Source organism: Salipaludibacillus neizhouensis (genome assembly GCF_002886185.1).
In the GTDB taxonomy this organism is placed as follows: Bacteria; Bacillota; Bacilli; order Bacillales; family Salisediminibacteriaceae; genus Salipaludibacillus; species Salipaludibacillus neizhouensis.
The window spans coordinates 259,806-316,101 of sequence record NZ_KZ614148.1 but is presented as its reverse complement, the minus strand read 5'-3'; the positions used below and the strand labels follow the sequence as shown (position 1 = coordinate 316,101).

66 protein-coding genes and 1 riboswitch (1 of these 67 running past the window's edge) are annotated in these 56,296 nt (G+C 37.5%); of the genes, 18 read left to right on the top strand and 48 right to left on the bottom strand.

Annotated elements, in window-relative coordinates; all coding sequences use genetic code 11:
* Together CEF18_RS24470 and CEF18_RS26235 are read right to left on the bottom strand one after the other, a co-directional pair.
* A protein-coding gene (locus CEF18_RS24470; RefSeq protein ID WP_110939107.1) for a hypothetical protein crosses the window boundary here: on the bottom strand, positions 1 to 374 show its 5' end (the start). The gene continues 856 nt to the left of window position 1, outside the view; 374 of the gene's 1,230 nt are visible here — the first part of the coding sequence; its start codon is at positions 372 to 374; its stop codon lies off the left edge, out of view.
* A 202-nt stretch (positions 375 to 576) separates the two neighbouring features.
* The gene (locus CEF18_RS26235) at positions 577 to 753 is read right to left on the bottom strand and encodes a hypothetical protein (protein ID WP_183041130.1); all 177 of its coding nucleotides are present in this window, start codon (positions 751 to 753) and stop codon (positions 577 to 579) included.
* A 391-nt stretch (positions 754 to 1,144) separates the two neighbouring features.
* Here CEF18_RS26235 and CEF18_RS24465 point away from each other — a divergent pair, with 391 nt between their 5' ends.
* The gene (locus CEF18_RS24465; RefSeq protein ID WP_110939106.1) at positions 1,145 to 2,005 is read left to right on the top strand and encodes an MBL fold metallo-hydrolase; all 861 of its coding nucleotides are present in this window, start codon (positions 1,145 to 1,147) and stop codon (positions 2,003 to 2,005) included.
* Between the two features lie 228 nt (positions 2,006 to 2,233).
* On the opposite strand, the gene CEF18_RS24460 is transcribed toward CEF18_RS24465, so the two are convergent.
* A complete protein-coding gene (locus CEF18_RS24460; RefSeq protein WP_110939105.1) occupies positions 2,234 to 3,109 on the bottom strand; it encodes an SMP-30/gluconolactonase/LRE family protein in 876 nt (291 codons plus the stop codon).
* A gap of 404 nt (positions 3,110 to 3,513) precedes the next feature.
* On the opposite strand from CEF18_RS24460, the gene CEF18_RS24455 reads away from it, so the two are divergent.
* Positions 3,514 to 3,885: a potassium channel family protein gene (locus CEF18_RS24455; protein WP_223292472.1), complete on the top strand. Its 372-nt coding sequence runs from the start codon at positions 3,514 to 3,516 to the stop codon at positions 3,883 to 3,885.
* A 146-nt stretch (positions 3,886 to 4,031) separates the two neighbouring features.
* Here CEF18_RS24455 and CEF18_RS24450 read toward each other — a convergent pair whose 3' ends face one another.
* Positions 4,032 to 5,159: an NADH-dependent flavin oxidoreductase gene (locus CEF18_RS24450; RefSeq protein ID WP_110939104.1), complete on the bottom strand. Its 1,128-nt coding sequence runs from the start codon at positions 5,157 to 5,159 to the stop codon at positions 4,032 to 4,034.
* Positions 5,160 to 5,562: 403 nt separating this feature from the next.
* Between CEF18_RS24450 and CEF18_RS24445 the strand changes: the two genes are divergently transcribed.
* Positions 5,563 to 5,718 carry a DUF1540 domain-containing protein gene (locus CEF18_RS24445; protein WP_110939103.1) on the top strand — a complete coding sequence of 52 codons (156 nt, stop codon included), beginning with the start codon at positions 5,563 to 5,565 and terminating at the stop codon, positions 5,716 to 5,718.
* Positions 5,719 to 5,817: 99 nt separating this feature from the next.
* On the opposite strand, the gene CEF18_RS24440 is transcribed toward CEF18_RS24445, so the two are convergent.
* From CEF18_RS24440 to thpD, 3 genes are all read right to left on the bottom strand, one after another.
* Positions 5,818 to 6,063 carry a hypothetical protein gene (locus CEF18_RS24440; protein ID WP_110939102.1) on the bottom strand — a complete coding sequence of 82 codons (246 nt, stop codon included), beginning with the start codon at positions 6,061 to 6,063 and terminating at the stop codon, positions 5,818 to 5,820.
* A 30-nt stretch (positions 6,064 to 6,093) separates the two neighbouring features.
* A complete protein-coding gene (locus CEF18_RS24435; protein ID WP_110939101.1) occupies positions 6,094 to 6,795 on the bottom strand; it encodes a Na-translocating system protein MpsC family protein in 702 nt (233 codons plus the stop codon).
* A 264-nt stretch (positions 6,796 to 7,059) separates the two neighbouring features.
* Complete coding sequence (gene thpD / locus CEF18_RS24430; protein WP_110939100.1) at positions 7,060 to 7,989, bottom strand: ectoine hydroxylase; 930 nt, start codon at positions 7,987 to 7,989, stop codon at positions 7,060 to 7,062.
* Positions 7,990 to 8,953: 964 nt separating this feature from the next.
* Here thpD and CEF18_RS24425 point away from each other — a divergent pair.
* From CEF18_RS24425 to CEF18_RS24410, 4 genes are all read left to right on the top strand, one after another.
* Positions 8,954 to 10,471 (top strand): BCCT family transporter, encoded by a 1,518-nt coding sequence (locus CEF18_RS24425; RefSeq protein WP_110939099.1) that lies wholly within the window; start codon positions 8,954 to 8,956, stop codon positions 10,469 to 10,471.
* Between the two features lie 271 nt (positions 10,472 to 10,742).
* Positions 10,743 to 10,831, top strand: a riboswitch (cyclic di-GMP riboswitch).
* A 149-nt stretch (positions 10,832 to 10,980) separates the two neighbouring features.
* Positions 10,981 to 11,442 (top strand): chemotaxis protein CheX, encoded by a 462-nt coding sequence (locus tag CEF18_RS24420; protein WP_110939098.1) that lies wholly within the window; start codon positions 10,981 to 10,983, stop codon positions 11,440 to 11,442.
* A gap of 78 nt (positions 11,443 to 11,520) precedes the next feature.
* Positions 11,521 to 11,877, top strand: a complete 357-nt coding sequence (locus CEF18_RS24415; protein WP_110939097.1) for a response regulator — start codon at positions 11,521 to 11,523, stop codon at positions 11,875 to 11,877.
* A gap of 311 nt (positions 11,878 to 12,188) precedes the next feature.
* On the top strand, positions 12,189 to 13,496 hold the full coding sequence (locus CEF18_RS24410; RefSeq protein WP_110939096.1) for a cytochrome P450: 1,308 nt from the start codon (positions 12,189 to 12,191) through the stop codon (positions 13,494 to 13,496).
* Between the two features lie 232 nt (positions 13,497 to 13,728).
* Here CEF18_RS24410 and CEF18_RS24405 read toward each other — a convergent pair whose 3' ends face one another.
* The 7 genes from CEF18_RS24405 to CEF18_RS24375 form a co-directional block, all read right to left on the bottom strand.
* Positions 13,729 to 14,355, bottom strand: a complete 627-nt coding sequence (locus CEF18_RS24405) for a hypothetical protein (RefSeq protein ID WP_183041128.1) — start codon at positions 14,353 to 14,355, stop codon at positions 13,729 to 13,731.
* Between the two features lie 932 nt (positions 14,356 to 15,287).
* On the bottom strand, positions 15,288 to 16,010 hold the full coding sequence (locus tag CEF18_RS24400; RefSeq protein WP_110939095.1) for an amino acid ABC transporter ATP-binding protein: 723 nt from the start codon (positions 16,008 to 16,010) through the stop codon (positions 15,288 to 15,290).
* Positions 16,010 to 16,681: an amino acid ABC transporter permease gene (locus CEF18_RS24395; protein ID WP_110939094.1), complete on the bottom strand. Its 672-nt coding sequence runs from the start codon at positions 16,679 to 16,681 to the stop codon at positions 16,010 to 16,012. Before CEF18_RS24395 ends, CEF18_RS24400 begins: the two co-directional genes overlap by 1 nt.
* 100 nt (positions 16,682 to 16,781) lie before the next feature.
* Positions 16,782 to 17,672, bottom strand: coding sequence for a transporter substrate-binding domain-containing protein (locus CEF18_RS24390; RefSeq protein WP_223292471.1), 891 nt, complete (start codon positions 17,670 to 17,672; stop codon positions 16,782 to 16,784).
* 437 nt (positions 17,673 to 18,109) lie between these two features.
* Positions 18,110 to 18,862 (bottom strand): SIMPL domain-containing protein, encoded by a 753-nt coding sequence (locus CEF18_RS24385; protein WP_110939093.1) that lies wholly within the window; start codon positions 18,860 to 18,862, stop codon positions 18,110 to 18,112.
* Positions 18,863 to 18,993: 131 nt separating this feature from the next.
* Positions 18,994 to 20,247 carry an ABC transporter permease gene (locus CEF18_RS24380; protein WP_110939092.1) on the bottom strand — a complete coding sequence of 418 codons (1,254 nt, stop codon included), beginning with the start codon at positions 20,245 to 20,247 and terminating at the stop codon, positions 18,994 to 18,996.
* A complete protein-coding gene (locus tag CEF18_RS24375) occupies positions 20,240 to 21,142 on the bottom strand; it encodes an ABC transporter ATP-binding protein (protein WP_110939091.1) in 903 nt (300 codons plus the stop codon). The genes CEF18_RS24380 and CEF18_RS24375 overlap by 8 nt, the downstream gene beginning before the upstream one ends.
* A 730-nt stretch (positions 21,143 to 21,872) precedes the next feature.
* Between CEF18_RS24375 and CEF18_RS24370 the strand changes: the two genes are divergently transcribed.
* Positions 21,873 to 22,664 carry an SDR family NAD(P)-dependent oxidoreductase gene (locus CEF18_RS24370; RefSeq protein ID WP_110939090.1) on the top strand — a complete coding sequence of 264 codons (792 nt, stop codon included), beginning with the start codon at positions 21,873 to 21,875 and terminating at the stop codon, positions 22,662 to 22,664.
* A gap of 8 nt (positions 22,665 to 22,672) precedes the next feature.
* On the opposite strand, the gene CEF18_RS24365 is transcribed toward CEF18_RS24370, so the two are convergent.
* Entirely contained in the window at positions 22,673 to 23,401 is a 729-nt protein-coding gene (locus CEF18_RS24365) for a YqcI/YcgG family protein (protein WP_110939089.1), read from the bottom strand.
* Positions 23,402 to 23,736: 335 nt separating this feature from the next.
* Between CEF18_RS24365 and CEF18_RS24360 the strand changes: the two genes are divergently transcribed.
* Positions 23,737 to 24,084 (top strand): hypothetical protein, encoded by a 348-nt coding sequence (locus CEF18_RS24360; RefSeq protein ID WP_110939088.1) that lies wholly within the window; start codon positions 23,737 to 23,739, stop codon positions 24,082 to 24,084.
* A 338-nt stretch (positions 24,085 to 24,422) separates the two neighbouring features.
* Here CEF18_RS24360 and CEF18_RS24355 read toward each other — a convergent pair whose 3' ends face one another.
* The 4 genes from CEF18_RS24355 to CEF18_RS24340 all read right to left on the bottom strand — a co-directional run bounded on the left by CEF18_RS24355 (position 24,423) and on the right by CEF18_RS24340 (position 29,032).
* A complete protein-coding gene (locus CEF18_RS24355; RefSeq protein ID WP_110939087.1) occupies positions 24,423 to 27,017 on the bottom strand; it encodes a YfhO family protein in 2,595 nt (864 codons plus the stop codon).
* A gap of 12 nt (positions 27,018 to 27,029) precedes the next feature.
* On the bottom strand, positions 27,030 to 27,416 hold the full coding sequence (locus tag CEF18_RS24350; protein ID WP_110939086.1) for a GtrA family protein: 387 nt from the start codon (positions 27,414 to 27,416) through the stop codon (positions 27,030 to 27,032).
* Positions 27,352 to 28,344, bottom strand: a complete 993-nt coding sequence (locus CEF18_RS24345) for a glycosyltransferase family 2 protein (RefSeq protein WP_110939085.1) — start codon at positions 28,342 to 28,344, stop codon at positions 27,352 to 27,354. Before CEF18_RS24345 ends, CEF18_RS24350 begins: the two co-directional genes overlap by 65 nt.
* Positions 28,345 to 28,633: 289 nt before the next feature.
* Entirely contained in the window at positions 28,634 to 29,032 is a 399-nt protein-coding gene (locus CEF18_RS24340; RefSeq protein ID WP_110939084.1) for a VOC family protein, read from the bottom strand.
* Positions 29,033 to 29,130: 98 nt separating this feature from the next.
* On the opposite strand from CEF18_RS24340, the gene CEF18_RS24335 reads away from it, so the two are divergent.
* Entirely contained in the window at positions 29,131 to 30,306 is a 1,176-nt protein-coding gene (locus CEF18_RS24335) for a winged helix-turn-helix domain-containing protein (RefSeq protein ID WP_183041127.1), read from the top strand.
* A gap of 80 nt (positions 30,307 to 30,386) precedes the next feature.
* Here CEF18_RS24335 and CEF18_RS24330 read toward each other — a convergent pair whose 3' ends face one another.
* On the bottom strand, positions 30,387 to 30,716 hold the full coding sequence (locus CEF18_RS24330; protein ID WP_110939082.1) for a four-helix bundle copper-binding protein: 330 nt from the start codon (positions 30,714 to 30,716) through the stop codon (positions 30,387 to 30,389).
* A gap of 293 nt (positions 30,717 to 31,009) precedes the next feature.
* Here CEF18_RS24330 and CEF18_RS24325 point away from each other — a divergent pair, with 293 nt between their 5' ends.
* Positions 31,010 to 32,035, top strand: a complete 1,026-nt coding sequence (locus tag CEF18_RS24325; RefSeq protein ID WP_110939081.1) for a processed acidic surface protein — start codon at positions 31,010 to 31,012, stop codon at positions 32,033 to 32,035.
* A 1-nt stretch (position 32,036) separates the two neighbouring features.
* Positions 32,037 to 32,819 carry a class D sortase gene (locus CEF18_RS24320; protein ID WP_110939080.1) on the top strand — a complete coding sequence of 261 codons (783 nt, stop codon included), beginning with the start codon at positions 32,037 to 32,039 and terminating at the stop codon, positions 32,817 to 32,819.
* 173 nt (positions 32,820 to 32,992) lie between these two features.
* Here the strand turns inward: CEF18_RS24320 and CEF18_RS24315 are convergent, their stop codons facing one another.
* The 17 genes from CEF18_RS24315 to CEF18_RS24235 form a co-directional block, all read right to left on the bottom strand.
* The gene (locus tag CEF18_RS24315) at positions 32,993 to 33,166 is read right to left on the bottom strand and encodes a hypothetical protein (protein WP_183041126.1); all 174 of its coding nucleotides are present in this window, start codon (positions 33,164 to 33,166) and stop codon (positions 32,993 to 32,995) included.
* A 70-nt stretch (positions 33,167 to 33,236) separates the two neighbouring features.
* Positions 33,237 to 33,566 carry a gas vesicle protein gene (locus CEF18_RS24310; RefSeq protein ID WP_110939078.1) on the bottom strand — a complete coding sequence of 110 codons (330 nt, stop codon included), beginning with the start codon at positions 33,564 to 33,566 and terminating at the stop codon, positions 33,237 to 33,239.
* A gap of 46 nt (positions 33,567 to 33,612) precedes the next feature.
* A complete protein-coding gene (locus tag CEF18_RS24305) occupies positions 33,613 to 33,930 on the bottom strand; it encodes a gas vesicle protein K (RefSeq protein WP_110939077.1) in 318 nt (105 codons plus the stop codon).
* Complete coding sequence (locus tag CEF18_RS24300; protein ID WP_110939076.1) at positions 33,899 to 34,171, bottom strand: gas vesicle protein; 273 nt, start codon at positions 34,169 to 34,171, stop codon at positions 33,899 to 33,901. Before CEF18_RS24300 ends, CEF18_RS24305 begins: the two co-directional genes overlap by 32 nt.
* 32 nt (positions 34,172 to 34,203) lie before the next feature.
* On the bottom strand, positions 34,204 to 35,055 hold the full coding sequence (locus CEF18_RS24295; protein ID WP_183041125.1) for a GvpL/GvpF family gas vesicle protein: 852 nt from the start codon (positions 35,053 to 35,055) through the stop codon (positions 34,204 to 34,206).
* Positions 35,056 to 35,099: 44 nt separating this feature from the next.
* Complete coding sequence (locus CEF18_RS24290; protein ID WP_110939074.1) at positions 35,100 to 35,357, bottom strand: gas vesicle protein GvpG; 258 nt, start codon at positions 35,355 to 35,357, stop codon at positions 35,100 to 35,102.
* Positions 35,354 to 36,115: a GvpL/GvpF family gas vesicle protein gene (locus CEF18_RS24285; RefSeq protein ID WP_110939073.1), complete on the bottom strand. Its 762-nt coding sequence runs from the start codon at positions 36,113 to 36,115 to the stop codon at positions 35,354 to 35,356. The genes CEF18_RS24290 and CEF18_RS24285 overlap by 4 nt, the downstream gene beginning before the upstream one ends.
* A 34-nt stretch (positions 36,116 to 36,149) precedes the next feature.
* Positions 36,150 to 37,268: a gas vesicle protein GvpN gene (gvpN, locus tag CEF18_RS24280; RefSeq protein ID WP_223292470.1), complete on the bottom strand. Its 1,119-nt coding sequence runs from the start codon at positions 37,266 to 37,268 to the stop codon at positions 36,150 to 36,152.
* Between the two features lie 5 nt (positions 37,269 to 37,273).
* Positions 37,274 to 37,549, bottom strand: coding sequence for a gas vesicle protein GvpR (locus CEF18_RS24275; protein ID WP_110939072.1), 276 nt, complete (start codon positions 37,547 to 37,549; stop codon positions 37,274 to 37,276).
* A 79-nt stretch (positions 37,550 to 37,628) separates the two neighbouring features.
* Complete coding sequence (gene gvpA / locus CEF18_RS24270) at positions 37,629 to 37,892, bottom strand: gas vesicle structural protein GvpA (RefSeq protein WP_110939071.1); 264 nt, start codon at positions 37,890 to 37,892, stop codon at positions 37,629 to 37,631.
* 15 nt (positions 37,893 to 37,907) lie between these two features.
* The gene (locus CEF18_RS24265; protein WP_110939070.1) at positions 37,908 to 38,489 is read right to left on the bottom strand and encodes a YtxH domain-containing protein; all 582 of its coding nucleotides are present in this window, start codon (positions 38,487 to 38,489) and stop codon (positions 37,908 to 37,910) included.
* A gap of 136 nt (positions 38,490 to 38,625) precedes the next feature.
* Entirely contained in the window at positions 38,626 to 39,021 is a 396-nt protein-coding gene (gene gvpU, locus CEF18_RS24260; protein WP_110939069.1) for a gas vesicle accessory protein GvpU, read from the bottom strand.
* A 58-nt stretch (positions 39,022 to 39,079) separates the two neighbouring features.
* Positions 39,080 to 39,904 carry a YtxH domain-containing protein gene (gene gvpT / locus CEF18_RS24255; protein WP_110939068.1) on the bottom strand — a complete coding sequence of 275 codons (825 nt, stop codon included), beginning with the start codon at positions 39,902 to 39,904 and terminating at the stop codon, positions 39,080 to 39,082.
* A 38-nt stretch (positions 39,905 to 39,942) separates the two neighbouring features.
* Complete coding sequence (locus CEF18_RS24250; RefSeq protein WP_110939067.1) at positions 39,943 to 40,434, bottom strand: hypothetical protein; 492 nt, start codon at positions 40,432 to 40,434, stop codon at positions 39,943 to 39,945.
* A 416-nt stretch (positions 40,435 to 40,850) separates the two neighbouring features.
* Positions 40,851 to 41,546 carry a DUF1961 family protein gene (locus CEF18_RS24245; RefSeq protein WP_110939066.1) on the bottom strand — a complete coding sequence of 232 codons (696 nt, stop codon included), beginning with the start codon at positions 41,544 to 41,546 and terminating at the stop codon, positions 40,851 to 40,853.
* Between the two features lie 148 nt (positions 41,547 to 41,694).
* Complete coding sequence (locus CEF18_RS24240; protein WP_110939065.1) at positions 41,695 to 44,247, bottom strand: exo-rhamnogalacturonan lyase family protein; 2,553 nt, start codon at positions 44,245 to 44,247, stop codon at positions 41,695 to 41,697.
* Positions 44,248 to 44,443: 196 nt separating this feature from the next.
* Positions 44,444 to 45,136, bottom strand: coding sequence for an amino acid ABC transporter permease (locus CEF18_RS24235; RefSeq protein WP_110939064.1), 693 nt, complete (start codon positions 45,134 to 45,136; stop codon positions 44,444 to 44,446).
* Between the two features lie 382 nt (positions 45,137 to 45,518).
* Between CEF18_RS24235 and CEF18_RS24230 the strand changes: the two genes are divergently transcribed.
* Positions 45,519 to 45,938, top strand: a complete 420-nt coding sequence (locus CEF18_RS24230; protein WP_110939063.1) for a universal stress protein — start codon at positions 45,519 to 45,521, stop codon at positions 45,936 to 45,938.
* Positions 45,939 to 46,008: 70 nt separating this feature from the next.
* Positions 46,009 to 46,218 carry a hypothetical protein gene (locus CEF18_RS24225; protein ID WP_110939062.1) on the top strand — a complete coding sequence of 70 codons (210 nt, stop codon included), beginning with the start codon at positions 46,009 to 46,011 and terminating at the stop codon, positions 46,216 to 46,218.
* A gap of 118 nt (positions 46,219 to 46,336) precedes the next feature.
* On the opposite strand, the gene CEF18_RS24220 is transcribed toward CEF18_RS24225, so the two are convergent.
* Both CEF18_RS24220 and CEF18_RS24215 read right to left on the bottom strand, forming a co-directional pair.
* A complete protein-coding gene (locus CEF18_RS24220; protein ID WP_317624111.1) occupies positions 46,337 to 46,801 on the bottom strand; it encodes a GNAT family N-acetyltransferase in 465 nt (154 codons plus the stop codon).
* Positions 46,802 to 46,837: 36 nt separating this feature from the next.
* Positions 46,838 to 47,302, bottom strand: coding sequence for a ferritin family protein (locus CEF18_RS24215; protein WP_110939060.1), 465 nt, complete (start codon positions 47,300 to 47,302; stop codon positions 46,838 to 46,840).
* Between the two features lie 243 nt (positions 47,303 to 47,545).
* Between CEF18_RS24215 and CEF18_RS24210 the strand changes: the two genes are divergently transcribed.
* A complete protein-coding gene (locus tag CEF18_RS24210) occupies positions 47,546 to 47,908 on the top strand; it encodes a hypothetical protein (protein WP_110939059.1) in 363 nt (120 codons plus the stop codon).
* 59 nt (positions 47,909 to 47,967) lie between these two features.
* Here the strand turns inward: CEF18_RS24210 and CEF18_RS24205 are convergent, their stop codons facing one another.
* The 4 genes from CEF18_RS24205 to ectA all read right to left on the bottom strand — a co-directional run bounded on the left by CEF18_RS24205 (position 47,968) and on the right by ectA (position 51,054).
* Complete coding sequence (locus CEF18_RS24205; RefSeq protein ID WP_110939058.1) at positions 47,968 to 48,420, bottom strand: SRPBCC family protein; 453 nt, start codon at positions 48,418 to 48,420, stop codon at positions 47,968 to 47,970.
* 40 nt (positions 48,421 to 48,460) lie between these two features.
* The gene (locus CEF18_RS24200; RefSeq protein WP_110939057.1) at positions 48,461 to 48,958 is read right to left on the bottom strand and encodes a GNAT family N-acetyltransferase; all 498 of its coding nucleotides are present in this window, start codon (positions 48,956 to 48,958) and stop codon (positions 48,461 to 48,463) included.
* 290 nt (positions 48,959 to 49,248) lie between these two features.
* Entirely contained in the window at positions 49,249 to 50,532 is a 1,284-nt protein-coding gene (ectB, locus tag CEF18_RS24195) for a diaminobutyrate--2-oxoglutarate transaminase (protein ID WP_110939056.1), read from the bottom strand.
* A 27-nt stretch (positions 50,533 to 50,559) separates the two neighbouring features.
* Positions 50,560 to 51,054: a diaminobutyrate acetyltransferase gene (ectA, locus tag CEF18_RS24190; protein ID WP_110939055.1), complete on the bottom strand. Its 495-nt coding sequence runs from the start codon at positions 51,052 to 51,054 to the stop codon at positions 50,560 to 50,562.
* A 204-nt stretch (positions 51,055 to 51,258) separates the two neighbouring features.
* Here ectA and CEF18_RS24185 point away from each other — a divergent pair, with 204 nt between their 5' ends.
* Positions 51,259 to 52,503, top strand: a complete 1,245-nt coding sequence (locus tag CEF18_RS24185; RefSeq protein WP_110939054.1) for an aspartate kinase — start codon at positions 51,259 to 51,261, stop codon at positions 52,501 to 52,503.
* A gap of 54 nt (positions 52,504 to 52,557) precedes the next feature.
* Here the strand turns inward: CEF18_RS24185 and CEF18_RS24180 are convergent, their stop codons facing one another.
* Positions 52,558 to 53,085, bottom strand: coding sequence for a GNAT family N-acetyltransferase (locus tag CEF18_RS24180; RefSeq protein ID WP_110939053.1), 528 nt, complete (start codon positions 53,083 to 53,085; stop codon positions 52,558 to 52,560).
* 62 nt (positions 53,086 to 53,147) lie between these two features.
* The gene (locus CEF18_RS24175) at positions 53,148 to 53,381 is read right to left on the bottom strand and encodes a hypothetical protein (protein ID WP_110939052.1); all 234 of its coding nucleotides are present in this window, start codon (positions 53,379 to 53,381) and stop codon (positions 53,148 to 53,150) included.
* Positions 53,382 to 53,517: 136 nt separating this feature from the next.
* On the opposite strand from CEF18_RS24175, the gene CEF18_RS24170 reads away from it, so the two are divergent.
* Positions 53,518 to 53,949, top strand: coding sequence for a VOC family protein (locus tag CEF18_RS24170; RefSeq protein WP_110939051.1), 432 nt, complete (start codon positions 53,518 to 53,520; stop codon positions 53,947 to 53,949).
* Here CEF18_RS24170 and CEF18_RS24165 read toward each other — a convergent pair.
* From CEF18_RS24165 to CEF18_RS24155, 3 genes are all read right to left on the bottom strand, one after another.
* Entirely contained in the window at positions 53,946 to 54,434 is a 489-nt protein-coding gene (locus CEF18_RS24165) for a GyrI-like domain-containing protein (protein WP_110939050.1), read from the bottom strand. The genes CEF18_RS24170 and CEF18_RS24165 overlap by 4 nt on opposite strands.
* Positions 54,435 to 54,586: 152 nt before the next feature.
* Entirely contained in the window at positions 54,587 to 55,165 is a 579-nt protein-coding gene (locus CEF18_RS24160) for a cysteine hydrolase family protein (RefSeq protein ID WP_110939049.1), read from the bottom strand.
* 15 nt (positions 55,166 to 55,180) lie between these two features.
* Positions 55,181 to 55,600, bottom strand: coding sequence for a carboxymuconolactone decarboxylase family protein (locus CEF18_RS24155; RefSeq protein ID WP_110939048.1), 420 nt, complete (start codon positions 55,598 to 55,600; stop codon positions 55,181 to 55,183).
* 123 nt (positions 55,601 to 55,723) lie between these two features.
* Here CEF18_RS24155 and CEF18_RS24150 point away from each other — a divergent pair, with 123 nt between their 5' ends.
* Positions 55,724 to 56,164: an Lrp/AsnC family transcriptional regulator gene (locus CEF18_RS24150; RefSeq protein WP_110939047.1), complete on the top strand. Its 441-nt coding sequence runs from the start codon at positions 55,724 to 55,726 to the stop codon at positions 56,162 to 56,164.
* The last annotated feature ends 132 nt before the right edge of the window (positions 56,165 to 56,296 follow it).

Below are 56,296 nucleotides of genomic sequence, written 5' to 3'. Positions count from 1 at the left end.
GAATATTCATTTTGTGCTTCCTCAGTAACTTCTATTTCATGTAAAGAGATATTTGCAACATTATAAACAATCCCATCAAAATCAAATGTGCCAAGCTTTTCTTCCTCCGATAAATTAACGTCACTTACGATGACATCCAGTTGGTCAAACTTTTCAGTATACTCTGAGTCATCCACTTCCAGCTCGGGATTCAAAGAGGTGACTACCAACCTTTTAATTTCTTCTTCTGGAGCTATGTTTCCATTGTTTTCTGCTTCAGGTTCTTCCACATTTACATTTTTGTTTTCCATAGGAGTTTCTGCCTCATTATCTGTGCATGCAGAGGATATAATCATGACTATAAATAAAAATGATAAGAGCATTTGTTTAAACAATCCGTTCACCCCCACCTCTATAGTAAACAATTTTATTTGAAAAGCGCAAGCACCTTTAACACTGGTTATCACTCATGCTTAGTGTCTAGGTTATATAACTTAATATGGCCTGTGCTTTCTTACTTTTCAAGAAAATCGCATAGCGTAAAGGTAGCTGTCAAGTCAACATATAAATAGGTCAAAGCTGATTGCCAGCTTTGACCTATTTATCCGTGGATGATTTATTTTTTGAGCTTCTCTTATTACGCTCTTCCTCTTCTTCCCGTTTAATTTCTTCTAATGGAAGTTCATCAACAGGCATGGTTGATTGATCACGTTTCTTTTGTTCTTCTCTATCTTTTTTGAAGGTGTTTTCTTTATTATCAGATCTTTTAGTCATTAAAATCCCTCCTGAAAAGTTATTTTCCTTTTAAAACAACTATTTAAACATTATCCGTTTAGTACTACAAAACCCCAGGACTTTTCATCCTAGGGCATATTATAAAAATTGATCTTATCATTGCATTTTAGAGTAGTGTTAACAAAAAGCTAATTACTACAATTGCTCCAATAACCATTAGAATCGTACGTAACATGTGTGTATCATCCTTTCACTTAATGTATTATTCTTTATCTTCCCGCTCTTTTAGATTTGTAAACCAAAGCCTATTGATCACTTTAAATTATTTATTAAGTGGGTACGAATAGTATTCAAAACCACCCTTATGTATCTTTTCCAAGACTTCGGACATCCTATTCATAGAGATTCATAACAGAAAGGAAAGATATAATTGGAAAACGAAATGTCCTATGGGAAAGATTATAAATATGTTCCCTCAACCTCCGTTGCAAGCGGTAATGGAATAGAATTATTACCAGACATATATACACACACTATTCAAATAGTGAATATTTGTTTGGTCGGGGATCCTAAAACGGAAGATTTCGTGCTCATTGATGCAGGTATGCCTCTTTCTGCTGATAAAATCATCTCTGTTGTAGAAAAGCGTTTTGGCCCTAATAGTCGGCCAAAAGCAATCATTTTAACACACGGACACTTTGATCACGTTGGTGCAATTATTGAATTAATTGAGCATTGGAAAATACCTGTTTACGCTCACGAATTAGAAATTCCTTATCTTACAGGTGAAATGAAATACCCAGAACCGGACCCCAGTGTAGAAGGAGGATTAATAGCAAAAATGTCTGCCCTTTTCCCAAATGAACCAATCAACTTAGGTGGTCATGTAGAAAAACTACCCGAAAATGGTGAGGTTCCCTTTATGGCAGACTTTAAATGGCTGCATACTCCTGGACATACTCCTGGGCACGTCTCTTTATTCAGGGAATCTGATCGAAGCTTGATCGTTGGTGATGCCTTTGTCACAGTGAAACAAGAATCCCTATACAGCGTCTTGACGCAAGAGCAGGAGATAAGTGGCCCACCGAGATACCTCACTCCTGACTGGGAAACCTCATGGGAATCGGTGAAACTTCTGGAAGAACTCCACCCCTCTATTGCGGTAACCGGCCACGGACTACCGATGAATGGAGAAGAATTGTCAAAGAATTTAAAGAATCTCGTTGCCAATTTTGATCAAATTGCCATTCCAGATCACGGTAAATATATATCGGAAAAACCAAAACATTAGATAAGAAAAACACGTGGCGTAAAGATAGCTTGTCAACTTATACGCTTATCTTTTAGTTAAATTAAAAGGAACCCTAGAATGACTTATCGAGAGTTCCTTTTTCAATAGTAGCGCAATTCTTCTATCAAGAGGCTCATAATTTCATAATTCCACTATTCACGCGCATCTCCGAACAAGGCTAGCTCATTCCCGCCGTCCGGCTGCGCATAACAAAGCAAAAGTACTACCCTAGCCTCTAAACTTGTAAGAAGGGGCTCCTTTAACATCCAGTTTAATGCGGAATAAACCACCTGCATGAGGTTGCTCTTTCAATTCCTCAGCAGTTAAACCGTTTCTAGCTGTAGTTATATATAATTCATCCATGTTTTCTCCTCCAAATGCACAAGAGGTTACTTGACTAGCTGGCACAGGAATTTCAGCAAGCTGCTCTCCTGTCTCTGGATTAAACCTTGCAACTCTCGAACCTCTGAAAAAAGCTACCCATAACATTCCTTCTTCATCAATAGTCATTCCATCAGGACTACCAACGTCTTTCGCAAAGGTGACGGCTGTTTGTTCATTTGTTAATTCTCCAGTTTCCGAATAGAAATCAAACGATTGGATTTTCTTAGTCGGTGTATCAATATAATACATTTTTCCTTTTTCTGTATCCCACGCCAGACCGTTAGAGATCGTTACCCCTGATATAATTTTTTCTACTGAAAAATCCGTATCCATTTTGAACAAATTTGCTTGTCCAGAATCCCCTTCTAAAACCATCGTTCCTGCCCAAAACCTTCCTTGCGGATCGCATTTCCCATCATTAAATCGATTACCTGTTTTATCAGGTTCAGGATCATGAACAGCAATTAACTTTTTGCTTTTAATATCATACGTATAAAAACCTTGTCTCATTGCCAGCAACAGGTCGCCACTTTCCCTTACCACCGCTGCTCCCACATGCTGACCAACGTCATGACCAACATTCTCTCTCGTAAAAGGATCATAGAAGTTTACACTGTACCCATTAATATTGACCCAGATGAGTTGATTAGTGCGCTCATCCCAAAAAGGACCTTCTCCTAGTTCCGCCTTTGCATCGACTACCAATTCCAATGAATCCATCGTATCCCATCCTTCTCAAAAGTATCGTTAACACAGCAACACACTTTCTAATCGTTTCTACCCACTATCTTACACTGATTAAGGAAAACGGCATAGCCGTCTTTTATTAAATACAGCGTTATCTTTAGCCACCCCGGGTAGCACCTACGTAGTTCGTGTAGGTGCTACCCGAAAGGAGGGTGGGTTTCCCTTGATACTTGTGGCGTAAAGATAGCTGTCAATTTTATAAATTATCTACTAATAAAAAAATGGAGCTTCCATTCATAATAATTTCAAATACGGTCTTGAAAAACCAAAGAATCCTTACATGTTTTAGCCTCTCAGTAACGGGAACGGATTATTATTACTTTGAAAGGGGTTTTACTATTTTATCCGGTATATTAATAGGAATAACAATCATATTTATGATTGTTAATTTATATTATTTTTTCAATAACAAATCCTTTAAAAATAGCTATTTCAGTTCAATTCTTTTCTATAAGCTATTCTTTGTACTTTTAGGATTCACAATAGGTTTTGCTTGCCTTTATTACTTACTGTCTTTAAATGAAGTTGTATTATTAGTTAGCTCTCCCACAGGCGATGTTGCGGATGTCACATTTTTAGACTCCCTTTATTTTAGTGGGGTTACTATTTTATCAGTCGGTTACGGGGATTTAGTTCCTGTCGGAAGTGCCAGGTTTTTTTCATTAATTGAAGCAAGTATCGGGCTTTTACTTCCAACCGCTTATTTTATGAAAGCATTAACCAGCTCAAGAGAAAAAGAGGACGAATAACCTAATAAGAAAACGCGTAGCGTCTTTTATTAAATACAGCGTAAGCTTCCGTCTCCTTGATGCTTGTGGCGTAAAATAGCTTTATCTTTATTATAAGAAAAGTGTCTCAATAGGTCTTTTTGACCTATTGAGACACCTAACATTGCTTATTTTTCCTCTACTGGAAACCAACCTGGACTATTCATAATAGCATTCCATAAATAATCAGGAACAACTAGCTTTTTTTGATCATTTTTCGTTAATGTTTGACGAATTGAATCTTCCTTCTCTTCCTGAACTTTTTTCACCCAATTAGGTTCCATGATTAACTCACGACCTAGTGCTACAAAAGGGATTCCTGTGTCAAAAGCTTTCATCACTTCGTCTGGCGTATGAAGCGATCCCACTCCAATGACCGGAACTCGAGCACCTACTTTATCTTGAATCAGTACGATCCGTGACTCTTTATCTTCCTTATCTCTCATTGACCCACTCCAGAAATCTTGAACAGATATATGAAGATAGTCTAGATCTGCCTCTGCTAACTGATCCACGAATGCTAATGTATCTTCCATTTTAATTCCCGGGTTCTCCATTTCTTCGGGAGAAATACGATAGCCGATAACAAATGGATTTTTAGCATGCTGATCAACTGCTTTTTTTACGCTATCAATCACAGCGAAAGGAAATCGCATGCGTTTTTCTAAAGAACCACCCCACTCATCCTCACGTCGGTTTGAATGAGGAGAGAAAAACTGTTGGATTAAGTACGTATTAGCACCGTGTATTTCTACACCGTCAAAACCAGCCTCAATTGCACGTCTAGTGGCATCGCCGAAATCTGAAATAATTCCTTCTATTTCAGTATGATCAAGTTCTCGAGGAGTAACGGCACCCTCTCTTAATGGAGCAACTGCACTTGCGCTAACCGGTTGTCCGTCTAATAACTCCTCTGGAGGACACATTCTTCCTCCGTGAAAAATTTGTAAAATTGCTTTTGCCCCCTGATCTTTAATCGTTGACGCAAGCCGTGCCAACCCAGGAATTAGTTGATCCTTATCCGCACCTATTTCATGAGAGAAGCCTTTTCCACCTCTAGTAACATAGGCAACTGCAGTAATCACCGTTCCGGGTCCATTGGAACGAACTCGATAATACTCTAGTTCCTCTTCCGATACTTCCCCATTTTCCTTGGAAGCAAAGTTCGTCATTGGCGCCATCATAATACGGTTCGGCACCGAAACTCCTCGTTTGAATGTAAATGTATCAAACATTGGTTCATATTGTTTCTTCATCCCTAACTCCTCCTGCTGTCTTTATGCTTTAGTGTCACTTTTATACGGTTATTATCCATTTTCGACCGTAACAATAAACTATCTCATAGAACTTAACAAGTCCATTTATTTGCTTAGAGCATATGTACAACTTTCAATTAGAAAAACGGCAGAGCCGTCTTTTATTAAATACAGCGTGATCTTTAAAGCCACCATCATTTAAGCATCAAGGGCGAACTTCTCTTCCTTGTGGCGTAAAGATAGCTGCCAATTACTTTATTTGGATTAAATTATAATTCCTTCATTAATAAATAATGGATACAAATAGCTTGGGCTCCTAATATTCTCATCAATCACAATATCTCTATAGTATTACGGACTCTGATTTAGCTTATTCTAAGCGTACAAGAGGAGGTGTTTTTTGATGGCTGTAGATGTACTTTGCGAAGTAAGTAACTGCGTTCATTGGGCAAACGGAAATCAATGTGCCGCTGACAGAATATATGTAGTCAGCCACACCGGTAAAGAAGCTGAACATCAAGAAGAAACAGATTGTAAAACCTTTGAGAATCAACACTAATAAACAAAAATAACGTTTTTTTACAAAATTGGAGAGAATTTAAAATTCTTTCTCTCCTTTTTATCTAAAGAAGAACTTAAAATGAGACCAAAACCGGCATTATATACTTTCTTCAGTACTTACTCTTTTAATAATATAAGATACTGCATTTTCCACATCTTTCATACATTCAGTCATCCCTTGTTCAATATCTTGGATATGAAAAGCTTTTGTTTCTCTGTCTAAAAATACAGAAACAACTGGTTTCTGATCTTCGTCCTTAGCAAAAGTGTATGTCATTTTACATGAACTGTAAGGCTCAACCGTTAATTCTTTTAACATCTTTTTTAATTGATTTTGATTCATATTCCCTCCAGGTACTTTATATGTTTGTCACTAAAAAGGATCAGTTATAAAAACAATGATACTTTTATCAGACTCGAAATCCCAATGCACAAAAATATCCTGTACCGAAACCCCAAGTATTTTGTTAAACTCTCCTTCATTTAGTAACCTTTTTTCTAATCTTCTTTTCGCAATTTGCAGTGTCTCACCAGAACCTAAACTAATAAGCTCTTTTTCAATACGAATCAAAATTCCTTCTCTGCCTGAAATAATCGTTCTGGGATTTACTTGATAAGTAAACACATGCTCCGGTTGTTTTTCAGCAGTTTCACTTATTTTTCGAATCTCTTGATTCATGGCACCATAAAAGGATTTCTCAATCTCTTGCCTATCTATTTTATCCCAGTGAATTCCAATAATCATTCCTGACTTTTGATCGATATTCCAATCATAAAAGAATTCAAAATCCTTGATATCAAAAGAAGCTGATATTTTGGTTTTTATTTCAGGAAGAACACTTTTCATTAGAATCTCACGTAAAGATTCCACTCCTTTAAGACCCTCTTGTTTCATAACAACACTTTCTATTGGGGATAAAAAATTTCTGATATGGATCACAACTACACAGGGTGTTAAACTTACAAAAACAGACTCAGGCCCCCTTCCAAAATGATCACGTAATTCCTTACTTACAGAACTGGAAACTTCTTTTTGTTTGTTTTTAACCTCTAGTTCTTCATTTTTTTCAACCATTGGAAACCTCCAAATAAGATATCATTCAATCCCACAACCTAATAATAACTTACAGTAATAAATAGGCTGCACAATTGCAGCCCATCACTACTGTCTCCCAGCTACTTTCCTCATTCTTTACGAGTTTGACAACAATTTATTCATTCCCATTACCCAAGGAAATTTAAACCTATCGTTATGGAGATATTTAGTTTACTTATTAGGGAGAAGTCTTTTCGTTACCTACGTAAATTAGCAAAAAAAGATTTTATATTCTAATACCTATTAGGCATACTGCGATTTTCTGAAGGTACTCGTTTCCGGCTTAATTGGTTTTATATTTTCTCGATTTGCCAGGAACTCAGGACGAGGTTGGCCCGTTCCGAATGGTTCCACTAATTTATTTTCAATCGAGTTAAATACAAAAAATACGTTACTTCGTGGAAACGGCGAGATGTTTCCTGCCGATCCGTGCATCGTGTTGCAATCAAAAAATAAAACGGATCCAGCCGGTCCAACTGCTCTGTCGATTTGGCCGTTCGCTTCCTCAACTAGTTTCTCCATTTTCTTGTTCTCCGGCACTCCCGATTCTTGCTTTTTCAACGACGTTTTATAATTGTCCTCTTCCGTTTTACCAGGACAAGATACGTACCATTTATGGGATCCAGGAATTAGCATTATTGGTCCATTAAACTCATGGTTATCTGTCAATACAATCGAGCAACTCACTGCCCTCATATTTGGCATACCATCCTCTACATGCCATGTCTCAAAGTCTGAATGCCAATAAAACTCTTTGCCTTTAAACCCGGGTTTAAAATTAATTCGTGACTGCATAATATAGACTTGGCTTCCAAGTAGTTGTTCCGCAATCTGGACAATTCGTTTATTTTTAGAAAGAGATTTGAAAAATGGATCATCTTTATGAATTTCAAAAACAGAACGAATTTCATTACTTCCAGGTTCTCTAATAATGTGATCCGCTTCTTTTTTCTCGTTTTTGTTTAGAATATCTTGCAGACCTTCTTGCATTACTTTTAACTCTTCCTCGTTAAATAGATCATCATATAACAAATAACCATTCTCATTATAGTAATCTAAGTCATTCTTATCGAGCGGGCCTTCTGCCGCATTTCCATATACAACAGGATCCTTCCGGTTAGTAATTTTCCCAGCATTTTCTCCCGTTCTTGATGGATAAAAATCTTTATGCATTTTCAAGTCTCCTTCGCTTAAAATATTTAGGCTTCTTTTTGAGTAAACCTATCAATTTACTACGTTGGTTACCATTCGTACATATTTTTTCTCCCAAAGAATGGCTAGTGGTAATTCCAACATTGCATACTTTGCAAGAAAGATTTTGACAAGGATGTCACCTCCCTATTAAAGTAAAATAACGTAAAAAAGAGCTGGAAAGGGTAAGGACCCTTCCCAGCTCATCTGTTAGCTCTATTGTCTACATCATTACTGCCGGAACTATTTTTTCTATTTTAACCATTAAATTTATCAACTTACTTTCTCAAATTCAACTTTTCTGAAAATACAAATCTCTATTCAAGGTCAAGCTTTAAATACTCGTCCTCATTTAGGAATTTACCCTATATTTATGTATGTTAAACACGAATTATGGTTTTTCATAAAAATTTCACTAGCCTCCATTATATAATCTTTTATTTGAATGAGTTTCATAAGTCATCGTTGTATGTTGATTTCCGAATGTTCTTAATGATCTCCATTTCAGACGGACGCTTTCCGTGGGGCTCTTCTTCAACTAATTCTTCCTCCGAAAATCTCCGTAATAATGGATTTTCAGACTTCGCTGAACCCACAGGAGTCGCCGTCTTACACTTCAATCATTCATTTTTTTACGAACGTTGATATCAGTATTTATTCAAACGTTCGTTAAAATAGCTAAAAAATTGTATTATGAAATTGGTTCATTTACTAAAAACCACACTTTATATCTTATTCGTTTTACTTTTGCATAAATCTCTTGCTTCACCAAATAATACAAAGGAACCTTTGTTACCAATATATTTAATAAGAATATTAAATTCACAAAATACTCCCAATAAACAGAAGGTTATTCATTCTATTGTCTCTCCATATCGGGATGTGGTAGAGTAAATAAGCTTTAAATCACTTATAAAAAGGATACATACCTTTAGGAGGCTTTATATTGAAACAACGACAAATTGAATGGCCGGTTTTTCTTATCAGCGGGGGTTCACTCGTTTTATTTGTGATCGCTTCTTTTATTTCAGTCGAGTGGATAGCTAATTTCGTTGAGTCAACATTCACCTGGTCCGCAACTTATTTTGGTGCTTTTTGGCAAGTATTTATGCTACTTAATCTAATCGTTGCTGCCGTTATGATGGTATCCAAATATGGAAATGTGCGCCTTGGAGAGCCTGGAAAACCTGAAACGAGTACATTTAAGTGGATAGCCATGATCATGACCACTCTTCTTGGAGGGGGTGGTGTCTTTTGGGCAGCAGCAGAACCGATGTACCACTTTCTAGAGACTCCGCCAATGTATGGGGATATTGCTCCAGGTCAAGAAGCTACTATTTCACCCGCCTTGGCACAATCCTTCTTAGATTGGGGATTCTCCGGTTGGGCAATATTAGGTACATTAGGTGTTGTCGTTTTGATGTATGGCTACTCAAAAGGGTTACCAATGAAACCTCGTACGCTTCTTTATCCCCTTTTCGGTGACAGCATTATGAAAAAAAACAGCATTCTAGGTATAATAGTAGACGCTTTTTCTATCTTAGCAGTTGCTGCAGGAACGATAGGACCTATTGGTTTTTTAGGACTTCAAGCAGCCTATGGCCTTGAGTCATTGTTTGGTATCTCAAATACATTCTTAACGCAAGTAGTGATTATATTTTCTCTTGTCACCATTGCGGCCATATCTGCACTAACCGGCATTCATAAAGGAATCGAATGGCTAAGTCGTTTTAATATCATATTAACAATAACTTTGATGATCCTTATTTTAATCATAGGGCCAGCAGGTTTTATCTTCGACTCTTTCATTGGTACTTTTGGACTCTATCTTGGAGATTATTTTGAACTAAGTTTATACAGAGGGGATCGAGATTGGCTTGGCTACTGGACCATTTTCTTTTGGGCCTGGTTTATTGGTTTTGGTCCTGCCATGGCGCTCTTCATTAGCCGTATCTCTCACGGACGGACTGTTCGAGAGTTATTCCTTGCGGTAATTATTATTGCACCTCTCGTGACCAATTTTTGGTTTACCGTTGTTGGTGGATCAGGGATATTTTTCGAACTTCAAAACCCTGGCTCTGTCGGAGATGCACTCTATGAAGGCGGAATGCCCGCTACAATGATTGCGATCGCAACTCAACTACCATTCGGCACATGGGTCGCAAGTGCTTTCTTATTTGTTAGTATTGTATTTGTTGCTACGACAACTGATTCCATGGCGTACAGTATCTCTATGACAGTAACCGGAAATGATACTCCTGCTAGAAGTATTCGGGTGTTTTGGGCAATAACTATGGGAGCCGTAGCAGCAGTATTGCTATTCATAGGCGAAGGCAGTATTAATGCCCTACAGTCATTTATTGTTTTTACCGCTGTTCCTGTTTCGCTTATTCTCCTTCCTACGCTTTGGTTAGCACCTAAGGTAGTAAAAAAGATGGCTAAATCTCAAGGTATAATAAAATAGACAAAATCAAAGATTCTCAAAAGGGCATCATGGCCTTATGAGAATCTTTTTTTACGAATTTTTCTCTTGCGAGACTTTAGTTTAGTACTTCAAGCCTAGGGTAAAACCCTTCTATTATTGGTGCTCTTCTTCAATTGCATAAGAATTACTAGTCCATACGAAATATGTACAATGAAATAAAGTTTTGTCGAAATAGGTTGATATATGACATAAATCATTGTAACATTATAAAAGACAGGTGATAAAGGTCCTACTAACATTATAATATTAGTATTGATATAGGCAAACTATTTGAAAGAATAGGACGCAAAGCATAGGGTCTAAAGTATTAGAATTATTTCTTTTACCTTAGCCGCCACGGTTTTTATTTAAAATCCAGATGGCTGCCGCAGTTATACTAGGTAGCTATTTTTCATTTTATAAACGAAATACTTAACTTTAAATGCGTCATTATACTTAATTGTGAAAAGACCGTACAACCATAGCTTTAAAAGGGGAGTAGTGATTATATGACAAACTTAACAACGGAAAAAAATCAAAATATTACTAATTTATTGAATGGAACAGTTAATGCGATCAAGAGCGTAGTCCCGTTAAATTTGGAACTACAAAAGGCAAAGTTATCTGAACAAGTTCTAACTTTGAATTATGGTGTCTTCATAGGAATTACAGGTGACCTTAAAGGGAAAATGATATTAACAGGAGATCCTGAAGTCTTTGGTGGAATCGGGCAAACGATGTTCGGCATGCCTCTTGAGGGAGAAATGCTACTTTCTTTTAGTGGGGAGTTAGGAAATATGATAGCCGGGAGATTGTCTACTAATATCACCGAACAAGGAGTTAATACAGATATCACTTCACCAACTATATTTCAAGGGAATACTACACTTACAGGATACAAAAAAGCACTTCACGTACCTGTTTCCTTTGAAAGCGTTGGACCAATGAGTATTTACTTTTTACTAGATTAATCTATTGAAATGACTATGATGCAATTCCAACAAAGAAACCGTAAATAAAGATAGGGATAAACTAAGGAGGCGAAAAAGATGGCAAGTGTTTTAGTTACAGATGATGCAGCTTTTATGAGAATGCAATTGAAAGATATTTTGACTAAACTTGGTCACGAAGTAATAGGTGAAGCAGAGAATGGTCAGGTTTCCATAGAAAAGTATCAAGAATTAAAACCCGATGTTGTCACAATGGATATAACTATGCCTGAGTTAAATGGTGTAGATGCACTAAAAGAAATTAAAAAACTGGATGGTAATGCACTAGTTATAATGTGTTCAGCGATGGGTCAGCAAGGCATGGTTGTTGAAGCCATTCAAGCGGGTGCGAAAGACTTTATCGTTAAGCCATTTTCTTCAGAAAGAATTCAGGAAGCTTTAGAAAAGGTTTTATAAAGATACAAAGCAGTCAGATAAAAAATTACAGGATAGACAGTTATGATCCATTCAACTGTCTATCCTTTTTTGCTGATTTTTTTAACGTACATCTCCTTAGACGTTTATCAAGATTGACTCTATGCAGTTTCATTAGAGATCTTAATCGAACTAGAATTATGAAAACTTAATTACATACTTAGTAAAATTTTCAAAGGAATATAGTAGATATAATTTTGGCAAAGTTAGGGATAATACTTAGAAGATTATTTGTTTTCGAAAGAGAGCATCAGAGTCTCAAAATTATTTACGATAAAGGGAGTTTTCCACTAATGAATGTAAAGACCCCGATTCCTAAAGCACAAGGCATTGATAATACACTAGCTCTCATCAAAGAAGGATTTCACTTTCTTCCTGGGCTCCGCAAAGAGTTAGAATCCGATATCTTTGAAACACGTCTTATGGGACAAAAAGTAATTTGTATGGGCGGTAAAGAAGCAGCGGAAATGTTTTATAACAACAACCTATTTAAGCGAAAAGATGCTGTCCCCACGTCTATTAAAAAATCCTTGCTAGGTGAAGGTGGAGTTCATGGACTAGATGATGAAGCTCATAAACAACGAAAAAGAATGTTTCTATCTATGATGACTCCGGAAAGACTAGAGGATGTCAGAAAGATAGCGGTAAATGAACTCAATTCAAAGGTTGCGGAGTGGGAAACCAAGGAGAACGTAGTGTTTTTTGAAGAAATAAAAGAAGTTTTAACCCGAACAGGCTGCAAGTGGGCCGGAATTCCACTGCGTGATCAAGATGTAAAACAACGCGCATGGGAGCTTGGCGAAATGGTTGATTCCTTCGGCGGCTCGGTTGCACGATTCAGAAGTGGGAAAAAAGCTAGGGAAAGTCAAGAAAAGTGGTTAAAAGGAATCGTCAAAAACGTCCGTTCTGGTAAAATTCCAGCTCCGGCAAATACAGCTGCATATATTATATCCCATCACCGTGAACCTAATGGGAAACAATTGGATGCACAAATCGCTGCTGTAGAATTGAATAATATCATTCGTCCGATTGTTGCAACAGCCTATTACCTAACATTTGGTGCAATGGCGCTGCATGAACATCCGGAAACCATTTCTAGTCTTAAGGAAAACAAAAGTAATTACAGCCTCATGTTTACTCAGGAAGTCCGTCGCTTCTATCCATTTGCTCCAGCTATGGGAGCAAAAGTAAAAAAGAGTTTCTATTGGTACAACTATCATTTTAAAAAGAACATGCTAGTTATTTTAGATATTTTTGGCACGAATCATCATCCTGACATTTGGGACCATCCAGATGAATTTAACCCAGAGCGATTTAAGGACTGGAAAGGCAGTCCCTTTTCCTTCATTCCTCAAGGTGGTGGTGATCATCATATTGGCCATCGGTGTGCCGGTGAATGGGTTACTGTCATGATCATGCGTTCATTTTTTCAATATCTCACCGAAAATGTAACATACACAGTTCCCGATCAAAATTTAAACTATAGTATGACTCGAATGCCCACTGTACCGAAAAGTCGTTTTGTCATAACCCGTGTTAAAAAACTTAAAAAGTCATTGCATGATTTAGAGGATAATGAACAAACACACACAGTCATATAAGAAAAACGGCAGAGCCGTCTTTTATTAAATACAGCGTGATCTTTAGCCACCATCACTTAAGTATCAAGGGTGGGTTTCCCTTGATACTTGTGGCGTAAAGATAGCTGCCAATTTTATAAATTCTCTTAAACAATTTCTTTCCGGTACTCAATTTATGGTAATAACAAAAGTAGCTGATGTCGGAGCATCAGCTACTTCTCTCAATGCATATTTTATTTACATAAGTCACAGGTTATTGACTAGGAGGTTGTTGATTTTTTTGAGCTTGTTGCTGACCTTGTTGCTGTAACTGGTTTTCGGTTTGGTGCAATTGACCGTTAACTTGATTCAATACACTAAAAGACTGTAGTGATTGTTCAGCATCACCTAACGTTTGCGTTACTTGCTGTAATGATTGTTGAAGCTGTTGTAACGTTTGTTGCTGCTGTTGCTCTGTTTGAGAAGTGAATTGCTGTACTTGTTGCCTGAGTGCTTGAGCTTGTTGGTTTTGTCCCGACGAATTTTGTCCCGACGAGCCTCCACCCTGTTGCTGCTGCTGTTGGCCGTTGGATTGAAGCTGTGTTAACGCTTGTTGAACAGAATCTAACTGGCTTTTTAGTGGAGTAAGTTCATTTCCTACTTCTGCACTTACTACCTTTTCAATTTGTGCTAATTCGGCAGCTTTTGCTTTTGCTCTTGCCTTTACTTGTTCTGTTTCTTTTTCCATGGCAAATTCCTCCTTGTAGTTATAATTACTACTCTTATTTGATGATACTTTTGCCGTCTGATATGCTGGTGTTGGCTTATTAATAAGCTTCAATCCAACAAATATCACACCGACCAATACAATAAGAGCTAGGAAGAGTATCATTTCATTCATCCCATACCTCCCCTGGAACAACTAAAAAAAGCTGTTGCACAACTCATATAATTAGCAAATATAAGTGAGGTTATGCACTTCTTACGTCCCCAATTATTACAAGTAAAGAATAGCCCCTTGGGGAATTATAATGATATAAACCCGGGGATAATTAATCATATAAAACAAACTGACTCGTATAATTTAAACGACATTTCCCGGGAAATTCTGACCTTTTTTACCAATTCCCTTAAAAATGAGTGTCTTTTTTCTATTTTATTGTTTTTGTTATAATGGAAGGTTGTTTGGAAGAATAACCGCTCGCTTTCCGTGGGATGATCCGCGAGCAAACGAACGCTCTGCGGGATCCCGTTTACATAACCATTATTTTTTCTAATAAGTTGAATGAAATAGCAAATAGACACCGATAGTAGAAACGCAGTCTACATTGACTTTCTTTTTTTGAACAAACAACTAGAAGAAGCGAAGGCTGCGACTCCCGCGGAAAGCGTCAGCCTATACCTAAAGCATTCAAGCCTCTAGGTTAAATAAACGTTTGTTTAAGTAACTATTCATTATCCTTTTCTACGTATGTCTAAATAATTGATGTTACAATAACATTAATCTTTTATCTGGGAAAGGAATGATTGTAAATGAAGGACTACCACTGCTGTGCAACTTGTATTCATTTGACTATAACAAAAACAACCAACGGTACTCAGTACTTTTGCTCTCGCTTAGGATTTGAAACGAAAACTTCTTACCAATTTAATTGTTGGGAACCAAAAGATCATATTAAAAAATTGATGGAAAAAGAACGAACGGTTTAATCATCTATCGAATGTGATTTATATTTCAGCGATATATTATATATCCATAATAAAACCAAACCTATCTAAAAAAGGAACACAAGGAAAAATCCTCGTGCTCCCAACTCTATGATACTATATCAACTAAATTATCTTACTTAAAAACTCTTTCGTCCTTGGATGTTGTGGATCATCAAATATTTGACTAGGGGGCCCTTCTTCCATGATTATGCCCTCATCCATGAAGATAACACGATCGCCCATTTCACGAGCAAATCCCATTTCGTGAGTAACCACGACCATCGTCATCCCCTCAATAGCCAAATCCTTCATGGCCTGTAAAACATCACCGACTAATTCTGGATCAAGTGCAGACGTCGGTTCATCAAATAACATAACCTTTGGATTCATCGCCAATGCACGGGCAATTGCTACTCTTTGTTTTTGACCACCCGATAAACTTTTCGGATAAACGTCTGCCTTATCCGATAGCCCAACTTTAGCAAGTAATTCGAGTGCAGACTTCTCTGCCTCTTCCTTAGAAATCCCTTTAACTTTAATAGGACCTAATGTGACATTTTCTAATACAGACTTGTGCGGAAATAAATTGAAATGCTGAAAAACCATGCCTACTTGAGACCTGAGTTTGTTAATATTAACCTTTGGGTCTCGTAAACTTTCTCCATCTATAACTACATCTCCTGAAGTAATTTCCTCGAGATGGTTCATACAACGTAAAAATGTACTTTTTCCTGATCCTGATGGTCCAATGACACAGACAACTTCTTTCTCTTTAACCTCAGCATCTATACCTTTAAGTACTTCTAAGTCCCCGAATGATTTGTGAAGATCGTTAACTTTAATCATTATACATCTAACCTCCGTTCAACACGCCGAAGAATAAGCATTGCTGGGATCGTGATTACTAAATAAGCCAGACAAAGCATAATATAAGGAACGAAAGTCTCTCCCGTTGTACTTACATACTGTCTCAGTAAGAATGTTACTTCCCCTACTGATATAACTGCAAAAATCGATGTATCTTTTAAACTAATAATAAACTGATTCCCTAACGGCGGAATCATCCGTCTAAATGCTTGCGGCCAAATAATGTACCGCATCGTTTGGGTTGAACTCAATCCAATAGAACGCCCGGCTTCCATCTGTCCTTTGTCTACAGATTCCACGCCTCCACGAACGATCTCTGCTATGTATGCACCTGCATTAATCGCAATTGCAATAATACCAGCTGTGACAGCATCAAAGTTAATACCAAAAAAGTCTGATACAGCAAAATACAAAAACAATGCTTGAACTAATATAGGTGTTCCACGAACTAATTCGATATAAACGGTAGCTAAACCATAAATTATTTTGCTTTTCGATAAACGAGCAAGCCCAAAAATAGTACCTAAAATAAATCCAATGATAACACCAACGAAGGTAATAAAAAGCGTTACCTGTAACCCACGGTAAATATAGGGGAGTGTTGTTCTAAAATGTGTACTTGTGAAAATTTCGGTTAATTGTTCTATCATCTTATGAAGGGCCTCCTTCTTCTTATGAAACATCTAAAGCGCAACAAGACATTCTCGTCGCGCCTTAGATATACAATTGGTGTGTTATTAAAGGTGACTATCACTCTGGAGGGAGTTCGCCAAACCATTCTTCATAAATATCATCATATGTTCCATCTTCCATTATTTCTGCGAGTGCTTCATTCACAGGTTCTCTTAACTCAGAATCCTGTGGGAAAGCAATTCCGTATTGTTCACCTGTTAATGTATCACCAACAGTTTTCATTTCACCTAATGCTTCTGTCTCAATGTAATATGCAACGTTAGGAACATCATAAACAACTGCATCTACACGACCAGCAACTAAATCTTGATACGCATTAACGATATCAGGGAACGTTTTGACCTCGGCATCTGTATTTTCAAGTAAATAATCTTCACTTGTAGTAGATGCACGGGTTGCAACAGTTGCACCACCTAGGTCATCTTCCGACTGAATCTCTTCTTCATCAGCACTTACCGCTATGATTAAACCTGCATCATAATAAGGATCAGAGAAGTCAAAGTTTTCTGCTCTTTCTTCTGTAATTGTCATTCCGGCAATGCCGATATCATAACGACCTGTTTCCATCCCTGCTAGGATTCCGTCAAACTCAACGACTTCCACTTCAAGTTCAAAACCAGCTTTGTCCGCAACTGCATGAATGAGATCGATATCAAATCCAACCATTTCATTCGTTTCAATATCTAAAAATCCAAAAGGTACGTAGTTTGTATCAACTGCTACAGTATACGTTTCTCCCTCTGCACCTGCATTTGCATCTGTATTCTCTTCTGCATTTGCATTCTCTTCTGTATTCGTGTTTTCTGCTGCATTTGCATTCCCTTCTGTATTCGTGTTTTCTGCTGCATTCGTATTTTCGTTAGCACCAGCATCTTCATTTGAATTTCCGCATGCTACCATGCTTGTTGTCGCTAATGCCGTTACTAAAAACAATAAAGCTTTTTTCACAATATTTCCCCCTTTTTTATTTTGTACAGAAACTAATAATGCTAATATTCGCATTATTCTAAATAAATGAATTACTTTTGTTAACTCTCTTTGTTGAAAATATCTTAGCATAGTTATTCAATAAATACTAGACTTAACTTTTGATTGAAACTAGACATAATCTAGCTCGAAGCCTGATAATAAACGCTTTTACGTCTATTTCAAAATAATATTATTTTTCAAAAAAAATAATCTATTCACGAAAATGAATACGGGTTTTTACTAGTTTAATAAGTGACTACTTCTATTTATAATGCAAGGAACAAAAATAGGCAATCCATCTGGAAGTTTTTCTCACATAATTGTGTAGTGATTTAGCATATTTTTTCCAGCGGGTACTCTAAAGTCATTTGAAGAACTTTAGAGATACCCTCTTCTTAACAAAAATAAGTTTAAAACTATTTTAATTGATACACTACATCCACCCGTTGAGTAATCTTCACTTCTCCTGACTCGACGTTAGTGCGACTATCTTCTTCCGCCATCTCGGCGCTACTTTGCATCGGGAAATCTACTTGCGCTTGCTGGTCAGTTATTTGTAAAACTTCGCCACGTTCTCTATTGGCGCTCTCAGCCATAGCGTCTGCCTTCCCAACCGTTTTCTCAATAGCTTGCTGTAATGCTTTGTTTTCTGCCGCCTCAGAATCCTGTAATACAAACCTTGTCTGTTGAATTCTGTTTGCCCCAGCTTCTGATGCGTCATCAATAAATTCACCTAAACGATCAATATCTCTGTATTCAATTTCAAGGATATGTTGGGCAAGATACTGTGCATCTTCATTTCCATTCGCTTGAGAATCAAACTGTTGATGCGGGTAGACATCTAACTGTGCCGTTTTAATATGCGCATCTTCCACTCCATGTTCCTCTAGAACTAGTCGTATAGCCTCCATTTTTTGATTCACCTCGGTTTGTGCATCATCCGCTGAAGTATCCACTGCCTCAGCACCAAGATGAATATATGCCATATCCGGTTCCGCACTGACTTCACCAACCGCGCTTACCACCAAAGTTCCTTCTTGAATTCCATCGCTTGCATTTGCTGTTGCAGGTTGATCATAAAACGGACTAAATAAGATTTGCAGTAATAAAATCACACTAATTGTACCTACAATAGACCCTGAAGCAATTAACCAGTTTTTTTTAGACATTCTTAAACCTCCATCCACTTATTTCTATCTTAATTAAATAGACGAAAGATTTTCTATTTGGTTACACCCTGAAGCCACTTCAAGCAAAAAAATACCCCGGGAAGTGATTTCCCGAGGAAAAGTTATCATTATCAGCTTTCTTTTTTCGAAATCGTTAAGGCTTGTTTAAGTCCATTCTTCAATGAGAATTTCCCGTACATTAAAACGCCCCCTCTGTACACACGAGCTGCCAATACATTAATTAAAACCGCACTAATGGCGAGTATACTTACGATTACTGCTATTTCCCAAACTGGTACAGTTCCCATTCCAATTCTTAGGAACAAAAGCTGAGGCGTAAAAAATGGTACATACGATAACACTTGAATAAATGTTGAATCAGGTGTGTTGAGACCAACTAACGAGATGAAGAAAGCCATCATCGCTACTATAATAAGCGGCTGAATGGCCTGATTAGCTTCTTCCGCCCTGCTCACGAGAGCACCTAACATAGCAGCAACGCCACCGTACACAAAATATCCTAAAAAGATGAATAATAAAGCGTATAGTAACAAAGAAACTTCAATACCATCATTGAAAATCATTTGTATGAAATTTTCTTCTCCACTAATCATGAACCCGATATACGCAGCTATTGCCAACCCACCCAGATTGACCACACCAACAAGCGCAATACCAGTAATTTTCCCCAGCATTTGCGTAACTGGGTTAACGCTGGAAACGATAAGTTCCATAACACGGGATGATTTCTCCGTAGCTACTTCCGTTGCGATCATTGTACCTAAAGTTAACACAATGATATAGATAGCAAACACAAGTGCATACACCATCCAGTATGCCTGCATATGCTCCGCTTCCGTTCGCACATCTCCACCTTCCGTCAACGATTGTTCGTTAAAGGTTATTGGCGAGTAAATTAATGCCAGCTCTTCTTCATTCAAATCTAGCTCATTTGTTGCAACTGCCTCTTTCACACGTTGCACATCTTGATTGACTTGTTGAGCCGTCGTAAAATCATTTCCTTCACTTAAAAATTCAGCCTCAAGGGTTGTGGTGGAACCTTGTAATGATAATACAAAATCATAATCCTTATTCTCAGCAGCTTCTACAGCGTCTTCCAATGATCCGTCTGTATAATGTATATACTCGAAAGCCCCCTCTTCATAGGAATCAAGCAATTCTCCAAAGGATGCCTCTCCCTCTGTCTCATCAATGACAGCTACAGTCTCTAAACTATCATCTGAATCAGCGAATCCATTTAAAATTGTATTTAAATTTATAAGGCCAATGATTAATATCATGACGATCACTGTGGACCATATAAATGTCTTTGATTTCAATCTTCTTCCTGCCGTATGGCTGACCGTAGTCCAAAAATTATTCATTGTCGTTTTCACCTGCCTTATCAATAAAAATGTCATGCAAAGATGGTTCTTCTATTTCAAACTTTCGAACAAAACCTTTATCGGCAACTCTTTTAAAGATAGTTTCTGCTACTTGTTCATTTTCCACCTTGATAATTCCACCGTCTTTCGTAACTTCTAAATCAAGGATACCATCAAGATTTTTTAAAAAGTCCAACTCGTAATCCGCTCTTATATGAATTCTTTTCATATTATAAGATCTTTTAATATTACGTAAATTACCCTGAAGCACGGCTTTTCCTTTTTTCAACATGATTAAATCTTCACATAATTTTTCTACATTAGCCATTTGATGACTGGAAAAAACAATGGTTGTTCCTTCCTCCTGTAATCGTAATACTGCATTTTTAAGCATGTCGGAGTTTACCGGATCTAATCCACTAAAAGGTTCATCTAATATGAGTAATTCAGGCTTATGTAAAACTGCTGCAATAAATTGAATCTTTTGTTGATTCCCCTTGGAAAGCTCCTCGATTTTTTTATTCTCATACTCCGGTACTTGAAACCGTTCCAACCAATCTCGTAAATCCTTAATAATGTCCGCCTTTTTCATTCCCTTTAATCTCATTAAATAAATAATTTGTTCTTTCACACTAAGCTTCGGATAGAGCCCTCGTTCCTCTGGTAAATACCCTATTAAATTTGTTCGTTTGTAAGATAATGGTTTCCCTTCCCATGTGACCAAGCCTTCTGTAGGATCAATGAGTCCAAGGATCATTCGAAATGTTGTTGTTTTCCCTGCACCATTCGAACCAAGCATGCCAAACATATCTCCTTTTTCAACTTGAACAGAAATACCGTCAACTGCCATCTGGTCGCCAAATCTTTTTTTCACATTTTCTATCACCAACGTCATACTGTCTCCACTCCCTCTTTATCTTCTAATAGCAACTGTAAAATTTCTGTAAATCGGAGGTTCTGCTCTATGTCTACACACTACTTCGTGTTCCTTTAGAGCTGCTATTGTCTTGATTCTTTCGTTTTTTAGTATCTCAAATTGATTAACCTTCTCTTTTACGTGCAAGATTACACTCAGGTTTCGTGTTTTTGACTATTCTTTCTTCTCAAGGGGATAATCCAATCACTTTATTGTACTTTTAATTTCCATTTATCGGACTAAAACAATCATACAGCATTATACTCGATTTACTTAATCATCTTTTCCTTTGGATATTCCAGTACATTATAATGGAAGATAAGCTTTACTATACCTGGAAGACCCCGCAGGGACGAACTTTCCCGAGAAGACTGAAGCATTGCCCGCGGAAGGCGTCCGCCTAGAGCGGATTCGAGCCTCTCTGTTCGAAAGCATACAACTAATCTCTAAGATCAAGAATTATATAAACGCTTACCTGTTTTAAAAAACAGTAGAACTGCTTCTAAGTCTTATTAACTTAGTTTTATTCATGGAAGGAGTCTGGGCAACTGTTACATTATGAGGTAAGGTTAAATGGGCAAAATAATTTATTTATAGCGTCTATTAAAACAGATGTTTTTATAGAACGGGGCATTACTCTAATCCGCTATGGCGAAAGAATTCTCAATTTACCACTAAAAAATACAACGATCAAAAGGAGCTTATACTAATGACTCTCAATGAATTTACAGACAAAGTTGTACTCATAACAGGAGGTGCCTCAGGAATGGGATTGGCTTCAGCCAAAAGATTCTCGGAGTTAGGTGCAAAGGTATGCATTATGGATAAAAATAAAACGAGGTTGAACGAAGTAAATATACACTTATCTGCCAGTGAAGATCAGATAATGACCTTAGAGTGTGACATTTCAGAGCCATCTCAAATTGAGAAAGGAATGAAAGAAATAAACAATAGCTGGGGAAGACTTGATATCGTTTTTGCCAATGCGGGTATTGGAGGCGTCATGGCTCCTATCGAAACGATGGACATCAAGGATTGGAAGAAAACAATTGATATTGACCTTACAGGCACTTTTGCCACCGTTAAATATGCCATCCCTTTATTGAAAAAACAAGGAGGCAGTATTGTTATTACTAGTTCTATCAGTGGAAACAGAGTTTATTCCCAAGCTGGCTTTAGTTGCTACAGCACAGCAAAGGCAGCGCAAGCTACTTTTATGAAAATGGCAGCTTTAGAGTTAGGTCAATATGGCATTCGTGTAAACGCTGTCTGTCCTGGAGGGGTAGCAACGAACATGAGCGAGAACATGAGCAAATCTCCGGAAGTCCAAAATATTAGTATGCAGCCTCACTTTCCAAGAGGCAATCAGCCCTTAATGAAAGGTTCTGCTGACCCTTCACAAATTGCTGATGCAGTTGAATTTCTAACCTCTCAAAAAGCAAGCCACATTACTGGAACAGAGCTCTATATTGATGGTGGTGAATCTTTACTTCAAGGGTAACGTTCAAACTACTTCTCCACATGAAAGGGGCATTTACCTTTTATCGGTTCTGCATCATCACCGATAAAAAATTGCTTCCACTCGTTATGCGATGGGTCCCCGTAATGGCTAATGTCCGGATGTTTGGGTAGGTTGTCCCAAACTTCTACACGTTCTCTTACCTTTTCTCTGGACATTACCCCACCTTTCTCCGTTCCTTCCAACCCTTTGAATATTCGCCTAGGCTGAAAACCGAGTACAAGACTGTTACCGAGATCCCTCGTTTTTCTTTGTTTATAAGCCGGTGCATTTCCAAAAACAAAAATGGGCTCCTGCTTAAAATGAAAATCCCAAAGGTAATGCTCTGGGTCCTTCGGTTGATCACTTGGCCATTCAGAGCCATCTTTTCTATGAAGGTATTGGAGGATTTCCCAAAAATATTCCCGATAATAGTCAATGCTCTTTTCTTCCTTCTCAGGTTCCACAAAAACAAATAATCCATGACGAGTCAGCTTAGGTTTATTAAATAAATTTAAAAAGTCACTTAACGTTTCTGGAAGTGTTGACCAGTCGTCCTGGCTAATGTAGGAATAGCGAAGCTCCCCTTTCCTCTCCCCAGTTTGCCCAAAGTAACAGGGGAAGTCTTTTCTCATAACAGTTTGCCTAAATGTTTCATATTCATTATGAAACCAATTAGGATGTTCTTGGTTTCCATCTATGTCTTCCTGTGTTAATAGCATCGATTGACGTGCTTGCATGATGTACCTCCTATAAGAATAAAAAACTTATATATCTCGCTGTATTTCAGTAGATTTATTCCCTCTATTCCATGTTACTAAACAGATCATTATCCATATTCTTTACATTTTTAAGCGTATTTCAAAGAGTTAAAACATATTGTTTTCTTTCATCCTAACATATATATAAAGGCTGTTTCCTAGAAGGCATGCGGATAATCCACAGAAAGCGAAAGGTCATTCTTCAAAACAACCATTCATGAGGTCAGAAAACTTAACACTATTTTTTGTGTTTGCCCATATGCAAATAGTGTTAATGAGTATATAATCAAGGATACTCACTGGAGGGTTGCTACATGGCTAGTCCTAAATTAATAGTGTCATTGATACATTTAACACTTGCAGCGATCCTCCTTCATAACACATACAGTTTAGATGAAATTCAGCCCACGAATATTTTCGATTCTATTCAATCTTATGAAATAATACACGATACTTCCTTTCTTGTTGAATTGGATAAATTATTTATTACCGTTTTATTAGCTTTAACCTTGGCCTTGCTCTCTACTAAATTAGTTTTAGCGATTCATGAGTATCCAGACTGGTATTTTAGAAGAAACAGAGTTTTATTCACCCCTGTTTATTTTGGAGTTGATTACATTCGCGTTTCCCTTTCGTTATTTGCAGAAATCAAATACACGTAAAGGGGAGATATCCATGATGTTATTTCGCATAATAGTTGTTGGTTTTTTATCATTTTCAGCTCTAAGTGTTTTTTCATTTCAATCGATTGAGGCAGTCAAGGCTGTTATTGAACTTGCAAAAAGGTAATCTAAGAAAAACGTAAAGCGTCTTTTATTAATTACAGCGTCAGCTTCCGCCGCCCCCGAGTAGCACCTACGTAGTGCGTGTAGGTGCTACTCGAAAGGAGATGAGTTTCCCTTGATACTTGCGGCGAGAAGGTAGCTGTCAACTTATCTCTTAAAGCAAAATCCATTGCCCTTGATCGGAGGGGAATGGATTTTTTATAATCTTAAGCCCTTTATTTTAACTTAGCCGGAGCATTATTTTTTTTACCCCTTATCACTATAAAAGCCAATCCCCCGCTAAGAATTGTTACCACGAAAGAAACTTTGAAAAACGGTGGATAATACACTAGTTTGATTTGATTCATGCCCTCTTTAATCGGAAATCCTAAAAATGTGAAGTTCACCTTTTCTACAGCCTGCTTTTTGTTGTTTATGTGGAGCTCCCAACCTCTTTCAAAGGGAATCGGTAAGACCATATAACGATCATTTCCCTCGTTGTCATAGGTGACCGTCAGTTTATTACCAACCCAATTCACCGGCTCTATTGCAGAAGCATTTCGGTGTGCTGTTTCTAGGGAATGGTAATTTTCTTGATATAACTCAATATCCTTTAGGATGTATTCTCCTTTTGGGACACGAATCGAAACTCTCTCTGCTTTTGCCACTCGAATGGTTAAATCATCGACATAGGTTTTGTAAATGGATTGATTATGTTTACGTGTCGTTCGATAATCATTCACTTTCAGCGCAAATCCTTGACGTCCAGCTAAACTCTCGAGGTGAAAGCTGACATAGTAATCCTTCGTATCGCTATCAAGGGGATCAATGACGAGATCAATCCCTCCCGTTTTCTCTTTAACAGATAGCAGATTGTTCTTAAATGTTGCGTCCACTGTTTCAACAGATGCCTCTTTAATTATATTAGGTATCTCTTCTAGTTTGACAGCATTAGCGATATCAACGTTTTCGACAATGACCCCCTCTAGCATTGCATGTTCTTTTTCAAGGACCGTGGCATGTTCCATATCATCCATAGCGTAAACCTGCTTTTTTGTGGTTGCAAATGGTAAAACATAGCTGTTTTCATAGGCTACATAGTTTTCTGACCTAAGTATTTCCTTGAATCCATACGGAATATTAGCCGTATTATCCTTGTTTCGAATCATGTACTTCCCTTGAAACAGACTATATAAATTCGCACGACTTCCAAGTGTTGCATAGCGGCTTACACTTTCCCGTCCCATATCGATATTTAAATCGTATAAATAAAAAAAGAGCAGATTTTTATTTATAATACTTGAATAGACACTCATCCCATTAAAGTCTTGCACAATAGGCGTATTATTTAATAAATCAACCTTCCAATCTATCCGCGATAAAGAATCAGATTCTCTGTTTTTAAGCTTCCGCAATAATTCTCGTTGCTCTTTCCCGTTATATTTGTCACTGAGTAAATGACTTTTAGATACTTCATTTACTCCACCAGCTTCAAAAATAACATATTGAGATATATTAGCCACAACTAAAGCATTTACCAAAACAATGACATACAACAAATACTTCCACTTTTTAGTTGGAATCCATGTGAAACTAATGACCAATACCATTGTTATACTTACTAAAGAAATCGTCCCGATACTTATCCAAGGAGAAATTAACAAGGAATCTTCCCTATTATAAAAGACGAGATAGGTGGTAATCATTAACACACTCGCTATGATCATTTCCTTTATACTTACCTTACTCAAGTTCTGAAGACCTGAAGCCACCACACCGCCAACTACAAAGGAAAGTAAATACTCCCATCGATACTGAGGTGCAGAAAATCCGTTAAAAGCACTTGCGACAAGTGGGCTGAAATGAAACAGTATAAACACAATGCTTATAAAAGCAAATACGCGAAAAGCCTGATTTTTATAAAAAGTGTATGTGAAAAGAAATAGTAAAAATACGGTGGGAAGGATGATAATCGAACTGGCAAACAATATGTTATCTGAAACCTTGATCATTTCAATCGGAAACCTATAGGGCGGCCTGTAATTATTTAAATAACTATATACAGCTGGTACAAAGGCAACTGCACTAATCCCTGCCCCGATCACACCACTAAACAAAAATAATTCCCATCTGCTTTTTTCATTTTGTCCCATTCCAAAAACCAATCGAAAGACGATATAAATGACAATAAAAATCAAGTTTACATACGCGAAGTAAAAATTATTAAAAAGCGTCAGTGCCACAGCAAAAATAAACCAACTTGGACGCGCTTCACGAATGATTTTTTCTACGCCTAATACTAGCAGCGGGACCCAGATCATTGCATCCGCAAAGAACTCCCAATAGGTTACATGTCGAAAATAGATGACCGTTAATCCATAAGCACATGCACCAATAAAAGATGCTAACCAATTATTCTTCATATAGTGAAACACAAGTGTTGTTATAAATAGGATCCCTGTTAAACGACCTAGACTTATAAAAACTGTTGCCTTTGCCCAAAAAATAATATCAGGTGTCTCCACCATATGTAACGATTCAAGAAGGAATACGATAGCCGTAGTGATAATAAATACAACCGAAGTCGAAAAGTAAAAGGCTAACTGACTGTATGTTCCTCCGCCTAATCCAAATTGATAGGAATAGAAAAAGTTACCGCTTGTATATTGTTCGTAAAGCAGTTTTTTAAATGTTACCATTTGCTGCAACCCATCATTTGGCCCCACCATGTATTGTTCCTGAGTCCACTCTCTTAAAAAAAATAAGTGGGCCAGACTAGCAACAACAAAACAAGAGACAAGAAGTCCAATAAGTTTCCGCTTTTTATCCATGTTAACTCTCCGTTACTTCTTTAAAATTTTTCCTGTGACGATAAAAGTGAGTGGAATTGTTATGAAAATAGACAAGATTGGTGCCGTTCTACTTTCCATCTGGAACTGCTCGATAAAGATGTACACACAGAGAGAAGAGACGGTGATATTTAAAAGCTGTGTAACGGGAAACTGCAAAAATTTAACCAATGTCGGCTTCACTTTAAATGTAAACAAGGAGTTTAAGTAGAATGAAATAACTAAACTGATTAAAAAACCCGCGATATGCGCGAACATATAATTGATTCCAAAAATTCCATGCAAAAGTAAATAACTCACATAATAATGAAACGTGTTAATGACTCCCACCACGATAAATCTTATAAATTCTCGGTTGGTTTGCTTCATCACTTTTTCCATCGTTAATATTTGTCTCCTGTATTAGATAATGCGGTCTCTTCTTTGTTTCATAGTAGATTCTGCCGATATACTCACCAATTACACCTAGGCAAAATAATTGAACGCCTCCGAAAAAAAGAAATGCAGAAATCGTTGTAAAGTAACCTGGTTGAGTGATCCCATTTCGTAAAATAAGCGATAACTCAGTAAAAATAAAAATGAATGACAATATTAAGGTGAAAATTCCTGTGTAAAAACAAATGCGAAGTGGTCTGTTATTAAAAGAAATAACTCCATCAATACCATAATTCAGTAGTTTTGGAAATGACCACTTTGTCTTCCCGTTTTGCCGAGCAACGTTGTCATAATAAATGATTTTCTGATCTAGTCCAATCCAGGAAAACAAGCCTTTTGAAAAACGATTGCCTTCATTTAACATTAATAGGGCATCCACTGCTTTTCTGCTTAACAACCTGAAGTCACCAATACCATCTTTCAATTCCACATCGACTATTTTATTAACGATACAGTAGTAAAGAGAGGAAAAACATGAACGTATCCATCCATCTCCTTTTCGATTACGTTTGGCAATGACTTGGTGATATCCTTCTTCAAAACCAGCAATGAAATCTTTTATTAAAGTACAAGGATGCTGAAGATCTGCGTCCATCACAATCACGGCATCCCCTTTGACATGTTGAAAACCGGCTAAAATAGCTACTTCTTTCCCGAAATTCCTCGTAAATGAAACGTACTTTACTTTTGAACTAGTTAACACGATCTTCTTAATCTCGTTTAATGTAGAGTCTGTACTTCCATCATTAACGAAAAAAATTTCATAATCATAATTAAGGTCATGAAATTCCTTACTTAACGCTTTGTAAATCATTTCAATATTGCTTTCTTCATTAAAAGAGGGAATGATAATCGAAATAAGAGATGATTTCACTTTTTTCACCTACTTTTTATAGTTGATCAACCTTTAAGAAACCTAATCACCATATTTTAAGGTTAGTTTGTGCAAGTTCTTTCTTTTTTATGAGAGTACTCATTCATCATTACTTCAACTATCCGTTTTACTTCTTAATTAGGAGCTTCTGAATAACGCTTTGTCATTCGCTCTTAAGAAAACATGATTCTAACCTTCTCACCTGTAAAAAAAGCGTACTGAAAAGGAAGGATCCACTTTTCAGTACGCTTAAATTTGTTGATTTGTTTCTACTTTTTCCATTACGGGTTTATAAACTTAGTTGCCATGAAATGCCAAACCTGTCTTGCACCCATCCATATCTTTTGCTAAATGGATACTCATTAAGGGGCATGAGAATGGCGCCATCCTGCGATAACTTCTCAAAGGTTTTGTTAATTTCTTCTTCTGTTTCACAGGTCACAAAGAGAGAAATAGCAGGGGTAAAAGTAAATGCATGCTCCACGTTACTGTCGATACACATGTACTCATGCCCATTCAATGTAAAAGTAGCCTGTAATACCGTCCCTTCTTCCCCCGCTTCACCAGCGCGATAATGAATAATATTCGTTATTTCCGAGTCATTGAAAAGTGATGTATAGAAATTCATTGCCTCCTCCGCTTGACCCGAAAACATGAGAAACGTTTTGATTTTTTGAGTTTTATCCATGGTATTCTCTCCTTTAAATTTCGAAATAAAGTATATTAAAGTTATAATCAGTATATCAGTTTTCCAAAGTCGAGAATGCTTTAGAAAGGATGTCATATATGAAAAAAGGATTGAATGTAAGTAAGCGAACGGCACGTCAATTCCTTCTTCAAAAACACTACTTAAATAGCGCGGAAACTCATGATTTTAACCAAGTGTTCAATCAACTAGAATGTATACAGCTGGATCCTGTTGCTATCGTCGAAAGAAATCATCACCTTGTTTTAATGAATCGATTATCTGATTATCAGCCTCAAGAACTCGAAAGTCATTTGGAAAATAAGCAAGCTTTCGAATATATTGCCAATGCTGCTTGTATCATTCCAATGAAAGACTACCCACTTTTCGAATCACGAAGACAGCATTTCCAAGAAAGCTGGCAGAATGAGCGACATCACTCTAAAGAGACCATCGATACCATCTTAAACCAATTGCACAACAATGGCCCTCTACCTTCAAAAGCTTTTAAGTCCACCTCCAAAGTTGTTGGTGGATGGGACCATCCCGAGAAGGCTACTACAAAGGAAACAACTCACGTTTTAGGGATGCTGTTTCACGCAGGTGAGATTCAAGTTTCTCGGCGTAAAGGAGCAGAGCGTTTTTTTGCTTTGACTAAAGATACGATTCCAGAAACGATCTTGCAAGAAGCCCAAGAAACACCAATCCGTGTATTAAACGAACGTTTAGTACATAAATACCTGCGTGCTTATCGCTTCATTGAAGGTACCGATCCTCGGTTTGGTTGGCAAAAAATGAAGGCGGCAGTACGCAGAGAAAAAATAGAGTCTTTGGTCGAGAATGATACCCTCCTTCCTATTTCTGTCGAGGGGGTAAAAAGACCGTATTTTATTTTAGCAAACGATGAAGAGGCTCTTCTAAAGATAGAAAATAATACAAGCCAGACATTATCTTCACACGTTTCTTTTCTTCCGCCACTGGATAACCTTTTATGGAGAAGAGAAAGAATAGAGGATTTATTTGATTTTACGTACAGGTGGGAAATCTACACCCCTGCTGTAAAAAGAAAGTATGGACCTTACAGCTTACCTATCTTGGTAGGAGACAAATTAGTTGGGAGAGCAGATCCAATATTAAATCGTCAAGAGAAAACCCTTCAATTGACGATCCATTACGAGGAATCTTGTCACAATCAGGTAAGAGCCGATGTACGCACTGCTTCACGATCTTTTGGGGAAAGACTAGGCGCAGAAGTAACAAATATATATGAACTTTAATTCATCATACACATAAAGAAGGCATTGGAAACGTGAAACGCAATGTTTCCAATGCCTTCTAGCTCTTGTTTTTTATGGTCTTATGCTGCTAGCTTTCTGCATTCTTCTGCACATTCAAAACATGCTTTAGCACATTTCTGACAATGATCATGGTCATGCTTTTTGCATTCATTACCGCAGGCTTCACAAATTTGTGCACAAACCCCGGCTAATACAGAGACAAATGGAGTCCCTCTTCCTAATGCTTGTTCAAAATATCCGCAAATATCCGCGCACTCTCTATCAAGGCGAATACAATCAGACATCATCTGAATATCATCCTCTTTTAAGCAGGCATCATAGCAGTGATTACAAGCTTCCATACACTCATGCAGTGTTTTAATAACTGTTTGGTATTGTTCATGCGGCATCAAGTATCCCTCCTAATATAATCTTACTATCCTCAATATCCAGAACTTTATACTATTAAACCTTTTTTTATCTACCATTAGAAAGTTTGGTTTCTAGGTTTATTATCAATGGTTGTATTACATATGAAAACAAATATTTTTCGGCATTTTCTGAGTATCTGGACATATTTATTTCCTTGTTAAAACGAACTAGAATAATCCCTGAAAATATACAAAAAATTAATAGAATATTTCCGAGATATCGTATATAATCTTTTTATCAACATATAAAATACATATTATGGGAGGAACACATGAAGAAAGTTATCGTCTTATTTACTATCATGGCATTACTATTAACCATATTTCCATCAGCCGGTTTTGCTGAAATTTCTGATGATAAATTGGAGGTTTATCTGACAGAGATTGAGTGGACAAAAGAAGAGTTAGAGAGCTATCTATCAGAAGAATGGGATACTAGTATAAATGATTTTGAAACTATGAAAGAACTAAAAGATTTTATTGGAGATTTGGTAAATGAAGATTCCCTTGATTACATTTATTATGAATTTGATCTTACTCCGGAGACTTTAGAAACCCTTCTCCAAGAAAATGGTAAAACGCTGGCCGATTTTAAGTTCTACGACGACCTATCTATCTATCTCTATGATCTAACCTATGAAGAAGAGGATTGGATGGAAGAAGATTGGGAAGACGACTTTGATCCTACTGAATTTTTTGAAGAATTCGGTCTTTCGGAAAGTGAGCTTTGGGCACTATCCGACCACTTAGACTATGTTTTCGAAAAAAACCCTAATGTGATCAATCAACTTGAAAAGATCTATGAGCGTCTTCTTGCCTTTGAGGATTTTGATACAGCAACGGAATTGACAGCGGAACAAATAGCTGAAATGTTCAGTATTGGTCAAGATATGTTAAGTGCTCTTGAAATTAAAGCGGAGTACTTCCTTACAAAGGCCGGTGAACAGAAGCCAATAACCTATTCTGACTTATTTACATTAACATCACTTGATGGCTATGACTTACTGATTGTTCTCTATGATTTTGACGGAACTAAACTAGCAGATTTCATTATTACTGCTGACATGGTAAATAGTCAACTGGTTGATGAAGTAAGTGTTGATTTGGAAGGCATAAGCAAAGAAGTCGTTGATAAAAAAGAGTCTGAAGAGGCCTCCAAAGAAAAATCTGAAACCCTTCGTACGGTAAATGGCGGAAAACTTCCTAATACCGCTACATCTTATCCGTCTTATATGTTATTCGGCATACTCGTAGCTCTTGGCGGTGCCCTAATGCTGCGTAAAGTAAGAGCCTTTTAATATGTCAGACTATCAAGGTCAAGTTAAAAAACGATCGTGGAAACGAATCTTTCTAATGATCTTAGCTACTAGTTTACTAGTAGGTGGATTGTGGTTTACTTCTACAAATGCATTTAAGTTTGGCAAAGCTATGCTCATTTTTGAAATTCAGCAATCACAAGAGCTTAAAGCTTCAGCGGCTCCCAGGTCTCGAATTGGATCTCTGCAAGAAGACAAACTTATCCCGGTGGCGAAAACTGAATCAGAAAATCCAATTCTATTGGAATCAGATCTATCCGAATCAGAGGTTGAATCGAGTATCACTGATTCTGAACCTATTTTAACGGAAGAGAACTGGGTACCTGAAATTGGAGAACTAATGGGTGTATTAGAAATCCCCGCGATTACAGCGAGTTTACCAATATACCATGGGACCGATGAAGACGAACTCGAAAAAGGCGTTGGTCATTATGCTGATAGTGTCCTTCCGGGGTATAAAGATAATTCTGTTTTATCAGGTCACCGTGATACAGTTTTCCGAAAGCTCGGTGAAGTCGGAGAGAAAGACATCCTCGTGGTCAAAACGAAAAGTGGAGAATATACTTATCGGGTTTTTAATGTTCGAATTGTCGATGCTGATGATCGAACAGTGATTGTTCCAAGCGGCAAAGCCAAATTAACTGTCACAACCTGCTATCCATTCCAATTCATTGGAAATGCTCCTGAACGCTATGTGCTCGAAGCTTATCTTATTGATGAGAAAAGTTATAGTAATGGAGATAAAGTTGTCTTTAATAATAAATAGGGGATACTGAATAATACCTAGTTATTACCTCCGCTTTCTTAGACTGGGAAAAAACATCGTTTCTCAAAAGAGGATGTCTTCATAAGGCTATTAGCCGTTATGAGACACCCTCTCCAATAAATACACAGTTATCGCATAGCTAACTGTGTATATTATATATATTTAAGATAATATTACTCTGGCTTTTTCTGAATGATACCAACTTTACCTCTAAGAACATATTCTGTTTTTAAAGAAGTACCAGATTCCGTCTTTTTTTCTTCTGTTCTTCCTACGGTTGTATGGTCTTGATTGCCAAAATCATTGATCAGCTGTTTCATATCTTTTAAAATATCTTTCTTATTCAAACAAATCACCTGCTTTTTCTTTAAGCTATCTGATCTTCTTTTTATAAGCAAGTAACCGGCATCTCTTAATCTATGTCGAAGATTCATTATTATTCGGATTTGCCGAGTTTTCTTCCAGTTGCTTGATACGGTTGTGAAGTTCTTCATTTTCTTCTTGAATTTCCTGAATTCTAAGTCCTTTTGATGAATAATGAGGATCCGTTTCCCACCAGTCCATGCCGATTTCTTTTGCTTTATCAACAGAAGCTACCATTAAACGAATTTTTATCGTTAACAATTCTACATCTGCTATATTTACTTGTATATCTCCTGCAATGACAACACCTTTATCTAATACAGTTTCGAGAATATCTACGAGACCGTTTGATGCTGTCGATTGTTTAATAGATTGATTATCCATTTTTTTCTCCCCTTTATATCCGTTTCTCAAGCGAAACTCTAGCCTTTTACAACAAGTTTCCTAGTGGTCCAAGATCTATGTTTAGGTCATCATCATCCAGGCCAAATACTTCCTTCAACTCTTCCATTTTTTCTTCAAGATTCATTAATGCTACTCCTAATTTTTCTTCCTCTTCATCGCTTAGGGTGCCCCCTTCCACTCGGCGCATTGCCTGACGCTCTACTAATTGACGAAGAAGTTCAATTACCGTCATAACAAGTTGAGCAAGTCCTTCTTCTGCTTTTTCAGGGTCCAAAGCAATTTTTCCTGTTGGCTTATGTTCTTCATTATTGTTACTCACTAACAGTGTCTGTTTCGGTTCCATATCCGGCTACTCCCCTTTCTGCCTCTTTTATTTTTTGTTCCATTTCCATGACACCTGGTTTCTTTCTTGCCTCCATCAACGTTTCAACCGAAGACAACAGAATGCGCAAATCAAGATAAACAAGGTCAATATCAGCGATGGAAATGGTAATGTCTCCTCGCAGCACTACACCCTTCTCTAACACAGCATCAAGGATATCCAGCAAGGAAACATCTTTATTTTTTAATGATTCAGTTTGCATCTATTCCACTCCCAACTCGCCATATATTTAAGTTAGCTTTTAACACTATTCGTAAGACACTTGAAATTTGCGAAGTGGTAAGCAGGCCATGGTCCAGTAGATTCAAAAAGTAAGCCCTCATTCTCTTCCACTGAATGCTTTTGGTATTCTTCCACAAGACGAGTAAATGCTTCGACATTTTCCCCAGTCTCCATCAAATACACACAATTCCAAGACATTTCATCGTCTCTGCCTGTTACTTTTTGCTCCCAGTTCTTCTTGACTTCCGCATTCTGGCTGAATTTAAGAATTTTATCATGTACTTCCTTGCACTTTTTCTCAGTCTCTGCCTTAATCTGATCAGTAATAAACTGATCTAACTTTTTACGAGCAAAAAACTGCTTCCCTTTGGAAAGCTCAGAGATTTCCTTTTTTTTTGCTTCGATCTCACGATTCTCTTCCAAAACTTTTTTCGAAAAAACTTGAGGATCCGAGTAAATTTTAAGATTCCATTCTTCTTTATCTTGAACCTCTTCAAGAATGGTTTTCATTTGTTCGTAATACTCCGACATCATTTGTTCTAGCCGTTCCTCATTTTCGTAAATCGTTCCAAACTTCAAGGGTAAAATGGTGAATTTATCGTGGAGAGTGTTCATTAATTCATGATGATGAGATGCTCGCTGCTGCAACCATTTTATATTTTCCACATTTTGCTTGAAATTTTCCTCAGCAAAGTCTGTTGCAGGGACCTTGCAGATGACCGCTGTCAGTTCTGTCCTTGTATGAAATTTCACTTCGTTGTTAGGATCGATTCCCTTTATTCCAGTAATCTTTTCCGATGATGCTTCTTGTGCCGGTAAAAAAGCATAGACATATATCAGTTCTTCGTTTTCTAGTTCATTCAACTGTATCCTCTCCTTTTGCATGCATTTATGCCTGGTCAGAATCATTATCGGCCATCCTCTAATGATTCTCTAAGTTGTGCTTGTTCTTTCTCTTTTGCTATCCGGTACCTACCCATAAGTTCTACTTGCTGCTTCTCATAAACTTCTTCTGATATTTCATCCATTTCCAACATCATTTCTAAATGTACGAGTTTTTGCTGGATATGATCAACGTCATATAATTGTTTGTCCACTTCTTCTTGAACTTTTTCACCAACAAAACGTACTGTGTCGATTGGCCATGTAAACAGTTTGTGAATCATGACGCATCTTCCGCTTTTATTTTCACATCAATAAAATTATAGGCTGGCCATGGACCTGTATATTTAAAGTCTGCACGGTCTTTCCACTTATCATGAAACTCATCGACTTGTTTATCAAACTCTTCCTCCTTTGAACGATCGACGAGAAAAGATGCATTCAACAACATTCTTTCCCCGATTACTTCATTACTTTTTGCAGCATCCGCAATTTTAGCCAATGGTTGAAATACTTCTTCTTCGAATTCAAAGTGGATTCCCTTTACAAATTTTTGGGCCGCTTCGCCAATTCGAATTTTGTCATAGTGAGTTGCTTCATCTTTCTTCCCTTGAAAAGATTGTTTCATTTTGGCCAAGTCCGCTTGCTGACCAGCCTGCTCAGTCATCCATTCTTTTTTACCAATTATTTTTAAACCAACTTCGATTTTATTTTCTATTTTTGGGAAAATAGATTCGAATTTTTCATATAATCGTTCTAATAGTATAAGTGCATCTTTCTCTGTTTCTAATACATTCCCAAAACTCATTGGGATTACGGTTGTTCGCTTCATCAACTCAGCTACTACTTGCTGATGACTTTTGAGATTTTCACGATTTGGTTCATAGATTTGTACAGGTGCTTCGGCTACTACCATCACTTGGTTTTTATAGGGAACAAAAAATATTTCTCTTTCCTCCCCCGCAAGTGTTACAGATTCTAGATCGCCTACAGTTTCTGCCTTTACTACCGCAAATAAATAAACTCCGGTGTCCTTACTCATATCAACTCTCTCCTTCCTCCTGTGTTTTCTGCCATTAACTAATTTCTTTCTCAAACCACTTCTCTGCTTCAAGAAGATTATTTTGTTCCGTGCACTTCATTAAATGTGTCGATAGAATATCCTTGCAAACTCTGGTGAACTTTTTATTTTCTTGAGATATTGTGATATCGGATTTCTTACATATTGTCGCAATCATCAACGAAGCTCTTAAACTGGGTCCGTGTTTATTCTCATCTACACATGCTGTTCTGACCTTTCCTGTGATCTTAAGAATAAGGTCTGCTTCTTTGGCTAGAACACCACATTTTTCCCGAAGAATTTCTCGTTCTGCCTTTTTATCATGCTCTATCTCAATTGTTATCAAGCGATCTAGTAAAGCATCCTGTGTATCAAATACCCCGGCATACTCCTCCGGATTCGATGTAAAAATCACACGAAAGTCTTTATGCACTTTCATGAACGATTGATTTTGCTTAGTTCCATAAAGTGGAAGTATACCTTCCTCTAAGATTGACAGAAACAGATTATTTGTTTCAGGAGAGGAACGAGAAAATTCATCATAGATAAGCGTATATCCCTTTTGGGCAGCTTCAACGAGTCGGCCGGGATTCCATTTCTCTTTTACTTCCGTCTGTTTTTTATAAACTTGACGGACAAAGTTATCAATTAACTTGTCACTAGTAAAACCTGAGACTCCACCGATAAGATCAACATTATTCATTTCATGATTTCCGTGCAAGAGCATTATTGGTTTATCAAACTGAGCAGCTAAATGAAGAGCAATGGCTGTTTTACCAACTCCCGTAGGCCCTGTTAAATGCAAAGGATAACCCGCCTGAAGATAAGGCTTCATTCTGCTAGTTAACTCTTTAACTTTTTCCGTTTCAACAAAATCAGCACGGTTAATTGGTTTGTTGCCTTGATTTTTGGTTCGTCCGGATGATGATTGATGTTCACTAGTCTTACTTGGGGACGTTTCTGTATTTTTCTCCGATCTCTTTTTCATTCTTTCAGCACGTGTATCCAGTGTTTTATCTGGACGGCTTCTTGGAGCCCCTTTCCTTGAGGTTCGTACTGCACTTTCTTTTCCTTTTGAAGGCTCACTTCTTCTCGTTTGAGATTGGTGTCTGTTTTTACTCGTTGTATTAGCCAACAAATTTACCTCCCTTCAACTTCCTCTTGAATCACAGAAGTTCGTTGTCTAAGACCTTTTCGCTCAAATGAAATTACTTCAAGGTTATCATTTAATCTTGCCACGTATTCCCCAATGAGCTGGTCGCGACCATACCTTTTCATGTATTCTTTTTCTTCAATGACCTCCACGCCTACCTCCCAATACTTCCCTTGGTTAACCACCGAAGTTGTACGGTGAACAGGCTTAACATGTTTTTCAAAGAAAGAATTAATAGCATCCATAATCTCTTCTAATTTCAATTTAAATCCCGCCTTTTCTTGGAAATAGAGGCGGGCATATGCTGATCACATATGCCGCCTTATGACGTTCTTGTATTGCTTATGCAAAATTAAGTTGTTCTTGTCCTCTGTCAGAGGTTTCCATATCTATTTCACCTTGAACTTCATCTCTTAAAAGACCTACTGCTTCGGCATAACGTAACCAAGTATCGACACTTGCAATAACTACACGCGCTTCAATTGTGATTAATTCAATACCAACTAGTGATACTCTTGCGTACAAGTCGATGACAACACCCTTATCTAGAATTCGGTCAACTACTTCTGCTAAACTTGAAGAATCTGTACTTTTTTGAATAGCCATTTTCATATCTCTCCTTTAAGGTTTTTTAATCTGGTTAACGCCTCTTATACTGCTGGCGCCTTTTATATCTGCATACCCTTTTACGCCGGAATACCCTTTTAAATCACTGGCTTTTTTAATTCCGTCGTCAGAACTCCCCCCGCTTCCGCCAGGATTAGTAATTTCATTATCTTTTATTTCTTCTTTCGCATTCTCAACTTGATCCTTTAACTTACCTTTAGCATCTTGCGCACTATCTTTAAACTCTTCTGCCTTATCCTTGAGCTTATCGCCGACACCTTCAAAATTTTCTTTTATATCATCTTTTGCTTCGCGTACTTGCTCAAAGGTGTCATAAAACTTCTTCCCGACAACCGAAGCTGCAGCCGCATTTTTTGTTTTCGGCATGTCATCTACAACGTCTTTGGCTTGGTCTTTCGCTTGGCCTTTGACCTCTTCCTTTACCGCTTTAAAAGACTTTTTCGTTTTTTTACGGATGTCTTTATTCGCCATTAAGGCTGCACTACCTGCGAGACCTGCTCCACCTGCAACTAGGGCTTTCTTTGCCGTGTCACCTGATATTAAAGAATCCTGATCATTCTTTTCTTCTTCGGACATATTTTCGTTGACACCACCTCTCTTTTCATAGTTATAGAGTCTTTCTACAATCTTAATCGCCATGTAGCTAACAACATAAAGTTAAACGGAAACTGCTATCAGATAATAGAATTAAAGAAACGTGAATAGTGGAGCTCTACTCTTCAGTAGTTATTTTACCTAGAAAAAATCCGTCGATATCACTTAATTTCCCGCGCCAGAGGACTGATCCATTTGAGGGCAAAGACTTGCCGGATTCACTAAATAGTTTTGCATCTTTTAAGTGAACGTAGTTCGTCTCAGGAGCCTCTTCGTCCTTCAGGTTGGAGGCTGCTTCCATCAACTTTTCATAAATTGTCTGTTCTATATCATTTTCTTCTGAAAATTCGCCAGCTATTTCTTCAAGATAAGTCATCGCAGATACCACTGTCCCGGTAACCACTGAGCCTTTTACATTAAGTGTTATATCGACAGTGTAGTCTTTCGTATTGGCTGTTTCTGTAAGTAGCTGAAGTATATTGTCCGTATTAGGATGAGTGTTTCTCTCACTCATAACACCACCTCTTCTCTTTTAAATTTAAGGCACATTATTTTTTATGAAATACCTTTAATTAACTTGCTGAACTTTTAGACTCAGTAGACCCACTTGATTTGGCTCTTGTTCCAGAATTTGATTTTTTCTTTGCTTGTCCATCTGTTTTTCTTTTGGAAGTGGAGGATTTTTTCTTAACCGATGTTGTTTTATTGTCCTCTTCTTTCTCTTCTGATTTTTCGTTTGAAGGAGACTCTTCTTCATTCTCTTCAGATTCAGCTGGTGACTCTTCTTTTTCTTCTTTTTCTTCCTCTTCTTCTTGAGACGCTGCCGATGGGTCTTCCTTTTCTTCTTCCTCTTCTTTCTTAGACTCCGCAGACGGCTCTTCTTCTTTTTCTTCTTCCTCTTCAGACTCCTGCGATGGGTCTTCTTCTTCAGAATCAGAATTTCCTTCTACCAACTTAGTCAATGTTTCTTCTATTTTCGAAAGCCTGTCTCCAAGAGCACTGTTTTCCTCTTTCAATGATTGATAATCCTCGGAAGTTTCGTTTTCCTGATTACCCCCATTCTCCTCATTTGAGGAATCTTCATTTTCTTCGGATTCTTCATTCGAACCGAAGAACTTTGCTTTTACTCCCTTGAATGAATCCATAGTAGATTTCGCTTTATCTTTAGCAGAATTCCCAAAATCAGTACCTTTAGATTTCCACTCATCTCCATCGAAATTTTTTACGCCTTCTTTAATCTTTTCCCGATTTTCCGGAGTGACCATATATCCAACAGCAGCTCCAACGATGGAACCTGTTATTGCTCCCTTAATGGGCTTTGAGCTGTTATTATCGCTTCCACTCTGCTCCTGTTCTTCTTCTTGTTCAACCTGCTCATTTCGTTCCTGTTCTGCCATGGTTGTAACCTCCTAGTTTTATTTTCTACCTATCACCTTTACTTCGATTCCGTTAATTTGGTCAACATTTCCTCAATTTTGTCCAAGCGTCCATTTAAGTCTTTATTTTCTTCTTTTAATTCTTCATAACCATCAGACTCGCTCGTATCCGAACTTTCTTCATCAGAAGACTCTTCTTCCGTCTGACTTGTCTCGGAATTTTCTCCTTCATCAATTGCTAACTTTTCTTCTACTTTGTTTGTAACTTTATCTGGAAGAGGCATTTTCTCTTCCGCTTTATGAAGGTAGCTTGAGAGTGAACTCTTCACACTACTTAGAGCTTGCTCAGTGATCATATCTTGAATTGAATTTCTAAATTCTTGGCCTACTGATTTCATTGCTGGTGATGAAGCCATTGTCATCAACACTTTTCTACCTTTATCGCTACTTGATAATAACCCTGCACTCGCTCCGACAGCAGTACCTACTAGCACATAATTTAAAGACTTATTCTGAGTTTCTTCTGACTGTTTATCATCCGTTTTCGACATGGTGATTCAACTCCTTTTAAAATTTTACTTTTTGACTTGTAGTGAGGTTATTCCACTTGAATAAACCTTCAAACCTTCACTAAATTTTTGTAAGGAGTATTTAAAAGCATCAAAATAAGTCCAATTTCCTATTACTTATCGTTAGTATTTATGAAGAAAAGATAATTAACCTAAACTAAAAGGCCTTAAAAAGAGGATTACTCTTCTCAAGACCTTCTTATAAATAGGTATTTTGTCTTCTATATTATAAAAATATGACAGTTTAAACATAAAGTATTACAAAAAAGAGGTTTTCCCTATTCTAACAAGGCTTCATAAGGTTATCCTCTTTGAAAAATTACATTTATTTACCATCTAGGAAGTGAAATTAATTCTTTCACTTTCTCAATTGAACTTAAAATTAACTCATTAGCGTTCTATTCTTGTTTTATTACCTTATAAACCTTTAAATTTGCATAAGCAGCTTTCATCGGAGCCATTTGACGAAAACCAATTCTACCGCCTTCTAACATTGTTCCATAGGCTTCTCCTTGATCTTCCCACTCTAATACCGGCAATCCATTGATTGAAAATTGAACAAATCCCTCGTATTTAACCACTTTCATCGAATAAGGCGAGATTGCGTCCTCGACCGGTGGGAGTGGATCGGCTCCTTGTGCAACGAGGTGAAAACCATAACTTTTACGTAAATTACAGGTTCGAAATGCCCGTTCTGAAGCATGCTTATGTCTGAAATAGGAGAGATGCAAAGCATTCAAAGCTCCGGAATGATATTGAGGGTATTTACCTGACCTTTCCGGCAAGGATGGATCAAATATGTCCTCTCCTTCTTTCCCATTCGCTGCAAAAAAGAGCATACATAATCCAGGTTCCTGAATCGGATAAAACTCCCATTCTATGGCTATCTTATCTGGAAAATTTATCGGGCACCACAATACCCAGTGGGCGTTATCCCCATGGATATCGGGATCCAATTCATTTTCTAACAGAAGTCGCTTGTCGTTTATAGAATACTTGGCCTGCCCCTCTAACTTCCAGTCTTTAATATGATCGAGAGTGGATAATGAATTCTCATAGATACAATCTCCGGTTTTAAACTTCAGGTAACGCATTTTTTCACTCCTAGTCTAAAATGACTTTTTATTATTAGGCTGATGTTATCATTTATTATCTATTTAGTTGGTTTGTTATTACGGAAGCTAGTTTGGAAGAGGACCGCTCCCTTTCCATAGAATCCATGAACCTTCCGATTCCTTGCAATCACTTCTCTTCGTCCAACTCCGGTAGGCAGTCTCCTATCAATTCAAGAGCTGTAATTGTATTTAAGCACCATTGAGAAATCGTATTAGTCGTTATCCAAGGGATTTCCTCGATTTCTGTCCATCCGGAAACAACTTCGGTCTCAATCGGTAACGGAGTATGACTTGTTTCTTTATTCAACAGCAAGTTCCATGTTTTTCTCGCCATCTCGCTATCTTGTTTTTTTGCTGCCGCATAAGCACCCATTCCTGCTGCAAACATTGGCCAGTGAAACTTCTCATCAGAGAGAATCCCCTCGCTCTTCTCTCTTTTTTCTGCATCGGAATACAAGTAGAATTGACCAAATTCCACGAGCATATCTTTCCACTCTTCGTCTTTCATTACATGAGCCATTTCCATCCACACTTGAGGTGCTCCGAAAGCGATTACCATATGGTATCCTCCGGAGTTTCCGTCCCCTAAATGATGAAGGTGAGACGTCTTTGGATCAAAACCAAACGTAGGCCCTGATAAGAGCCGGAAAGGCAACTGCTTCAGATCATTCATTCCAGTCATGAGTTTATCGCGGTATTTCTTGTCCTCTGTTCTTTCCCATTCTGAGAACCAATTCGAACAAAAGGCCGCCCAATCCGGACCAACTCTGGCATGGGTAGGATGTTCATCCTTAGGGAAAAATTCTCTCATCGGATCTAAATTAACTGTTGCTTGCTCAGCATCCCGCACATCCTCAAGTAGATCTCTTGTGCGCTCATCTGTAGTCAGGAAATAATAATACTTATGAAGACCAGCCATACTTATTCTAGCTTCCTTACAACCGCATCCCCAGTGACTTACATTATGTCGCGAGCCTAGTCCAGCATACTCACCTAAATGATACTGGTCCACTTCACTTGTGTGACGAGTCATCGCCTCAGCCATCTTAAAAATATCTTTGCGTCCTGTGCGAAAAAAGGAGTACCATAACCACAGGTTTGGAACGAGCTCAGTATTTTGCCAAGCGAATCCTCCCATATCATAGTTCCATTGGTGTCTAACTGCATCATATGTATGCATCACATCACCATAATTCCAATAACCATACCAACTTCGCTGGTCAATTTCTTTTTTATAATAAGTAAAAGCAGCGTCTAACTGTTTTTCCAGATTCGCTTTTGCCGGGTTTTGGTAGTTTGGCAGACTCCAAACGCCTGTTGCTTCTGTCTCATAATAATATTCCGGTTCACAAACGAGTAAAGGTGGTGCTTGCCAGTCAGTCGTGAGTTGCTCAAGCTCTTGATGAGCAGGGGCTTCTGTATAACATTTTAAATAAGCTTCACTCGTATTAGCTATTCCTTTTGGCGTTGCTCTCATCTCGTCAAAACCTTCATAAGCGCTTGTTACATGTGTATGTTCACTATAATGACGAAAGTCCATTATTTCACCATCTGGAGACCAAAACCAAAGTGTCATTTTTGCTTCATCTGTGCTTAACTTATTCACTTCCAAAGCAGAAGGATGCTTTTGCCAGAAATCCTTTATCCCTGCAGCTATTCCTCCCGTTTCTCCACCGGCATACATCACACCCCGAGACCTTTTACCGTGAAGGGAATCAATCCATGAATAGCCGTCATTCGTTCGTTTCACAAACTTATAATGTGTGGCCGAATCCTGCACCACCTTAAAATCGTTCCAGATTGCGTTCTCAATAACATGTGCTTTTAGCGAGGATTCTAATTCTTCCTGAAGAATCTCTCCGTCAATTTGTTTTTTGTATAATCCATTTGCTCCTTTGAATCTTCTCGTTTGCACTAACTGGGCTGGTTCTGAGTAAACACCTGTATCTCCTGTAACATGAACATGACGATTCCAAGCCTCCCCAGTAATACTAGGGCTAATCTCTATCCCGAGCCCTTTTATGAAATGGTTTTCCGCATCTCCATCGTAGAGAAACGTATGTACTATTCGGATTGTTTCTGTTTCGGCATACAAGTATAACCTTACGATAAACGGCATCTTCGCAGACGGATCAGAGGGGGTATGTTCACCTTCCACTTTAACTACAGTTCTGACGGGGCCAACTTGCTCCACTTCGACACTTATGATTTCCCCATCATGCTGTTGAGTACTTCTGATCGACTCGTTTCCCTTTACCGTTCGACGCTCTGTTACTGCGATTAATTTCCCTTCCTTACCTTTTTCCACACCATTCATGGTCAAGCTCTTAATGAGAGTTTTTCCTTTTTTATGAAGAACACACGTCATATTACCGGTGTCTATTTCAATTGTCTGATGACTGTCCTTCACCGACATATCCTCGTTTTTTGTCTTGTTCGCGGTCACCTTTAACTCATACGATTTCGCGCTGATACCATCGATAACAGCAGCTTGTCCTGTCCATTTAATACTTCCATCAGGCCAGTATGCAGTTGGCCATGATTGAATTCTTACAAGTTCCCCTGTTTCTTTTTGTAACACAAGCGAATCCTCGCGGTTGAGTTTTCCTTTTGCCCAAGGAACACCCCATGCTACTCCAGATTTTTGGGTAGGATTGTCTTCCATCCAGGTCAATTTCATGTTATTTTCCTCCTCTTATTTTGAAAGAAACTAATAGCATGCATAAATACTTCACCTGCTAAAAATATAAGCGCTTTCATTTATTGTTGATGAACTATAACTACAGTCTAAACACATTAAATTTTCCAACAACCATACTTTTTTGCAACAGCAAAAAAAGCCCGCTTTAATAGGGCATTTCTCTAAAATCTTTTCTTTAGTTAAGAATCGAATCTCCACCTTGTATCGGTCGCTGATTTCGTTTTTCTGTATCAAAATGATTTTCTAACTTATAGGCAACATATGAAAATACGGAAACTAAAATTAAATAGTATAATCCAGCCGTTAAATACGCTTCAAATTGCTGGAATGAATTTGCCCCTTCTCGATTGGCAAATGCAAATATATCTGCAATACCAATAATATAAACGAGAGAAGAATCTTTCAAAGTTATAATGAATTGGTTAGCCATTGGAGCAATGGAAAGTTTTAATGCTTGTGGACCAATGACACTTCCAACAATTTGACGTTTGTTCATACCTAATGATTTTGCTGCCTCCATCTGACCTTGATCCACACGTTGCATGGAACGTCGAAATATTCCTGCAATCGATGTACTGCTGTATATTCCAAGTGCAATGGCACCTGCCCAAAAATTTGATAAATCAAAAACGGATGAGATACCGAAATATAAAATGGAGATCTGAACAATCAATGGAATCCCTTGAATAAAAGAAATGTACACTCGAGCAATACCACACAAAATATTTGAGGAAGAACTTCGTAGTAAAGATATAAAAACTCCTAAAATACCTCCTATAACAACTGAAACAAAGGTGATTTTTAAGGTTATCCAGGCGGCTTCCCAAAAACCGGGAATCGTTCTCAAAATCATATCTAATAGATCCATCAGTCGTTCACCCCATTTGATTATTATCCAAACGAAAAATTAGAGCCAAGCATTCGGTATAATACAATGTATTCAAATGTTTGCGAAATATTATCTTTCGTTTAACTCTCTTTGTTATTTTCGAAAAAGACTTTGAAGGAGCGAAAGGAAGTTGATTTAGCCTAACAGGGAATCCACATAATTTAACCATAGGGAGATGATTTTTCATTTTCTTGTTAATGAAAGCGTTAAAAAGGGTTATAATGGAGTTATCTGAGGCCATTATATTGAGGGTACAACATTCTGGGGCTTATAGTACTCTTACTGGTGTAGTCGGCAGCCAATTGAGAGCTTCAGATCATTAAAATATTTTCAAGTGAAACTTGATCTATGGAGGTCTGTTATGTTCTCGAAGTTATTGTTGGCCACTGACGGTTCTGACCACTCACATCGTGCTGCAGATAAAGCAATCGAACTAGCTAAACTAACTGGTCATTCGTGTATTGAAATTGTTTATGTTGTGGATGTAAATAAATCTAAATCCGATGTCTTGCAATATGGGGATTCTAGCTCAGTACTAAAAATAAGAGAAAAAATGTTATCGGTTTTTAGAGATAAATTTAAAAAAGTCGGTATTTTCTCGAAAATAACTATTTTACACGGTTTGCCGGCAGAAACGATGATTCAATATGCCAATGAAAATTCTTTCGATTGTTTTATTTTAGGTAGTCGCGGCAGAAGCAAGGTTCAAACAATGATTCTTGGCAAAGTTAGTCACAAAGTTATGAAACATGTGAATATACCTATTTTATTAGTTAAATGATAGATTTCCAACCTAAAATGTATTATTGAAAGACTTCCTTCTGGGTAACATAGTATTAGGAGGGTAAATGATGATGGATGTTGTATTTAAGAGAGATTTAACGACAGAAGAGTCCGAAAAGTTAAGGCAACTTACCGGTTTTTATAGAGGGACTCCTATTTTTAAGACGAAGCGCCATTTAGAGATAATACCGAAAAAGAACTTTTCAAGTGAACAATTAAAGAAATCACTTGATTCCCTAAATCTCCCCATTAAAACGATAAAAATGGAGAATGAATAGGCGCGATCTAAGCATATGCTTAGAGCGGATTCGAGCTCCTCTGTTTAAAGGAAAACACCAACTTCTAAAAGACTTCCCAAAAGTTTTTCTACCGATCGGGAAGTCTCTCATTTATATGCTATAATCGCTTGTTCACAAATTCGCGATAATTGGTGAAATTATGTTTTTCATAAAACTCTTTTGCTGCATCGTTATCATACCAGTACTCTAGTTCTACTAGATGAATTCCTTTACTTTTAGCGATATCATAAATTTTTTCCATTAACCGTGATCCGTAGCCTTTATTTTGCTTAGTCTCCGCAATACTTATTTGATGCACATAGATAGAACGATATCCTTTTACAAATACATTCTCAGGATAATTCCTCATTTCTATCCAAGCATAACCAACGGCTTCATCGTTATCTTCTAATAGTAGAAACGTGTACTTCGGTATTTGAAAAACATTCTTAAACGTTTCTTTTATTGCTTTGTAATTGTATGGCATAAAGTACTGAGGGTATAAATCAGCATGCAAAACGTGGACGTGTTTATTTAGTTTGGCAACTAATTCATAGTCTTTCGTTTGACTTATTTTCATCATTCCCCCCCTTCCTACCCGTTCCCAAGCTGACTTTTGCTAATGTCCTTTCAGATGAAAATAATACAACAACCATACTGCATGATTTTGTTTGTTTGATGCAGCCCGGCCAAACATTTCTTTTATTTTCATATCCTGCGCCCTATCAGCAATATCTAAATAGAAATCAACCGTTTCTTGTTCTTCCTTAAACGCTGATTCTAAACCTTCTATGAGATCCTTTGGATAGCTGACTGTCTTTTCTATTGTTGGTTGGCGTCCCGTTAAATTAGAATAGATTGATCTGAATGCTTTTATATGATCCTGTTCATCTTTCTGCATCTCCGCTATTCTTTTCTTCAGTTCTTTTGTATCAGCCTTATTTATTAAATTTTCATTTCGATTAAAAGCTCTTAGCTCGCCATTCAATGCTGTTTGAATATCGTTGACTAAATGTGTATCAGGCTCTCCTCGAAAATATCCATCATAAGGATTGTAATTGTAATAATAAAGCGGTTGATCCATCTCTTGAACATCCTCCTAGTTTTTATTGTCTCTCGTATCCTATGTTTGACAAATAGGCAGCGGTGCTTGTTCAACCTATATTTGTTAAAACAAATCACTAAGTCTTTTTACGAAGTCAACCCAAATGAATGTTTTAAATCAATCAAGCTGTTCCATGGTTAAATATATTCAATATGTACACTCTAAGTTGGTGAAGGTCTACAGTTACTAAAAACCATTTCTTGATGAAAGAAGGTGTACCCGTTGCAAATTATTGTTCAAAATGAGCACGAAAAAAAGTTGGTGGAAACGTTCTTTACTGAGCTATTGATTCATCCAAATAGTGAAAACACATTTAATCCGGATGGAAAAGAGACTTCACCCTTGAATAGTGATGAAACCCGATTATTAAGACATTCTTTTGAAGACGTAACCATTGCTGTCGAACCTGAAGTAACAGAAATGTCCTTTAGCAAGGATGATATTATTTCTCACGTTTTTGAATGCGACGAGCTGAAAAAGGAATTCGAGAATGTTACCTATTCTCTTTACCTAGAAAAGCAAGAACAACAAAAGATAAAACCCTGGGAACACACAGCCTGTTGGAATGAGGATGTTCTAGAATAAAAACGAACGCTTGGATTTCATATCCAAGCGTTCTGTTTTTTAATATTGAAGTGGTTTCATTACTTTTTTTCAGCTCTTCTCTTTAACTCTTTTGCACGATTCACGATAAAATTCCTCATATATTTTTCTAAAAATAATCTATCCGCTATTATTCCGAGAATGCCAAAAGGAGCTTTATAAGAAAAGGTATCTTTCATAATAGTCCCTGTGCCACTTTCTATAAATTCGTGTGTATGCGTAAATGAGCGAAATGCTCCCTTTAGCATTATATCTGTAAATTTAAATGGTTTTTCCATCTCTATTATCTTAGCTGTTAATTTTTGTTTCACTCCAAAATGGGTAGCTTCCCAAGTTACTGTATCGCCATTTTCCATAAGTCCAACTGTGACACCATCAATCGCTCTTTCCTTTGTTTTACTCGTTGTTTCTGTATGTACATCTATGTTTCTCGTAAGGTCAAAACAAACATGGATTGGTGCGCTGATAAAAATATTGTGTTTAATTATTGGCATATTTAATTTACCTTTCATTTACTTTCTTTAAGAAGTTTTATTATAAGAGTTTCGACATATAGTATTCATCAACAAAATCCCCATCTATAATCAATGAATTTCTTTTTATCCCTTCCATTTCAAATCCTACCTTTTTATACAACCTTAAACCTCCTTCGTTCTTAGTGACGACTGTTAGTTCTAACCTTCTAATATTGTTACTAGCAGCCCATTGTTCCAGTTCGTTAAATAATTTTGTCCCAATTCCTTGTCCTCTATAGGCTTTTAAAATCCCAGTAACAATGTAAGCGGAATACCTATTCCTTCGCGCATTCCCGCCTATAGCTATCAAGTAGCCAACCAAATCATTATCTTTTTCAGCAACAAGTATCGTAGAGTTCTCAGCATCCTTCATACCTTTAATCATTGTTAATTGGTTTTTGGCTTGGATATCTCTTTCTCCAGATTCCCAAAGCATATACTGCGAACTTTCATCAACTCGCTTAGTAAGGTTTGCTAATTTTTCTGCATCGGATGTTTCTATTTCTCTAACTTTCATTGCTTTTCCCCCCCTGTATTTTTTTACTCTTATTAAATTAACGAGCAGTACCACTGTCTTACTTCTCTCCACATCTACTTTAGCATATATATCCAAATACCTTATATATTGTTGGCACTTCTCTCATTGACTCCACATCGTTTCTAATAATTATTACAACTCTTTTGTAATGAACAAGACAAATACGCATGGGATCTTATGTTAAATCCCATGCGTATTGATTTTATTATATCTATAGTAGCTTTTTTTACGAAAGATTAAGACTGTCTTAGTAAGTAAAACCTTGGTCCCTAACCCTTCTTACTTAATGTTTCTTTAATGCTTTCTTCCAGAATCGCTAATCCTTTATCCAATGCCTCATCATCTATTGTTAATGGTGGCATCACTTTAATAACCTCATCATTCATTCCTGCCGTTTCACTAATCAATCCTTTTTCAAATGCAGTAGCAGTTATCGTATTCGTTAATCCTTCTATATCACAGACTAGCCCTTGCATTAACCCTCTTCCTCGAACGTGACCATGTAATTCAGGATATTTTTCAGCAAGTGCTTTTAAAAATTGATGTACTTTTTCTCCTTTTCGAGCCACTTCTTTGGTTAACGAATCATCCTCCCAAAAATTTAAAGCTTCTGTGGCCGTTACGAATGCCAAATTATTCCCACGAAACGTTCCATTATGTTCTCCTGGATTAAAAATGTCGTGCTCCGGTTTCATTAACGTAAGGGCAAATGGCAGTCCGTAGCCTCCTATTGATTTTGATAAACAAATAATATCAGGGTCAACTCCAGCAGGTTCAAAGCTAAAAAATGGACCAGTACGTCCAACACCCGCCTGGATGTCATCGATAATTAAAAATATCCCCCACTTTTTGCATAGGTCCCCAATTCGTTTTATCCATTCAAAACTGGCTACATTAATACCACCTTCACCTTGAACAGTTTCTAATATGATCGCCGCCGGTATGGAAACGCCGCTGCCTTTATTCTCAAAAAAACGTTCAATGTATTGGGCCGTATCGGTACCGTCTCCAAAGAAATTATCAAAAGGCATGACCACTGTGTTTGGAAGAGACACACCTGCGCCTTGCCTTTTCGATTCATTACCAGTGACGGCTAATGCCCCTAGAGTCATACCATGAAAGGCATTCGTAAAATTCATGATCTTTTCTCGCCCGGTTACCTTTCTTGCTAACTTCAAAGCACTCTCCACAGCATTTGTACCTGTGGGACCCGGGAACATGATTTTATAATCCATGTTTCGCGGCTTTAATATTATTTCTTGAAGTCTTTTTATCAAATCCTCTTTTGCATCTGTTGCCATATCAAGACCGTGTGTCACACCATCTTTTTCAATATGTTCTATTAATTTCTCTTTCATTTTCGGATGATTATGCCCATAATTTAATGCTCCGGCTCCAGCAAAAAAATCAATATATTCTTTTCCGTCCTTTCCCCATAACAAATGTCCTTTTGCTTTTACAAAGATGGTTGGAAAGTTGCGGCAATAACTTCTCACTTCTGATTCATGCTCGTTAAACACACTTAAGTTGGATTTTTCATCTTTAGTTGCCAATAGATTCTTTTCCTCCTCGTTTACTATTTAATGGAAAGGTCCGATTTGATACGTCTGCTCTGATTCATGGTTATCGCTTGGAAATGCTTCTTGAGAAATGGTTTCTGTTTCTTCCATTTTGATTCCTAATTTATCGGCGAATTTTTTAAATAACGCCTTCGAAGCTTCATTTGAAGGAGAGATCGTTGTTTCGATAAATTGAATACTTGCGCATTCTTCTCTACTCACGATTTCTTCTAAAAGAGAAGATGCAAGCCCCTTTCCTCGCTGGGATTGATCGACGGCCACTTGCCATACAAATAGAACTTTTGAATTTTCAGGGTGGATAAAAGCAGAGACAAAACCAACAATTTGATGATCATCTTCTGCAACAACACATGTATTCTTAAAATATTTACATAGAATGAGATAATAATAAGCAGAATTTAAATCGAGTACCTTTGTACTCTTAATCAACTGCCAGATATCTCCTCCATCATCTAAATGAGGTTTTCGTAGTGCAACTGATTTCGTTTGTGCCAGAATGATCCCTCCTTAAACCTTTTATGAAATATACCTTTATGTTTTGTCATAGTACGGATATTTATAAAAATAATTCCCCCCATTTATTGAAAATAATTCTATTCGCTAATTTTGGAAACACAGTTCTCTTTTAAACACTCGCAAAATGGTTAAAGCTATGTGAAATGATATGGAATGATCAAGAGAGAAGGTGGGATAATTTCTATGGGTATCGTTGTCCAAAAATATGGTGGAACCTCTGTAGGGAATGTAGATCGAATAAAAAATGTGGCAAAGCGAGTAAAAAAAACACTTGAAGAAAAGAAAAAAGTGGTTGTTGTCGTTTCCGCGATGGGAGATAAAACAGATGAGTTAGTATCATTAATGTACGAAGTAACCGACCATCCCCCTAAGCGGGAAATGGATATGATATTAACCACAGGGGAACAAGTTTCCATGTCCTTATTATCTGCTGCATTGTTTGAACTAGGGATTCCCTCCATTTCTTTTACAGGATGGCAAGCTGGGATTGAAACAGAATCGGTCTTCGGAAATGCGAGAATCGTTGATATTAAACCTGAGCGCATGTTTGAATCGCTCAGAGAAGGAAAAGTTGTTATCATCGCCGGATTCCAGGGCGTAACAGACGATATGGAAATTTCTACCTTAGGAAGGGGTGGTTCTGATACAACAGGCGTTGCTGTAGCAGCTGCGCTTAAGGCTGATTACTGTGAAATCAATACAGACGTTGAGGGTGTCTACAGTACCGACCCACGAATTGTACCAAATGCAAGAAAGCTCCCGTGTATCACCCATAATGAGATGCTTGAAATGGCCACCCTTGGTGCATCTGTAATACACCCTAGAGCAGTGGAACTTGCAAAAATTCACGGTGTGAAAATCTTAGTTCGTTCCAGTTTTTCAGATGAAGAAGGAACTTTTATAAAGGAGGAAAATGATTTGGAACAAGCAATCGCGGTTACTGGGGTAGCTTATGATACGGATGTTATTAAAGTCGAAGTTCTAAAAATGCCTAATATCATGGGGACAATAGCAAAATTATTTGATTACCTTGCGTCAGAAAAAATAAATATTGATATGATCGTGTTTAGTGAACATGGACACGAAACCATTAACGTTGCTTTCAGTGTAGGGATAGAGAAAGGACAGCAAACAGTTGATCAGTTAAACAAACACAAAAGTGAATTAAAGTTTGAGGATGCTTTTTATGAAAAAGATGTAGCGAAAATATCAATTATAGGTTCAGGCATGACGACAAATCCCGGAGTCGCAGCGAAAATGTTCAAGATATTAGGAGATCAGGATATTCGGATAAAAATGATTACAACTTCTGAAATTAAAGTCTCTTGCATTATCCCAGAGGACCGGGGGATTGAGGCAGTCAAACTATTACATAGTGCCTATGACTTAGATGTTGAAAAAACCGCAAACGTAGAAGGGACACCGTAGAATTGGTGTTCCTTCTTTAAATATATTTATAGGGAAATCTCTGTAACCCTGAACCTACTGCCACTCCTCACGCAACAAGCCCATTCTTATCGAATCATAATATTCGCCATTGTAATACCGGCATTTTCTTAATCTTGCTTCCATCGTCATACCAAGATTTACCCCAAGTTTAATCATTCGTTTGTTTCCAGACCATGTAGTATAGCCCACACGTACCAATGGTAAACTTTGAAACAAATGATCAATCCAAAGACGAAAAGCCTTCGTGCCATAACCACCGTTCCAATATCCGGAATCATAAATGCCAATACCCATTTCCAGCCAGTTCGATGGCTTATGTTCCCAATAATAACTGACTGTCCCAATAACCTCTCCATTTACTTCAATCACCCAATAGTTTTCTTGATTTAAAACCTCGGATTTTGATTCCAAATATTCTCGATAAGGAATTTGTTGATGCTCAAAGTACGGCGCATCCCACTTTTTCCATTCAGGAGAGGCATCCTTGTACTTCAATTTCCATAAAGCAGGCAAGTCCTTTTCCACAATTGGCCTAATTGTTACGTCACCTTCACTGTACATCATGAAACACTCCAATCCTGTATTGTAAGAAAAACTGCTATTCGTTAAAAAAACGAATGGTACTAACCCATTCGTTTACGAGACAAGTAAGCCTGTTCGGTACCGAGCTCACGGTTTATTAGTTTCTCCATTTCGATCAAGTCGGTCCGCTTTACTACAGGGTCGCACTCTGACCAAAGAATCCGATAAATAATATAATAGTGACCAATTACGCGGAGAATCACTGGGCTATTCGGATAGTCGTCAAACCATGCCTTCATCCCACGTCTCTTGTATGAATAATCTATCAGTTCCATTTTTCATCACCTTCTATATCGTAAAACGATTGTTCGTACTTTTCAAGTGATAAACAATAGATTGTTATTGTATGAAATGGGTAATTTAGGTAAAGTTAGTACAAGAGAAAATATCTAAGTATGAAAGGGGAAAAAAATGAACAGTATTCATTTAATTTGTTTAGCCGTGAAAAATATTTCGAAGTCACTAACGTTTTATCGAGATGGACTAGGTTTTGAAACCACTACCGAAGAGGAAAAACCAGCGATTGTTTTCTTCAATAATAACGGGACGAAATTGGAACTCTTCCCTCTCTCGGATCTTCAAAAAGAGATTGGAGATTCCGCATCAGATGTGTCTGCTGGCTTCCCACGTTTTACACTAGCACATAATGTCCGGTCAAAAGAAGAGGTTGATGCAGTGATGCAACGAGCGAAACTAGCAGGCGCAACGATTGTAAAGCCCCCTGTGGTCCAAAGCTGGGGAGGATATAGTGGTTACTTTACAGATCCAGACGGGTTCTATTGGGAAGTAGCCTTTGCCTCTGACTGGAAATTCGATGACAACGAAATGCTTATCATTAACTAAACAATTGGAATCATCATTGTAAACGCAGGATCTAAAGTATATGGGTCTTGACTCAATGGATACTTTTCTAAATGAGTTAAATGAGTATCGTTATTTGTCTTTAAGCCTTGATCCTTTATCCACTTATATAAGTTTTGATAGGAATATTCAATATTTTGATCCTTTTGATGTTCGCTGGTTGCATAGGATAAAGAAGGGACAGTTACACTAACCATTTCTGCTGGAATGTTCTCTGCTCCCTTCACCTCAACAACCGCGTAGTGTGTAAAACCGAGTTCGCCAAGATTGGCATCGTAGGATAATCCTAAAAGAGTTTTCGAATCTACAATATGTGAAATCTCTTTTAAACGCCGATGCATCTCTTCCTGAACATGACGTATTCCACCAGCAGCCGCTTCCTCAAACGTCCCCTCCCACTTTAATCCTACTGCTTGGAATGCTTCTTTTGAAACAACTGTTATTGTACTTTTTTGTTCTGAATTCATAGATATACTCTCCCTTTTATTATTATATTTTCATATATCCCGCCTGTCTGTAGAGTCTCATTTATGTTAACTTCTTCCTTACTAAGTAAAAACCTTGTTATCTTGATGAAAATTTAAATCGAGATGAGGAAACAATATAATCAAACGTTTGTTTAAAACACTCCAAACTTTTCCATTTTAAGCTTAGCAATCAACTCATTTGTCGTAAGAATTGTTGCGAACTCTTCATTTAACGCAACTAACGAAACGTCATGTACTTCCTCTGGTCGATAATATCTTCCGTCATGCCCCTTCAGACCAAATGCTGCTGTGGCATCAGAAACTAAAAACGTATCAAACCCTAAATTCCCACTCATTCGAGTAGAAGTAGATACACAATGAGGAGTCGTCAAGCCTGTTACCACAACCTGTGTAATTTGTTTTTCTTTTAACAAATTCTCTAAATCTGTACCTATAAACGCACTATTTACTGTCTTTTCGATAACAACTTCATCTTTTATTGGTTTAACGATCTCTTTGATTTGAAAACCTGCATGATTAGGATGAAAAACAGAGTCAACTTTATTAGATTTGTGTTGAACATGAATTATGTCCCATCCCAGGTTTCTCCATACAGATAAGATCTGTTCAATACTTTCTTCCGCATTTGGATTATTTCTCTCTCCCCACTTCTTATCTTCAAAAGCCTTTTGAACATCGATAATGAGTAACGCACATTTACCATTTAGCATGTTCATACCTCCCTATTAATCTTCGTTACTAGCTTCCAATTGCAACATTGCACCAAAAGATTGTGATGCAGTTGTAAACGCAATAAATGCACTTAACTCGCTTATTTCTTCATCGCTGAAGCTTTCTCTTAGTAGATCAAAAATAGAATTTGATATGTTTCCTTTCTGTTTTAAAAATACTTCCGCAAACCCTACCGCAATAGATGTTTTTTCATTAAAACTTGCAGGTTCTGGCTTTCCTTTTCCCTTACAATACTCGCAGCCATTTACCTGTGCCATAGTTCTTCTGACTTGTTCTTTTAAATCCTTAGGCAGCAGTCCGTCCTGTTCCAAAACAATTCCTAGTTGCCTCCATTTCTCCATAACCATTTCATTATGTCCTAGAAGTCTTTGAAAAGGCGTATAACCATATTCTGATAGCTTAATTCTCGCCAACTGAATGCCCCCTTCCTATACTTATAGGTTATAATAAAAAATAGGACTCTAACATACAGTTATTAAGTTAAATTAGTCGATTTTCTTTAGATAATTATCGTATTTTGAGGAGAGACATTAAAAATGAAAATAGATGAAATAGATCGCAGAATTCTCGATGAGTTAAACCAAAACAGCCGGTTATCTATGAGTGAATTAGGGAGAAGAATTAACCTGTCGTCCCCCTCGGTCACCGAACGTGTGAGAAACATGGAATCATACGGGGTCATTAAAAAATACACCATCGAACTTGATCATGAAAAAATAGGGACTCCTATTCAATGCATCATCGAAGCAACTATTAAAAATAGTGAATACGAGACTTTCAAAAAATATATTAAAGAGCTATCGAACGTTGAATTTTGTTACCGTATATCAGGAAGGGCCTGCTATATGCTGAAAATACAGTTTGCAAATTTCTCTGAAGCTGAAGAGTTTATAGAAAGTGTTGGTCCCCTCGCCCATACAGTCACCCACTTTATTTTTTCCCAGTTAACTACTGATTTGAAAATGAAACAACTGTAGCTTTGAAATAAAGTTTGATCAAAAATACCTCCCAAACCCATATTCGACGATAAATAAAAAGAACCCCTACTATATAGCCCTATACACAAAGAAAGGGCGCAATCCTTATTACAGAATTGCGCCTGATTGCGA

Bases quoted from the DNA above. Each gene is read 5' to 3' on its own strand.
- CEF18_RS26235 (WP_183041130.1), bottom strand. From the start codon at position 753: ATGACTAAAAGATCTGATAATAAAGAAAACACCTTCAAAAAAGATAGA.
- CEF18_RS24460 (WP_110939105.1), bottom strand. From the start codon at position 3,109: ATGGATTCATTGGAATTGGTAGTCGATGCAAAGGCGGAACTAGGAGAA.
- CEF18_RS24455 (WP_223292472.1), top strand. From the start codon at position 3,514: ATGATTGTTAATTTATATTATTTTTTCAATAACAAATCCTTTAAAAAT.
- CEF18_RS24450 (WP_110939104.1), bottom strand. From the start codon at position 5,159: ATGAAGAAACAATATGAACCAATGTTTGATACATTTACATTCAAACGA.
- CEF18_RS24445 (WP_110939103.1), top strand. From the start codon at position 5,563: ATGGCTGTAGATGTACTTTGCGAAGTAAGTAACTGCGTTCATTGGGCA.
- CEF18_RS24440 (WP_110939102.1), bottom strand. From the start codon at position 6,063: ATGAATCAAAATCAATTAAAAAAGATGTTAAAAGAATTAACGGTTGAG.
- CEF18_RS24435 (WP_110939101.1), bottom strand. From the start codon at position 6,795: ATGGTTGAAAAAAATGAAGAACTAGAGGTTAAAAACAAACAAAAAGAA.
- thpD (WP_110939100.1), bottom strand. From the start codon at position 7,989: ATGCATAAAGATTTTTATCCATCAAGAACGGGAGAAAATGCTGGGAAA.
- CEF18_RS24420 (WP_110939098.1), top strand. From the start codon at position 10,981: ATGACAAACTTAACAACGGAAAAAAATCAAAATATTACTAATTTATTG.
- CEF18_RS24415 (WP_110939097.1), top strand. From the start codon at position 11,521: ATGGCAAGTGTTTTAGTTACAGATGATGCAGCTTTTATGAGAATGCAA.
- CEF18_RS24410 (WP_110939096.1), top strand. From the start codon at position 12,189: ATGAATGTAAAGACCCCGATTCCTAAAGCACAAGGCATTGATAATACA.
- CEF18_RS24405 (WP_183041128.1), bottom strand. From the start codon at position 14,355: ATGAATGAAATGATACTCTTCCTAGCTCTTATTGTATTGGTCGGTGTG.
- CEF18_RS24400 (WP_110939095.1), bottom strand. From the start codon at position 16,010: ATGATTAAAGTTAACGATCTTCACAAATCATTCGGGGACTTAGAAGTA.
- CEF18_RS24395 (WP_110939094.1), bottom strand. From the start codon at position 16,681: ATGATAGAACAATTAACCGAAATTTTCACAAGTACACATTTTAGAACA.
- CEF18_RS24385 (WP_110939093.1), bottom strand. From the start codon at position 18,862: ATGTCTAAAAAAAACTGGTTAATTGCTTCAGGGTCTATTGTAGGTACA.
- CEF18_RS24380 (WP_110939092.1), bottom strand. From the start codon at position 20,247: ATGAATAATTTTTGGACTACGGTCAGCCATACGGCAGGAAGAAGATTG.
- CEF18_RS24375 (WP_110939091.1), bottom strand. From the start codon at position 21,142: ATGACGTTGGTGATAGAAAATGTGAAAAAAAGATTTGGCGACCAGATG.
- CEF18_RS24370 (WP_110939090.1), top strand. From the start codon at position 21,873: ATGACTCTCAATGAATTTACAGACAAAGTTGTACTCATAACAGGAGGT.
- CEF18_RS24365 (WP_110939089.1), bottom strand. From the start codon at position 23,401: ATGCAAGCACGTCAATCGATGCTATTAACACAGGAAGACATAGATGGA.
- CEF18_RS24360 (WP_110939088.1), top strand. From the start codon at position 23,737: ATGGCTAGTCCTAAATTAATAGTGTCATTGATACATTTAACACTTGCA.
- CEF18_RS24355 (WP_110939087.1), bottom strand. From the start codon at position 27,017: ATGGATAAAAAGCGGAAACTTATTGGACTTCTTGTCTCTTGTTTTGTT.
- CEF18_RS24350 (WP_110939086.1), bottom strand. From the start codon at position 27,416: ATGGAAAAAGTGATGAAGCAAACCAACCGAGAATTTATAAGATTTATC.
- CEF18_RS24340 (WP_110939084.1), bottom strand. From the start codon at position 29,032: ATGGATAAAACTCAAAAAATCAAAACGTTTCTCATGTTTTCGGGTCAA.
- CEF18_RS24335 (WP_183041127.1), top strand. From the start codon at position 29,131: ATGAAAAAAGGATTGAATGTAAGTAAGCGAACGGCACGTCAATTCCTT.
- CEF18_RS24330 (WP_110939082.1), bottom strand. From the start codon at position 30,716: ATGCCGCATGAACAATACCAAACAGTTATTAAAACACTGCATGAGTGT.
- CEF18_RS24325 (WP_110939081.1), top strand. From the start codon at position 31,010: ATGAAGAAAGTTATCGTCTTATTTACTATCATGGCATTACTATTAACC.
- CEF18_RS24320 (WP_110939080.1), top strand. From the start codon at position 32,037: ATGTCAGACTATCAAGGTCAAGTTAAAAAACGATCGTGGAAACGAATC.
- CEF18_RS24310 (WP_110939078.1), bottom strand. From the start codon at position 33,566: ATGGATAATCAATCTATTAAACAATCGACAGCATCAAACGGTCTCGTA.
- CEF18_RS24305 (WP_110939077.1), bottom strand. From the start codon at position 33,930: ATGGAACCGAAACAGACACTGTTAGTGAGTAACAATAATGAAGAACAT.
- CEF18_RS24300 (WP_110939076.1), bottom strand. From the start codon at position 34,171: ATGCAAACTGAATCATTAAAAAATAAAGATGTTTCCTTGCTGGATATC.
- CEF18_RS24290 (WP_110939074.1), bottom strand. From the start codon at position 35,357: ATGATTCACAAACTGTTTACATGGCCAATCGACACAGTACGTTTTGTT.
- CEF18_RS24285 (WP_110939073.1), bottom strand. From the start codon at position 36,115: ATGAGTAAGGACACCGGAGTTTATTTATTTGCGGTAGTAAAGGCAGAA.
- gvpA (WP_110939071.1), bottom strand. From the start codon at position 37,892: ATGGCTATTCAAAAAAGTACAGATTCTTCAAGTTTAGCAGAAGTAGTT.
- CEF18_RS24265 (WP_110939070.1), bottom strand. From the start codon at position 38,489: ATGTCCGAAGAAGAAAAGAATGATCAGGATTCTTTAATATCAGGTGAC.
- gvpU (WP_110939069.1), bottom strand. From the start codon at position 39,021: ATGAGTGAGAGAAACACTCATCCTAATACGGACAATATACTTCAGCTA.
- gvpT (WP_110939068.1), bottom strand. From the start codon at position 39,904: ATGGCAGAACAGGAACGAAATGAGCAGGTTGAACAAGAAGAAGAACAG.
- CEF18_RS24250 (WP_110939067.1), bottom strand. From the start codon at position 40,434: ATGTCGAAAACGGATGATAAACAGTCAGAAGAAACTCAGAATAAGTCT.
- CEF18_RS24245 (WP_110939066.1), bottom strand. From the start codon at position 41,546: ATGCGTTACCTGAAGTTTAAAACCGGAGATTGTATCTATGAGAATTCA.
- CEF18_RS24240 (WP_110939065.1), bottom strand. From the start codon at position 44,247: ATGAAATTGACCTGGATGGAAGACAATCCTACCCAAAAATCTGGAGTA.
- CEF18_RS24235 (WP_110939064.1), bottom strand. From the start codon at position 45,136: ATGGATCTATTAGATATGATTTTGAGAACGATTCCCGGTTTTTGGGAA.
- CEF18_RS24230 (WP_110939063.1), top strand. From the start codon at position 45,519: ATGTTCTCGAAGTTATTGTTGGCCACTGACGGTTCTGACCACTCACAT.
- CEF18_RS24225 (WP_110939062.1), top strand. From the start codon at position 46,009: ATGATGGATGTTGTATTTAAGAGAGATTTAACGACAGAAGAGTCCGAA.
- CEF18_RS24220 (WP_317624111.1), bottom strand. From the start codon at position 46,801: ATGATGAAAATAAGTCAAACGAAAGACTATGAATTAGTTGCCAAACTA.
- CEF18_RS24215 (WP_110939060.1), bottom strand. From the start codon at position 47,302: ATGGATCAACCGCTTTATTATTACAATTACAATCCTTATGATGGATAT.
- CEF18_RS24205 (WP_110939058.1), bottom strand. From the start codon at position 48,420: ATGCCAATAATTAAACACAATATTTTTATCAGCGCACCAATCCATGTT.
- CEF18_RS24200 (WP_110939057.1), bottom strand. From the start codon at position 48,958: ATGAAAGTTAGAGAAATAGAAACATCCGATGCAGAAAAATTAGCAAAC.
- CEF18_RS24185 (WP_110939054.1), top strand. From the start codon at position 51,259: ATGGGTATCGTTGTCCAAAAATATGGTGGAACCTCTGTAGGGAATGTA.
- CEF18_RS24180 (WP_110939053.1), bottom strand. From the start codon at position 53,085: ATGTACAGTGAAGGTGACGTAACAATTAGGCCAATTGTGGAAAAGGAC.
- CEF18_RS24175 (WP_110939052.1), bottom strand. From the start codon at position 53,381: ATGGAACTGATAGATTATTCATACAAGAGACGTGGGATGAAGGCATGG.
- CEF18_RS24170 (WP_110939051.1), top strand. From the start codon at position 53,518: ATGAACAGTATTCATTTAATTTGTTTAGCCGTGAAAAATATTTCGAAG.
- CEF18_RS24165 (WP_110939050.1), bottom strand. From the start codon at position 54,434: ATGAATTCAGAACAAAAAAGTACAATAACAGTTGTTTCAAAAGAAGCA.
- CEF18_RS24160 (WP_110939049.1), bottom strand. From the start codon at position 55,165: ATGCTAAATGGTAAATGTGCGTTACTCATTATCGATGTTCAAAAGGCT.
- CEF18_RS24150 (WP_110939047.1), top strand. From the start codon at position 55,724: ATGAAAATAGATGAAATAGATCGCAGAATTCTCGATGAGTTAAACCAA.